This is a genomic window from Microvirga sp. 2YAF29, assembly GCF_052114605.1.
Lineage (GTDB): Bacteria > Pseudomonadota > Alphaproteobacteria > Rhizobiales > Beijerinckiaceae > Microvirga.
Genome location: NZ_JBFRFB010000003.1, coordinates 285,929 through 341,708, shown reverse-complemented (window position 1 = coordinate 341,708; position 55,780 = coordinate 285,929). Strand labels below are relative to the sequence as shown.

General features: G+C 61.8%; 55 protein-coding genes and 1 pseudogene (1 of these 56 only partly in view). 28 read left to right on the top strand and 28 right to left on the bottom strand.

Annotated elements, in window-relative coordinates; translation table 11 throughout:
- The first annotated feature begins 121 nt into the window (after positions 1-121).
- Positions 122-808 (top strand): RadC family protein, encoded by a 687-nt coding sequence (radC, locus tag AB4Y85_RS06235; RefSeq protein ID WP_441983999.1) that lies wholly within the window; start codon positions 122-124, stop codon positions 806-808.
- A 73-nt stretch (positions 809-881) separates the two neighbouring features.
- The gene (locus AB4Y85_RS06230; protein ID WP_441983998.1) at positions 882-1,349 is read left to right on the top strand and encodes a PRC-barrel domain-containing protein; all 468 of its coding nucleotides are present in this window, start codon (positions 882-884) and stop codon (positions 1,347-1,349) included.
- A gap of 59 nt (positions 1,350-1,408) precedes the next feature.
- Here AB4Y85_RS06230 and AB4Y85_RS06225 read toward each other — a convergent pair whose 3' ends face one another.
- The 4 genes from AB4Y85_RS06225 to AB4Y85_RS06210 form a co-directional block, all read right to left on the bottom strand.
- Complete coding sequence (locus AB4Y85_RS06225) at positions 1,409-2,005, bottom strand: exopolysaccharide biosynthesis protein (RefSeq protein ID WP_441983997.1); 597 nt, start codon at positions 2,003-2,005, stop codon at positions 1,409-1,411.
- Positions 2,006-2,119: 114 nt separating this feature from the next.
- Entirely contained in the window at positions 2,120-2,389 is a 270-nt protein-coding gene (locus tag AB4Y85_RS06220; protein WP_441984017.1) for an usg protein, read from the bottom strand.
- 137 nt (positions 2,390-2,526) lie between these two features.
- On the bottom strand, positions 2,527-3,066 hold the full coding sequence (locus AB4Y85_RS06215; RefSeq protein ID WP_441983996.1) for a GNAT family N-acetyltransferase: 540 nt from the start codon (positions 3,064-3,066) through the stop codon (positions 2,527-2,529).
- Between the two features lie 9 nt (positions 3,067-3,075).
- Positions 3,076-3,675 (bottom strand): helix-turn-helix domain-containing protein, encoded by a 600-nt coding sequence (locus tag AB4Y85_RS06210; protein ID WP_441983995.1) that lies wholly within the window; start codon positions 3,673-3,675, stop codon positions 3,076-3,078.
- A gap of 174 nt (positions 3,676-3,849) precedes the next feature.
- On the opposite strand from AB4Y85_RS06210, the gene AB4Y85_RS06205 reads away from it, so the two are divergent.
- On the top strand, positions 3,850-4,704 hold the full coding sequence (locus AB4Y85_RS06205; RefSeq protein ID WP_441983994.1) for a methionyl-tRNA formyltransferase: 855 nt from the start codon (positions 3,850-3,852) through the stop codon (positions 4,702-4,704).
- Between the two features lie 150 nt (positions 4,705-4,854).
- Here the strand turns inward: AB4Y85_RS06205 and AB4Y85_RS06200 are convergent, their stop codons facing one another.
- The gene (locus tag AB4Y85_RS06200; RefSeq protein ID WP_441983993.1) at positions 4,855-5,337 is read right to left on the bottom strand and encodes a flavin reductase family protein; all 483 of its coding nucleotides are present in this window, start codon (positions 5,335-5,337) and stop codon (positions 4,855-4,857) included.
- A 331-nt stretch (positions 5,338-5,668) separates the two neighbouring features.
- On the opposite strand from AB4Y85_RS06200, the gene AB4Y85_RS06195 reads away from it, so the two are divergent.
- The 8 genes from AB4Y85_RS06195 to AB4Y85_RS06160 all read left to right on the top strand — a co-directional run bounded on the left by AB4Y85_RS06195 (position 5,669) and on the right by AB4Y85_RS06160 (position 12,766).
- The gene (locus tag AB4Y85_RS06195) at positions 5,669-6,589 is read left to right on the top strand and encodes a branched-chain amino acid ABC transporter permease (RefSeq protein WP_441983992.1); all 921 of its coding nucleotides are present in this window, start codon (positions 5,669-5,671) and stop codon (positions 6,587-6,589) included.
- 14 nt (positions 6,590-6,603) lie between these two features.
- On the top strand, positions 6,604-8,016 hold the full coding sequence (gene livM, locus AB4Y85_RS06190) for a high-affinity branched-chain amino acid ABC transporter permease LivM (RefSeq protein WP_441983991.1): 1,413 nt from the start codon (positions 6,604-6,606) through the stop codon (positions 8,014-8,016).
- Positions 8,016-8,858 carry an ABC transporter ATP-binding protein gene (locus tag AB4Y85_RS06185; protein WP_441983990.1) on the top strand — a complete coding sequence of 281 codons (843 nt, stop codon included), beginning with the start codon at positions 8,016-8,018 and terminating at the stop codon, positions 8,856-8,858. The genes livM and AB4Y85_RS06185 overlap by 1 nt, the downstream gene beginning before the upstream one ends.
- The gene (locus AB4Y85_RS06180; RefSeq protein ID WP_441983989.1) at positions 8,855-9,619 is read left to right on the top strand and encodes an ABC transporter ATP-binding protein; all 765 of its coding nucleotides are present in this window, start codon (positions 8,855-8,857) and stop codon (positions 9,617-9,619) included. The genes AB4Y85_RS06185 and AB4Y85_RS06180 overlap by 4 nt, the downstream gene beginning before the upstream one ends.
- The gene (locus tag AB4Y85_RS06175) at positions 9,619-9,981 is read left to right on the top strand and encodes a DUF6867 family protein (RefSeq protein ID WP_441983988.1); all 363 of its coding nucleotides are present in this window, start codon (positions 9,619-9,621) and stop codon (positions 9,979-9,981) included. Before AB4Y85_RS06180 ends, AB4Y85_RS06175 begins: the two co-directional genes overlap by 1 nt.
- A 243-nt stretch (positions 9,982-10,224) precedes the next feature.
- The gene (locus AB4Y85_RS06170; protein WP_441983987.1) at positions 10,225-11,352 is read left to right on the top strand and encodes an ABC transporter substrate-binding protein; all 1,128 of its coding nucleotides are present in this window, start codon (positions 10,225-10,227) and stop codon (positions 11,350-11,352) included.
- Positions 11,353-11,410: 58 nt separating this feature from the next.
- A complete protein-coding gene (locus AB4Y85_RS06165; RefSeq protein ID WP_441983986.1) occupies positions 11,411-11,824 on the top strand; it encodes an ACT domain-containing protein in 414 nt (137 codons plus the stop codon).
- Between the two features lie 81 nt (positions 11,825-11,905).
- A complete protein-coding gene (locus AB4Y85_RS06160) occupies positions 11,906-12,766 on the top strand; it encodes an urea carboxylase-associated family protein (protein ID WP_441983985.1) in 861 nt (286 codons plus the stop codon).
- A 3-nt stretch (positions 12,767-12,769) separates the two neighbouring features.
- On the opposite strand, the gene AB4Y85_RS06155 is transcribed toward AB4Y85_RS06160, so the two are convergent.
- Both AB4Y85_RS06155 and AB4Y85_RS06150 read right to left on the bottom strand, forming a co-directional pair.
- A complete protein-coding gene (locus tag AB4Y85_RS06155) occupies positions 12,770-13,237 on the bottom strand; it encodes a DUF1203 domain-containing protein (protein WP_441983984.1) in 468 nt (155 codons plus the stop codon).
- Between the two features lie 70 nt (positions 13,238-13,307).
- Positions 13,308-14,036, bottom strand: a complete 729-nt coding sequence (locus AB4Y85_RS06150; protein WP_441983983.1) for a cytochrome c biogenesis CcdA family protein — start codon at positions 14,034-14,036, stop codon at positions 13,308-13,310.
- Positions 14,037-14,130: 94 nt separating this feature from the next.
- Between AB4Y85_RS06150 and AB4Y85_RS06145 the strand changes: the two genes are divergently transcribed.
- Entirely contained in the window at positions 14,131-15,144 is a 1,014-nt protein-coding gene (locus tag AB4Y85_RS06145; protein WP_441983982.1) for a P1 family peptidase, read from the top strand.
- Positions 15,145-15,153: 9 nt separating this feature from the next.
- On the opposite strand, the pseudogene AB4Y85_RS06140 reads toward AB4Y85_RS06145, so the two are convergent.
- Together AB4Y85_RS06140 and AB4Y85_RS06135 are read right to left on the bottom strand one after the other, a co-directional pair.
- Positions 15,154-15,689: pseudogene (locus AB4Y85_RS06140) on the bottom strand (DUF6790 family protein).
- Positions 15,690-15,912: 223 nt separating this feature from the next.
- Positions 15,913-17,157 (bottom strand): NAD(P)/FAD-dependent oxidoreductase, encoded by a 1,245-nt coding sequence (locus AB4Y85_RS06135; protein ID WP_441983981.1) that lies wholly within the window; start codon positions 17,155-17,157, stop codon positions 15,913-15,915.
- 211 nt (positions 17,158-17,368) lie between these two features.
- Here AB4Y85_RS06135 and rpe point away from each other — a divergent pair, with 211 nt between their 5' ends.
- The 5 genes from rpe (at position 17,369) to AB4Y85_RS06110 (ending at position 22,359) form a co-directional block, all read left to right on the top strand.
- Positions 17,369-18,040 (top strand): ribulose-phosphate 3-epimerase, encoded by a 672-nt coding sequence (rpe, locus tag AB4Y85_RS06130; RefSeq protein ID WP_441983980.1) that lies wholly within the window; start codon positions 17,369-17,371, stop codon positions 18,038-18,040.
- Positions 18,041-18,099: 59 nt separating this feature from the next.
- On the top strand, positions 18,100-19,413 hold the full coding sequence (gene purB / locus AB4Y85_RS06125; RefSeq protein ID WP_441983979.1) for an adenylosuccinate lyase: 1,314 nt from the start codon (positions 18,100-18,102) through the stop codon (positions 19,411-19,413).
- A gap of 72 nt (positions 19,414-19,485) precedes the next feature.
- The gene (locus AB4Y85_RS06120; RefSeq protein ID WP_441983978.1) at positions 19,486-20,736 is read left to right on the top strand and encodes a class I SAM-dependent methyltransferase; all 1,251 of its coding nucleotides are present in this window, start codon (positions 19,486-19,488) and stop codon (positions 20,734-20,736) included.
- A gap of 31 nt (positions 20,737-20,767) precedes the next feature.
- A complete protein-coding gene (locus AB4Y85_RS06115) occupies positions 20,768-21,328 on the top strand; it encodes an RBBP9/YdeN family alpha/beta hydrolase (RefSeq protein WP_441983977.1) in 561 nt (186 codons plus the stop codon).
- 329 nt (positions 21,329-21,657) lie between these two features.
- Positions 21,658-22,359, top strand: a complete 702-nt coding sequence (locus tag AB4Y85_RS06110; RefSeq protein WP_441983976.1) for a Spy/CpxP family protein refolding chaperone — start codon at positions 21,658-21,660, stop codon at positions 22,357-22,359.
- Between the two features lie 66 nt (positions 22,360-22,425).
- Here the strand turns inward: AB4Y85_RS06110 and rpsD are convergent, their stop codons facing one another.
- The 4 genes from rpsD to AB4Y85_RS06090 all read right to left on the bottom strand — a co-directional run bounded on the left by rpsD (position 22,426) and on the right by AB4Y85_RS06090 (position 26,113).
- Positions 22,426-23,043: a 30S ribosomal protein S4 gene (gene rpsD / locus AB4Y85_RS06105; protein ID WP_009494134.1), complete on the bottom strand. Its 618-nt coding sequence runs from the start codon at positions 23,041-23,043 to the stop codon at positions 22,426-22,428.
- Between the two features lie 175 nt (positions 23,044-23,218).
- Positions 23,219-24,091 carry a glutamate racemase gene (murI, locus tag AB4Y85_RS06100; RefSeq protein ID WP_441983975.1) on the bottom strand — a complete coding sequence of 291 codons (873 nt, stop codon included), beginning with the start codon at positions 24,089-24,091 and terminating at the stop codon, positions 23,219-23,221.
- 10 nt (positions 24,092-24,101) lie between these two features.
- Positions 24,102-25,316 (bottom strand): alpha/beta hydrolase, encoded by a 1,215-nt coding sequence (locus tag AB4Y85_RS06095; protein WP_441983974.1) that lies wholly within the window; start codon positions 25,314-25,316, stop codon positions 24,102-24,104.
- Between the two features lie 62 nt (positions 25,317-25,378).
- Positions 25,379-26,113 (bottom strand): RNA methyltransferase, encoded by a 735-nt coding sequence (locus AB4Y85_RS06090; RefSeq protein WP_441983973.1) that lies wholly within the window; start codon positions 26,111-26,113, stop codon positions 25,379-25,381.
- Between the two features lie 129 nt (positions 26,114-26,242).
- Between AB4Y85_RS06090 and AB4Y85_RS06085 the strand changes: the two genes are divergently transcribed.
- From AB4Y85_RS06085 to AB4Y85_RS06065, 5 genes are all read left to right on the top strand, one after another.
- On the top strand, positions 26,243-26,992 hold the full coding sequence (locus AB4Y85_RS06085; RefSeq protein WP_441983972.1) for a bestrophin-like domain: 750 nt from the start codon (positions 26,243-26,245) through the stop codon (positions 26,990-26,992).
- 171 nt (positions 26,993-27,163) lie between these two features.
- Positions 27,164-28,378: an NADP-dependent isocitrate dehydrogenase gene (locus AB4Y85_RS06080; RefSeq protein ID WP_441983971.1), complete on the top strand. Its 1,215-nt coding sequence runs from the start codon at positions 27,164-27,166 to the stop codon at positions 28,376-28,378.
- 363 nt (positions 28,379-28,741) lie between these two features.
- Complete coding sequence (locus tag AB4Y85_RS06075) at positions 28,742-29,206, top strand: GFA family protein (RefSeq protein ID WP_441983970.1); 465 nt, start codon at positions 28,742-28,744, stop codon at positions 29,204-29,206.
- 132 nt (positions 29,207-29,338) lie between these two features.
- A complete protein-coding gene (locus tag AB4Y85_RS06070; protein WP_441983969.1) occupies positions 29,339-29,770 on the top strand; it encodes a DUF2231 domain-containing protein in 432 nt (143 codons plus the stop codon).
- On the top strand, positions 29,767-31,050 hold the full coding sequence (locus AB4Y85_RS06065) for a PQQ-dependent sugar dehydrogenase (protein WP_441983968.1): 1,284 nt from the start codon (positions 29,767-29,769) through the stop codon (positions 31,048-31,050). Before AB4Y85_RS06070 ends, AB4Y85_RS06065 begins: the two co-directional genes overlap by 4 nt.
- A gap of 103 nt (positions 31,051-31,153) precedes the next feature.
- Here the strand turns inward: AB4Y85_RS06065 and AB4Y85_RS06060 are convergent, their stop codons facing one another.
- The 6 genes from AB4Y85_RS06060 to cckA form a co-directional block, all read right to left on the bottom strand.
- On the bottom strand, positions 31,154-31,606 hold the full coding sequence (locus AB4Y85_RS06060) for a translation initiation factor 2 (protein WP_441983967.1): 453 nt from the start codon (positions 31,604-31,606) through the stop codon (positions 31,154-31,156).
- A gap of 186 nt (positions 31,607-31,792) precedes the next feature.
- Positions 31,793-34,447: an alanine--tRNA ligase gene (alaS, locus tag AB4Y85_RS06055; RefSeq protein WP_441983966.1), complete on the bottom strand. Its 2,655-nt coding sequence runs from the start codon at positions 34,445-34,447 to the stop codon at positions 31,793-31,795.
- Between the two features lie 187 nt (positions 34,448-34,634).
- Positions 34,635-35,228: a YcxB family protein gene (locus AB4Y85_RS06050; RefSeq protein ID WP_441983965.1), complete on the bottom strand. Its 594-nt coding sequence runs from the start codon at positions 35,226-35,228 to the stop codon at positions 34,635-34,637.
- A 220-nt stretch (positions 35,229-35,448) separates the two neighbouring features.
- Positions 35,449-36,546: a recombinase RecA gene (recA, locus tag AB4Y85_RS06045; protein ID WP_441983964.1), complete on the bottom strand. Its 1,098-nt coding sequence runs from the start codon at positions 36,544-36,546 to the stop codon at positions 35,449-35,451.
- 168 nt (positions 36,547-36,714) lie between these two features.
- A complete protein-coding gene (locus tag AB4Y85_RS06040) occupies positions 36,715-37,044 on the bottom strand; it encodes a hypothetical protein (protein ID WP_441983963.1) in 330 nt (109 codons plus the stop codon).
- Positions 37,045-37,290: 246 nt separating this feature from the next.
- Positions 37,291-39,816, bottom strand: coding sequence for a cell cycle histidine kinase CckA (gene cckA / locus AB4Y85_RS06035; RefSeq protein ID WP_441983962.1), 2,526 nt, complete (start codon positions 39,814-39,816; stop codon positions 37,291-37,293).
- Between the two features lie 541 nt (positions 39,817-40,357).
- Between cckA and AB4Y85_RS06030 the strand changes: the two genes are divergently transcribed.
- Positions 40,358-41,620, top strand: a complete 1,263-nt coding sequence (locus tag AB4Y85_RS06030) for a hypothetical protein (RefSeq protein ID WP_441983961.1) — start codon at positions 40,358-40,360, stop codon at positions 41,618-41,620.
- Positions 41,621-41,708: 88 nt separating this feature from the next.
- Here AB4Y85_RS06030 and dksA read toward each other — a convergent pair whose 3' ends face one another.
- The 6 genes from dksA to AB4Y85_RS06000 all read right to left on the bottom strand — a co-directional run bounded on the left by dksA (position 41,709) and on the right by AB4Y85_RS06000 (position 48,000).
- The gene (dksA, locus tag AB4Y85_RS06025; protein WP_441983960.1) at positions 41,709-42,128 is read right to left on the bottom strand and encodes an RNA polymerase-binding protein DksA; all 420 of its coding nucleotides are present in this window, start codon (positions 42,126-42,128) and stop codon (positions 41,709-41,711) included.
- A 174-nt stretch (positions 42,129-42,302) separates the two neighbouring features.
- A complete protein-coding gene (locus tag AB4Y85_RS06020; RefSeq protein ID WP_441983959.1) occupies positions 42,303-43,289 on the bottom strand; it encodes a YcjF family protein in 987 nt (328 codons plus the stop codon).
- On the bottom strand, positions 43,286-44,734 hold the full coding sequence (locus tag AB4Y85_RS06015) for a YcjX family protein (RefSeq protein ID WP_441983958.1): 1,449 nt from the start codon (positions 44,732-44,734) through the stop codon (positions 43,286-43,288). Before AB4Y85_RS06015 ends, AB4Y85_RS06020 begins: the two co-directional genes overlap by 4 nt.
- A 164-nt stretch (positions 44,735-44,898) precedes the next feature.
- The gene (locus AB4Y85_RS06010) at positions 44,899-46,233 is read right to left on the bottom strand and encodes a calcium-binding protein (protein ID WP_441983957.1); all 1,335 of its coding nucleotides are present in this window, start codon (positions 46,231-46,233) and stop codon (positions 44,899-44,901) included.
- A 149-nt stretch (positions 46,234-46,382) separates the two neighbouring features.
- Positions 46,383-46,805, bottom strand: coding sequence for a hypothetical protein (locus AB4Y85_RS06005; RefSeq protein ID WP_441983956.1), 423 nt, complete (start codon positions 46,803-46,805; stop codon positions 46,383-46,385).
- A gap of 133 nt (positions 46,806-46,938) precedes the next feature.
- Positions 46,939-48,000, bottom strand: a complete 1,062-nt coding sequence (locus AB4Y85_RS06000; RefSeq protein ID WP_441983955.1) for a hypothetical protein — start codon at positions 47,998-48,000, stop codon at positions 46,939-46,941.
- Positions 48,001-48,153: 153 nt separating this feature from the next.
- Between AB4Y85_RS06000 and AB4Y85_RS05995 the strand changes: the two genes are divergently transcribed.
- Positions 48,154-48,669: a GNAT family N-acetyltransferase gene (locus tag AB4Y85_RS05995; protein ID WP_441983954.1), complete on the top strand. Its 516-nt coding sequence runs from the start codon at positions 48,154-48,156 to the stop codon at positions 48,667-48,669.
- Here AB4Y85_RS05995 and AB4Y85_RS05990 read toward each other — a convergent pair.
- Positions 48,666-49,187, bottom strand: a complete 522-nt coding sequence (locus tag AB4Y85_RS05990) for a SixA phosphatase family protein (RefSeq protein ID WP_441983953.1) — start codon at positions 49,185-49,187, stop codon at positions 48,666-48,668. The two genes, AB4Y85_RS05995 and AB4Y85_RS05990, sit on opposite strands and share 4 nt — an antisense overlap.
- Positions 49,187-50,032 carry an AAA family ATPase gene (locus AB4Y85_RS05985; protein WP_441983952.1) on the bottom strand — a complete coding sequence of 282 codons (846 nt, stop codon included), beginning with the start codon at positions 50,030-50,032 and terminating at the stop codon, positions 49,187-49,189. The genes AB4Y85_RS05990 and AB4Y85_RS05985 overlap by 1 nt, the downstream gene beginning before the upstream one ends.
- A gap of 182 nt (positions 50,033-50,214) precedes the next feature.
- Here AB4Y85_RS05985 and AB4Y85_RS05980 point away from each other — a divergent pair, with 182 nt between their 5' ends.
- The 4 genes from AB4Y85_RS05980 (at position 50,215) to AB4Y85_RS05965 (ending at position 55,490) form a co-directional block, all read left to right on the top strand.
- Complete coding sequence (locus tag AB4Y85_RS05980; protein ID WP_441983951.1) at positions 50,215-51,501, top strand: cystathionine gamma-synthase family protein; 1,287 nt, start codon at positions 50,215-50,217, stop codon at positions 51,499-51,501.
- 391 nt (positions 51,502-51,892) lie between these two features.
- Positions 51,893-53,683: a cation:proton antiporter domain-containing protein gene (locus tag AB4Y85_RS05975; RefSeq protein WP_441983950.1), complete on the top strand. Its 1,791-nt coding sequence runs from the start codon at positions 51,893-51,895 to the stop codon at positions 53,681-53,683.
- Positions 53,684-53,686: 3 nt separating this feature from the next.
- Positions 53,687-54,862: a vWA domain-containing protein gene (locus AB4Y85_RS05970; protein WP_441983949.1), complete on the top strand. Its 1,176-nt coding sequence runs from the start codon at positions 53,687-53,689 to the stop codon at positions 54,860-54,862.
- Positions 54,863-54,920: 58 nt separating this feature from the next.
- Complete coding sequence (locus AB4Y85_RS05965) at positions 54,921-55,490, top strand: hypothetical protein (RefSeq protein WP_441983948.1); 570 nt, start codon at positions 54,921-54,923, stop codon at positions 55,488-55,490.
- A 211-nt stretch (positions 55,491-55,701) separates the two neighbouring features.
- On the opposite strand, the gene AB4Y85_RS05960 is transcribed toward AB4Y85_RS05965, so the two are convergent.
- Positions 55,702-55,780 carry the 3' portion of a universal stress protein gene (locus tag AB4Y85_RS05960; RefSeq protein ID WP_441983947.1) on the bottom strand. 347 nt of this gene lie beyond the right edge of the window, so the window shows 79 of its 426 coding nt (coding positions 348-426); the start codon falls outside the window, past its right edge; the stop codon is at positions 55,702-55,704.

Sequence of the window (55,780 nt, the reverse complement as noted above, 5' to 3'; positions counted from 1 at the left end):
CCTTGCCCACAGCTGAACTACAGCCGAGATAATGAAACGTTATGAAGAAACTTCTTCTCCCGCAAGAGCTGGGCTAAAGCTTTCCCGTTCCATCCTTCGAGAATGAAGAATCACGGGCGGCATGAGCGACGACGACACTCCCCATTATCATGGCCACCGGGACCGGCTTCGCGCACGTTTCACCGATGTGGGCGGAGACATATTGCCGGATTACGAATTGCTGGAACTCGTTCTTTTCCGCTCGATTCCGCGCCGGGACGTGAAGCCGATCGCCAAGGCCCTCATCAAGCGCTTCGGCACCTTCGCCGAGGTGCTGGCAGCGCCCCCTGCCCGCCTGATGGAGATCGATGGGGTCAGCGAGCGCGTGGTGACCGATCTCAAAATCGTGGAAGCCTCGGCGCGGCGTCTCGCCAAGGGCGAGGTGATGAAGCGTCCGGTTCTCTCCTCCTGGACCTCCGTTCTCGATTATTGCCGCACTGCCATGGCCTTCATGGACAAGGAGCAGTTCCGCCTGCTCTTCCTCGACAAGCGCAATGCGCTGATCGCCGATGAGGTGCAGCAATCGGGCACCGTGGACCACACCCCGGTCTATCCGCGCGAGGTGGTGAAGCGGGCGCTTGAACTCTCGGCCTCCGCGCTCATCCTGGTGCACAATCACCCGTCCGGCGACCCGACACCTTCCGCCGCCGACATCAAGATGACCCGCGAGATCATCGAAGTGGCGAAGCCCTTGGGCATCGCGGTTCACGACCACATCATCGTCGGCCGGGAGGGTCATGCGAGCCTCAAAGGCCTCCAGCTGATCTAAGCTTAAGAGCAGAACCAACCTCGTCCATTCGCGTTACACCCTCACTGAAAACGTGAATTCAAGGACGAGATTTATGAAAATGCTCGCAATGACAGCCGCTTTCCTCGGCACGACCCTGCTCGCCTCCGGCGCCATGGCTCAGACTGCCCCCGCGACCCCGTCGGCTCCCGGCGCAGGGACGACGGGATCTTCCCAATTCATCACTCAGCTGAGCCCCGGCACGATGCTGCTTTCCGAATTCATGGATCTCGACGTCATAGGTCCGGACAATAAGGATATCGGCGACGTCGAGGATGTAATCCTCAGTCGTGACGGCAAGGTCGCCGCCGTGGTGATCGAGGTCGATAAAGGCATCGGCGACCGCACGGTAGCTCTGCCCATGGCCAGCTTCCAGCTGGTACCGGATGCTTCCACGACCGGCTCGGTTCAAAACTCCAGCAACACCGCATCCGCCCTGCGCGATGCCGCCGATATGAACCTGAAGATCGACATGACGGTCGAGCAGCTTAAGGCAGCACCGGAATTCGATCACAACGACTAAGCTGTTTCTCAGAAACAGAGCTTATGCCCGGCCTCGTGCCGGGCATTTGCATTTGCGGCTTAGAAGATCGACTCGAGGCCCGTGAAGATCGCGTAGACGAAGCCGAGGCTCAGGGTCAGTCCGATGGAGCCGATCGCGAGGCCGCCGATGATCACGAGACCGTCGCGCTCCACCAGGCCGAGACCGACAAGGCAGACGGCGAGCCCTAAGGGGATCTGCCCGACGAAGGGCGGCGCGAAGAGAAGACCCAGTGCCAGCACCAGGATGATCAGACCCATGAGGCGCATCGCGAGCGGGGTGTCGAGGAAGGTCATGCGCGGGCGTGAGAACCGCTCCAGCCTGCGGAAAGCGGGCATCGCGCGTCCGACGGCGCGTTCCACATCCGTGCGGGCGACGGAGCGGTTGAGGAGCTGCCTCGGCAGCCAAGGGGCTTCACGTCCGGAGGCGATCTGGATCGCGACGAGCCCCAAAAGAAGACCGCAGACCAGCGGAATGGGCGGCGGCATGGGCAGGCAGTTCGGAAGGCCGAGCAGCACGATCAACAGAGCGAAGGCCCGATCCTGCAGCACGCTCATGATGTCGCGAACGGTCAGGCGCTCGCCTGGCTGAGAGGCAAGAGCAAGCAGGATTTGGGACGTTCGCGCGTTGGAAAACAAGGAGCCCTGGCAAGTTGGGGGAAGCTCGACGCGCTTCTCTACCCGAGTTACGGCGCGGGGCCAAGGCTCTTGAGCCTCTGCATTTTCAAGAATCGGCGGGCAGGCAATCACCTCTCAGTGAAGGCTGATCTCCCCTGAAATGGCTCTGAACTCGGCGGGACGGATCAGCTGAGCATGGGAGACCGTGACGGAATGAAGCGGCCCGGCGAGTTCCCGTTTCCAAAAATCCAGGAATTCGATCAGCACGGGAAAGCGCGGCGCCAAATCGTAATCCTGCCAGATATAGGTTTGCAGGAACGATGGATGATCCGGCATCCTGTAGAGGATCTTGGCGGTGGTCAGCCCGTAGCCTTCCATCTGGCGGATGAAATCCTTGGAGACCATGCGCGCTCCCCTCATCGATCCCAAGAGACGCACCGGAAAGACCTCACCCGAGCGACGGGCGATGTCCTGCCCAATGCCCAAGGTCAAATCGCGAGCGGATATCCGAGTTCCACATCGGCATCGAAGGTTGAAGCCGCTTAAGTTCCACCGAGCTGCTTGTAGAATACTGTCGTCGGGCAAAGACCTCCTTGCGGCCAGAGCGCATAGTTCGGGATGATTCCGACACTCTTCCAATCGAGGCGCGTATAGAGGCGCTCGCCGTCGCTGCCGGTCACCGTATCGAGGACGAGCACGCTCTTGCCGGCCTCACGCGCAGCCTTTTCCGCAGCTTGCAGAAGCACGGCGCCGACGCCGCGCCGCCGTGCCTTGCGATGCACCAGCATTTTCGAGATGTCGCCACGATGCGGCTGGTTCTCGGGCTGCTTCAACACGACCTGAACGGTGCCGATGATCTCAGCGCTCACCTTGTCTTCGGCGATGAGCAGGATGCGTTCGCCCGCCGCCACCGCATCCGCGACGCCCTGCCAGAACGCCTGCGCCTTTTCCTGCGGCATCGGCAGCATGAATCCGACGGATGCGCCGCCTTCAACACAATCGATGAGCACAGCGGCGAGAGCACCGACATATTCGTTCGCCTCATGAGGCTTGAGCGTGCGGACGACAACGTCACCGGTCATGGATGTTCCTCAACGATGCGGAGAGCCGGACGCGGCCCTGTCGGTGGCGAGCGCCACGAGATAGCGGGCGGAATGTTCGGAGACATTCCGGAAGACCGTGGGACGGTCGAGCTTCATCGACAGGCAATCGCCCGTTTTGAGCTCATGGCGATCATCACCTAACGAGAGCTCGATGCTGCCCTCGATGATCCAGATTTGCTGGCTGACGCCGACCGTGCGGTGCATCGTGTCATAAGCCACCCTCGCCCCGGCGGGCAGAATGACCTCGACCAGTTCGATGGGCGAAGGAAAGCCGGGAGCCGACAGGCTGCGGCGCAGGTAACCGCTTTCGGGATCGCGCCAGACCCGCTGATCCGCGTGCCGCGCCAGGGGCGAGGCTTCGCTCGTCCGCTCATCGGCGAACAGGGAGGCAAGCGTCGCGCCCAGCCCTCCGGCGAGCTTGTCGAGAATGACGGCGGTCGGGCTGCTCTCGCCACGCTCGATCAGCGAAATCATGGACCGGCTGACGCCTGTCCGTTCTGAGAGATGGTCGAGGGTCAGCCCCTGCTCGGCGCGCAACGTCCGAAGGCGGGCGGCGAGGTGAGCATTGAGATCAGGGACATCATCCATTAAAACAGAATGCATTTCCAATATATTGGAGTCAACAGCGGGAACGCTGCATTTCCTCAATGATTGAATACAGGCGGCGATCAGCCATTGACGAACTCCAAGGACTTGGTGGAATGACAAGCGTAATGTCACGCTATGCGGCAGGATGACGAGGCGAAGAGGAGGTCACCGGGGATGCGTTTTGCCTTCGCCGGAATCGATTTCCTTGGGGATGTGTTCGAGACTTTTCTCAGCCGGGGCTGGCAGCCGGTCAAACTCTTCAGCCGTCCCTGCGATGGCATCTACGATTTCAACGACGTTACCATCGGGCGCGCCCGCAGCCTCGGTCTCCCGGTCCAGACGACGCGCATCTACCCTTCGGATCTCGCATCGCTGAAGGCCATGGGATGCGAGGTTCTGGTTGTGGCCGGCTATCCCTGGCTCATCAAAGGCTGGGAACATCACCTCCCCTATGCCCTCAATTTTCATCCGTCACCGTTGCCAAAAGGGCGCGGACCCTACCCGCTCTTTCAGGCCATCCTCGATCAGGAAACTCAATGGGGCATGACGGCCCATGTGATGGATCCGAGTTTCGACACGGGGCCGATTCTCACGCAGAAACACTTCGGGCTCAGCTCTGTGGAGACCCACGACACGCTTCTGGCCAAGTGCCAGATGGCCGCGAAGGAGGTTGCCGCGCACCTGGCAGAGGATCTTCCAAGGATATGGGCCGAGGCAACGCCGCAGGGATCCGGCAGCTATTGGCCCCGGGTCACGCAGGTGCAGCGCACGGTTGATTGGACGGGAGATGTAGAGAGCGTATTGCGCACGATCCGCGCCTTCGGTTCCATCGAAGCCTTCGCGCAGGTGGATTCCCGCTACGTCTATCTATGGAACGCATCCGGCTGGCAGGAACCGCACCGTTATCGGCCGGGCACTCTCGTCCATAAGCACCGCAAGCATCTGGTGGTCGCGGCGCAGGACGGTTTCGTTCAGATCAGGGGATGGAGCTATTATGCACCGGCGTCAGGGACGCCACGGGGCGCATAACAGCCTAGTATCCCATCAGCGCCGACGTTTCAGAAGCTTCCAGGCCTGACGCAGGATGACGATATTCCGGATAAGCTTGAACATTCTTTCCTCCAAATGGACAATATATTCACTAAGGTCACTTGGGGCTGAAGGTTCCAGCAAAGCCTCTCAAAGCTCGTGGTAATACCGCCCTTGATAGACCAACGCCGGATGAACCGGGCCGAGGCGGATTCTGACGATTTCACCGATGATGACGTGATGCGTGGCGACGATCCTGGCATCGCTCAGGCGGCAATCGAACGAGACGAGGCTCGTGGTGAGCGCGGGCGATCCCGTCTCGAGCAGATTCCAGGTGCCTGCCGAGAAGCGCTCCTGACCTTGAAGGCCGGTCCGTCCGGCGAAAATATCGGCCAGTTCCCGATCAGAAGCACCAAGGGTGTTCACGCAGAAGACCCCGTTGGCGAGCAGAGCCTGCGCCGACCGGGAAGCAGTGTTGACGCAGACCAGGAGGGAGGCCGGGCTGTCGGTGACGGGGGTTATCGCCGTCGCCGTGAAACCGGATCGGCCCGAAGGCCCCTCCGTCGTCACCACATGGACCGCTCCGGCGACGCGGCTCATGCCCTCCCGAAACTCCAGGAAATCGGGCGTCATCGGGATGTCTGCGTCGAAAGGAGTATAGGGGGAATAGTCAACATCAGGTTCCGCACAGGCCCCCCGGCGCATCGGAGGGTACACAAAAGGGCATATGGTCCTTGAGCAGAGTCTTGGAAAGACGCCAGTTTTTTTCGATGCCGTTTATTCCGTCAACGTGTGCCGCCAAATCCATCAACAACCCTTATAGGAATCTTAACATCGCGTTGTCGAACGAAAATCCGTTTGATACAGACAGGCTTAGCTGACGTCCCGCTTGGCCTTGCTCCTGCATCGTGCTTTGCTGTGTCGTCTCCCAGAAAGACCCGCTTCCAGAGGGCAAGGGTAGGATATGGAAATTTTTGTCCAGCAGCTCATCAACGGGCTGACGCTGGGGTCGATCTACGGCCTCATAGCCATCGGCTATACAATGGTCTTTGGCATCATCGGCATGGTCAACTTCGCCCACGGCGATGTCTTCATGCTCTCCGCATTCATCGCGCTGATCTTCTTCCTGATCCTGACCACTTGGCTCGGGATCTCCTCTGTGGTGCTGGCGCTGTTCTTCGTGCTCATCATCGCCATGGTGCTCACCTCCCTGTGGGGTTGGGCCATCGAGCGCATCGCCTACCGGCCTCTGCGCGGGTCCTTCCGCCTCGCGCCGCTGATCTCGGCGATCGGCGTCTCGATCTTCCTCTCCAACTTCGTCCAGGTGGCCCAGGGCGCGCGCAACAAGCCCACGGCCCCGATGGTCGGCGACGTGATCGTGCTGTTCCAGGGCGCGAGCGGATACAATGTTGCGATTTCCTATAAGCAGATCATCATCATGGTCGTGACGGCCGTGCTGCTGACGATCTTCTGGTATCTCGTTCAGAAGACCTCGCTCGGCCGCGCCCAGCGCGCCTGCGAGCAGGACCGCAAGATGGCCTCGCTTCTCGGCATCAACGTGGACCGTACGATCTCGCTGACCTTCGTCATCGGCGCGTCGCTCGCCGCGGTCGCGGGCACCATGTATCTGCTCTATTATGGCGTGGTAAGCTTCAACGATGGCTTCGTTCCAGGCGTGAAGGCCTTCACCGCGGCGGTTCTCGGCGGCATCGGCTCCCTGCCCGGAGCGGTGCTCGGCGGCCTGATCATCGGCCTTATCGAGGTCTTCTGGTCGGCTTATTTCTCCATCGAGTACAAGGATGTCGCCGCTTTCTCGATCCTGGCCATCGTCTTGATCTTCATGCCCTCCGGTATTCTCGGACGGCCTGAAGTCGAGAAGGTTTAAGGAGTTCGACGACCATGAACGCTCCTTCCATCACCACAACGGCCCAGGACCAACCGGTCACCCGCAAGTTCGACCTGACGGCAGCCCTCAAGGACTCGCTGAAAACGGCCCTGATCATGCTGGGCCTGTCGATCCCGATCCTGGCCTACAAGACCGACCAGTCCGGCGCCGATCTCAACCTCACGCCGCGCTGGGGCCTGGTGGCGATCATCTGCGCCATCGTGTTCGGCGGACGGCTCCTGCTTCACGCCTTCACCGCGTCCCGCTCCTACCGCCAGGCGACTCCAAGCGCCCATCAGGCGACGGAGGCGGTGCACGCGGAGCCGAGTGCCTTCCAGAAGGCCTCTCGTTTCGGCGTGCCCTTCTTCCTGGGCGTGGCCGTGGCCTTCCCCGTCCTGATCTACCTGATCCAGGGCGGCCTCAACGAGTCGCGCTACTGGGTCGACCTGGGGATCCTGATCCTCACCTACGTGATGCTCGGCTGGGGCCTGAACATCGTGGTGGGCCTCGCGGGCCTGCTCGACTTAGGGTACGTCGCCTTCTATGCGGTCGGGGCCTATTCCTACGCGCTGCTCTCCACCACCTTCGGCCTGTCCTTCTGGATCTGCTTGCCCCTCGCCGGCATCCTCGCCGGGTTCTGGGGCATGATCCTCGGCTTCCCGGTGCTGCGCCTGCGCGGCGATTACCTCGCCATCGTGACGCTGGCCTTCGGTGAAATCATCCGCCTCGTCCTCATCAACTGGGTGGACCTGACGAATGGCGGCGCCGGCATCGCCTCTATCCCGCGCGCGACCTTCTTCGGCCTGCCCTTCACGGCGGGAGAAGGCGGCTTCGCGGCAACCTTCGGGCTCGAATTCAATGGCATGCACAGGATTTTTTTCCTGTACTACCTCATCCTCGCGCTCGCGCTCCTCACCAATTTCGTGACCATGCGGCTGCGCAAGCTGCCGGTGGGCCGCGCGTGGGAAGCGCTTCGCGAAGACGAGATCGCCTGCCGTTCGCTGGGCATCAACACCACGAACACCAAGCTGACGGCATTCGCCATCGGCGCCATGTTCGGCGGCTTCGCGGGTTCGTTCTTCGCGGTCCGCCAGGGTTTCGTCTCTCCGGAAAGCTTCAACTTCCTGGAATCGGCGATCATTCTGGCCATCGTGGTGCTCGGCGGCATGGGCTCGCAGATCGGCGTCGCCATCGCGGCGATCGTGCTGGTCGGCGGCCCCGAAATGTTACGTAACCTCACCTTCCTGCAATCGATCTTCGGCTCCGGTTTCGATCCGAATGAATACCGCCTGCTGCTCTTCGGCGCCGGCATGGTGGCGATGATGGTCTGGCGTCCGCGCGGCCTCATCTCGGAACGTGAACCCTCTGTGATCTTGAAAGAGCGCAAGGCCATCTCGGGCTCGCTCGTGAAGGAAGGACACGGCTAATGCGCTGGCTGCAGGATCCCATCCTCGACGTACAGCATCTCACGATGCGCTTTGGCGGCCTCGTCGCCATCAACGACCTCTCGTTCCAGGCCGGGCGCGGCGACATCACCGCGCTCATCGGCCCGAACGGCGCGGGCAAAACCACTGTCTTCAATTGCATCACCGGCTTCTACAAGCCGACAGAAGGCATGATGGCGCTGCGCAAGCCGGACGGCTCGCACCTGCTGCTGGAGAGGCTTCCCGGCTTCGACATCAACTGGAAGGCCAAGGTCGCCCGCACCTTCCAGAACATCCGCCTGTTCTCCGGCATGACCCTGCTGGAGAACCTTCTGGTGGCGCAGCACAACCCGCTGATGATCTCCTCCGGCTTCACCTTGTTCGGTATTCTCGGCCTTCGCAGCTATCGCAACGCTGAGAAGGAGGCCATCGAGAAGGCGAAGTTCTGGCTGGAGAAGACCCGTCTCATCGACAGGGCCGACCATCCCGCCGGTGACCTGCCCTATGGCGATCAGCGCCGTCTGGAAATCGCCCGCGCCATGTGCACCGATCCGCTCCTGCTCTGCCTCGACGAGCCGGCGGCGGGCCTCAACCCGCGCGAGTCGCTGGAGCTGAACGAGCTTCTGCTCTCGATCCGCCAGGATCACGGCACCTCGATCCTGCTGATCGAGCACGACATGTCCGTCGTGATGCAGATCTCGGATCACGTGGTCGTTCTCGATTACGGCACCAAGATCTCGGACGGCCTGCCCGTCGAGGTGAGGAACGATCCCAAGGTCATCGCCGCCTATCTGGGCGTGGCCGACGAGGAAGTGGAAAAGGTCGAAGCGGAGATCGGCGTATGACCGCTGGAACGAATATTCAACAATCCGCGACCCAGGCGGGCCGCCAGCCGCTCTTGAGCGTGCGCGGCGTGAAGACCTATTACGGCAACATCATCGCTCTCAAGGGCGTGGACATGGACGTTCACGAAGGCGAGATCGTCACGCTGATCGGCGCCAACGGCGCCGGCAAGTCGACGCTGATGATGACGATCTTCGGCAACCCGCGCGCCCGCGAAGGCACCATCACCTATGCGGGCCGCGACATCACCCAGATGCCGACGCACGAGATCGCTCATCTCTCTATCGCGCAGTCGCCGGAAGGCCGCCGCATCTTCCCGCGCATGACTGTGTTCGAGAACCTTCAGATGGGCGCAGCCATCAACGGCATGGCCCATTTCGACCATGACCTGGAGCGGGTCTGCAGCCTGTTTCCGCGCCTGAAGGAACGCCTTCAGCAGCGCGGCGGCACGCTCTCGGGCGGTGAGCAGCAGATGCTCGCCATCGCCCGCGCGCTCATGAGCCGCCCTCGCCTGCTGCTGCTGGACGAGCCGTCGCTGGGTCTTGCCCCGCTGATCGTGAAGCAGATCTTCGAGATCATCAAAGAGCTGAACGAGAAGGACGGCATGACGGTGTTCCTCGTGGAGCAGAACGCCTATCACGCGCTCAAGCTTGCCCATCGCGGCTATGTGATGGTGACCGGCAACATCACCATGAGCGGCACTGGCAAGGATCTTCTGAGCGATCCGCAGGTGCGCGCAGCCTACCTCGAGGGAGGACATTGATGCAGGGCGTTCTTTACGAAGAGTCTTCGTTCTGGCTCTTTCTCCTCTTCACCGTGATCCTGGGCGGTTGGGCCGCCTGGATGACGGGCCGGGCCATCGCGCTCACCTGGCGTCCGTACTGGAACCTGATCCTCTATCTGTTCATCCTGGGAGCCGCAGTGCGGTTCATCCACTTCGCCCTTTTCGAAGGCACCCTGCTCTCGATCCATTACTACGCCATCGATACCATCGTGATGCTGATCATCGGATCACTAGGATTCCGGTATTATCGGGCCCGTCAGATGACCCGGCAATATCGCTGGCTGTACGAGCGGACCGGCCCGTTTTCCTGGCGGGAAAAGGCTTCTGCAACAAAGGGCTGACGCATCGTGCGAAAAGGTGGACCCCGGCTTTGCGCACCAAACTATGCGCCACTTTAAAAAGGCGGAGCATCGGATTGATCCCAAAAGTGGATTCCACTTTTGGGTCCAATGCTTTGGTCTCATAAATTCCCAGGTGACAGCAGCTTAAAAACAAGCATGATGTAACCCGGCTGGCGGGGAAGCCCCGCCAAACCGGCCCCACGAGGAAGAGGGGCCTATAAAACCACCCAGAGGAGTGACCTCATGAAAAAAATGCTGTTGACCGGCGTGGCGCTTGGTCTTGGCCTCGCCTTCTCCAGCGCTGCCAGCGCCCAGATCAAAATCGGCGTTGCTGGCCCCATCACCGGCCCGAACGCCGCTTTCGGCGCTCAGCTGAAGAACGGCGTCGAGCAGGCTGTCGAGGACATCAATGCTGCTGGCGGCATTAACGGACAGAAGCTCCAGGTCGTCGTCGGCGACGACGTGTCCGACCCGAAGCAGGGCGTGTCGGTTGCGAACAAGTTCGCCTCCGAAGGCGTGAAGTTCGTCGTCGGCCACTTCAACTCCGGCGTCTCGATCCCGGCCTCGGATATCTACGAGGAAGCCGGCATCGTGCAGGTTTCGCCTGCTTCGACGAACCCCAAATACACCGACGCCGGCAAGTGGAACACCTTCCGCACCTGCGGCCGTGACGACCAGCAGGGCGCCGTCGCCGGCGCTTATCTCGCCGACAAGTTCAAGGGCAAGAAGGTCGCCGTCGTTCACGACAAGACCCCCTACGGAAAGGGCCTTGCCGACGAGACCCTGAAGGCCATGAATGCAAAGGGCCTGAAGGAAGTCGTGTATGAAGGCGTGAACCCGGGCGAGAAGGACTATTCCGCTCTCGTGTCGAAGCTGAAGCAGGCCGGCGTTGACGTCGTCTACTTCGGCGGCCTCCACACGGAAGCTGGCCTGATCATCCGCCAGATGCGCGACCAGGGCCTGAACTCTCCGCTCATGTCCGGCGACGGCATTGTGTCGGCCGAGTTCACCTCGATCGCCGGCCCTGGCGCCGAAGGCACCCTCATGACCTTCTCGCCGGATCCGCGCAAGAACCCGAACGCAAAGGACGCGGTGGCCAAGTTCCGTGCCAAGAACTACGAGCCCGAGGCTTATACCCTCTACTCGTACGCCGCGACCCAGGTTCTGGCCGAGGCTGCGAAGCAAGCGAACTCGACCGATGGCAAGAAGGTTGCCGAGGCCATGAAGGCCGGCAAGCCCTTCAAGACCGTGATCGGCGACCTCACCTTCGACAAGAAGGGTGACATCACCCGTCCTGACTACGTCATGTACGTCTGGAAGAAGGGCGCCGACGGCAAGATCGACTACACCGGCAACGAGCTCGGCATGTAATCGATTGGCCTGAGCCAACCGAACAAGAGCCCGCCCTGGCAACAGGGCGGGCTTTTTCATGAACTGTACCTTTAGCGATCTCCATATGCCCTCCCTCACCCTGTCGCTTATCCCTGAGACTTACGCCATCTGCCGCCTGCCCGCAGGCCAGGAGGTCAAAGCGCCCTCACACGGCAGCTTCCGGCTGCTTGTTCACGCGGTCGAGGAAACGACCATGGTCTGCCCGGCAAGCGAGGCTCCCGCCGGCGCGCAGATCGATTCGGGGTGGCGCTGCTTCCGCATCCTTCAGAACTTCGACTTCAGCACACCCGGCATCCTCGCATCCGTCCTGCAACCACTGGCGCAGGCCGGTATCGGCATCTTCGCGACATCCACGTTCAGCACGGATTACGTTCTGGTGAAATCGGCGGATCATGAACGGGCTGTGGAGGTTATGCGCGAAGCCGGACATACGGTTGAAATCGCCACGTGATCTCGAAGCGGCACTTTGCTGCTGGCGCCTCCCGCGCGCTTCCCGATAAGATGCCGGCTCGACATCAATCGGAGAGCCGGAATGAAGCTGGACAAGCCGGAGCACGCGCAGCCACGGGATGCGGAAATCAGGCGCAAGGTTGCGCCCGTCATCTGCTATCCTGTCGATACGCTGGTGCCGCCCGATCTCGAGGCTTATCGCGCCGCCCGCGATGGCTGGGAGAAGGTAAGCGAGGTGATCGTTCCGCCGCGCGATGCGCGCTCCTTCACCGTGCCTGCCGGCCACTTCTTCCGCATCGTTTCCGTTGAGGGCCCGCAGGTCGGCGATCTCAATCTCTGGGCCGAGAACGACATCAACGAGCGCTTTTTCTCCGGCAAGACGCGGGCGCTGCACGGCACGCATCTCTCCAGCGGCGACAGGCTGTGGTCATGCCTGCCTTACTTACGCCCCATGGCGACGATCACGCAGGATACGCTCGACTGGTATGGCTTCGATGAATATGGCGGCTCCGTGCATGACGTGATCGGCACGCGGTGCGATCCCTACACGCATCGGCTTCTTTCCGGAGATGATTATCACCATTGCTGCCACTCGAATCTGACCCGCGCGCTCGGCCATCACCTGAAGCGCCCGCTGAAAGACGTGGAGCCCGCCGTGCATGACGTGCTCAACGTCTTTATGTGCACCGGCTTCACGCGCGATACCGGGCAGTATTTCATGAAGGCGAGCCCCGTGCGTCCCGGAGATTTCCTGGAATTCTTCGCGGAGATCGATCTGCTCGGAGCGCTGTCCGCATGCCCCGGCGGCGATTGCAGCAGCGAGCATTCGAGCGATGCCGCTGTGTGCCACCCGCTTCTGGTGGAAATCTACAGGCCGAAAGCCGCGCCGAAGGGTTGGGTCTCGCCGTCGCGCAATGGCTATAGCCGAACGCACGGCGAGTAAGCGTTACACACGCTCGATTCGCGCGCCGAAGCATCCGCGGCCCGCGAAATGCGCATCGATATGAACGATTTTCGGGTTCGAGAAGAACCGCTGGATCACGTCGAGAACTTGTCCGTTCTCGCCCACAGCCGCATCGACGATCAAGGCATCGGCATCGTAAGCGCGAAGCGACAACAAGCGATCCTTGAGAATCGGAGCAAGCTCATCCCTGTAAACGCCTGCCTTACTCGCACGGCTCGCGAAGATCGGGCCGGATGCGCGATAGGGCGATGTGGGCGTCGCTTGGTGGACATGATTGAGGAGCAACAGCTCCTCGCCCACCGCCACGCGCGTGAGCGAGACGCGACATGGATAGGCATCCTCTTTATCGGCAATCACACGGTGCGCGCCGATGGCTGCAAGCTCTCGCTCATCGAGTGAGAAGAGATGTGAGAAGTGACCAGCCTCAAGGCCGCGAATTTGAAATGGCATCGATAGTCTCCGTTGAGACCATCACGATGATTGAGAATGGAACGGCTCGCGACCCGATTCCTGTGGTGCCCTACCCCAGCCTGCCCAAGACCGGAAACGTCTCCAGCAGCCAGAACGACATATTGGTGATCCAGCCGGTGAGGAAGGCGATGCCGGTAAGGATCATCAGCACGCCCATGGCTTTCTCGATCATGGCGAAGCGGGACCGCATGCGCTTCAGAAGCGCCACGAAGGGTTTCATGGCGAAGGCCGCGAGCAAGAAGGGGATGCCGAGGCCAGCCGAATAGGCGGCGAGCAGCGTGGCGCCGTATGACACGCTGTCCTCCGATCCCGCTACGGCCAGGATGGCGGCGAGAACCGGTCCGATGCAGGGGGTCCAGCCGAAGGCGAAGGCGAGGCCCATCACATAGGCGCCCCATAGGCCGACCGGCTTCTGCACGGAGAAGCGGGCCTCGCGATAGAACAGGGCGATCCTGAACACGCCGAGGAAATGCAGGCCCATGATGATGATCGCAATGCCGGCGATGGTGCTCAGCACGTCGAGATATTGGCGGATGACCTGCCCCAGGGCCGAGGCCGTCGCCCCAAGAAGCACGAAGACCGTCGAGAAGCCCGCCACGAACAGAAGCGCCGCGAAGACCGCACGGCGGCGCACGGCCCGGTCATCACCCGCGCTCAACTGGTCGAAGGTCGTGCCCGCGAGGAACGACAGGTAGGGCGGCACCAGCGGCAGGACGCAGGGGCTCAAGAAGCTGATAAGGCCCCCGAGGGCAGCGGCTGGGAAGGAAACGCTGAGCATGACGCCTTCTAGCCTTTTCCTCGACGGCAAGAAAGCTCGTGGATGCAGGTCTCTCCTGCTTGTGAAGCCGACCTTTTTGGAGTTGCCTTAGAGAATGACAGTCCTTCGCAATCTCATCACCGACGTCGCAGGCCTTCGGGTCGGCAATGCCCATGACGAAGCCCTCGCCTCGGGCGTGACGGCGGTCCTGTTCGACGAGCCAGCGGTCGCCTCCTATGCCGTCAATGGCGGCGCGCCGGGAACCCGAGATACGGACCTGCTGGAGCCCGACAAAGTGGTCCCCGGCATCAACGGCGTCGTCCTTTCCGGCGGCTCGGCCTTCGGCCTCGATGCGGCGGGCGGGGTACAGGCTTATCTCAGGGAGAGACATATCGGCTTCGCCGTCGGCCCGGCGCTGGTGGCCATCGTGCCGCAGGCGACCACATTCGACCTACTCAATGGCGGCAACAAGGATTGGGGACGCTATCCGCCCTATCGCGAGCTTGGCTATGAGGCCGCCGGGAATGCGGGCCTCGACTTCGCCCTCGGCACGGCGGGCGGCGGCTATGGGGCCACGACCGTCGATCTCAAAGGAGGCCTCGGCTCGGCCAGCGCGGTGACCAGCGCCGGCCATACGGTGGGCGCGCTCGTCGTCGTCAATGCCCTTGCCTCGACGCTGATCGGTGACGGGCCGCATTTCTGGGCCGGCACCTACGAGGAAGGCGAGGAGTTCGGTGGTCATGGGCACCCTCCCCGCATCACCCCCGAGATGCGAAAGCTCGACTGGAAGGGCCGCTCGCGGGGGGCCGCGCCTCCGACCGCCACGACGATTGCGCTGATCGCAACGGATGCTGTGCTGACCAAAGCCCAGGCTAAGCGGCTTGCCGTCATTTCCCATGACGGTCACGCGAAGGGCCTGCGCTTCGCCCATGCGCTGTTCGATGGCGACACTGTTTTCGCGACTGCTACGGGCAAGAAGCCCTTGAAGGACGAGGCAGGAGATTTCATCGAGATCGGCGCCCTTGCCGCCGATTGCCTTGCGCGTGCCATCGCACGCGGCGTCTACGAGGCGACGGCGCTGCCTTTCCCGGGTGCGCTGGCGGCCTGGGAGGACAGGTTCGGCGGATAGGCGGATCCCCTAGGATCGCCGCGCCGCTGAAAGGCTCGAGAAATCACTCAACGGTGTTTCCGCCCGATACCGCAGCCATAGCAGGATAAACCCGACAACCGGGATCAGGATGTCCGTGTAGAAGATGATGCCCGCATTCCCGGGGGCGTAGTTATGGGCCTCCACCATCTGCATCACATGTCCGGCTGCCGCGCCCCAGAGGAAGCAGGCCGGGCTGCCAGCCGCGCCCCGAAGCTTCCCTTGAAGGCGATGAAACCCACAACGGAAAAGCCAAAACTGGCGAAGCAGACTTCCTTCTGGAACGGGCTCGTCTGCCAGCCGATGAACGATGCCGCCATCTCCGAGAAGAAGACGTGCATGGCGAAATTATAGAGGAAGGTCACCCCAAGGGCGAAGAAGAAGAACCAGGACAGCAGCGCCTCGGCCACCGTTACTCGCTCCCGCAGGCGTGACTGGCGAGATAGCGAGACCAGCGCCGCGATGAGCCCAAGGACGAAGAAGGTCAGGGTGAAATTACTCAAAACAAAGGTGATGACCTGCTGCATCCTCGCCTCCGGATCACGTCACGAACCAGCATCGATATTGTGACGCTTCACCAGTGAGGATGCCAATGCCGCTGTATACTTGCCCGATAAAGCACATGCGGATTTCCACACGTCATTACCGGCATTGTGCCGGTAATCCTGATGGATTGAGGCGCAGCACCCTACAATCGGGATGGCCGGGACAGGCCCGACCATGACGGCAAGGGAAGCGCCCTAGCAGCCCTTAAAACCGATCCGCCCGATACGGCTTGGGATCGACCACGGTCGGCTCTTCGCCCGTGATCATCTCCGCGAGCAATCGGCCCGTTACCGGGCCCAGCGTCAGGCCGTGATGGGCGTGGCCGAAGCCGAACCAGAGGTTCTTGTGGCGCGGGGCCGGGCCGATGATCGGCATCATGTCCGGCGTGCAGGGGCGCATGCCCATCCACGGCTCGGGATCGACCCTCTCGCCGAGGGGGAAGAATTCCCGCGCGATGGGCTCGGCGCGGTTGAGCTGGACCGGGGTCTTCGGCGCATCACGGAGCGCGAATTCCGCGCCGGTGGTGAGGCGGATGCCCTTCGACATGGGCGCCAGGAAATAGCCCCGGTCGAAATCCAGCGTCGGGCGGTTGAGCACCGCGTTGCCCTCGGGCTTGTAGTGCATGTGATAGCCGCGCTTGACCGCGAGCGGCAGGTTGTAGCCGAGCTTCGTCGTCACCACGTCGGCCCAGGCGCCGAGCGCCACGACGACAGCACCCGCTTCCACCGGTCCATTCTCGGTCTGGATACGCCAGCCGTTCGGCGTCTCTTCGAGCGTCTTGGCATCGCCCGCCGCCAGCTCGCCGCCCAGGCGCTCGAACAGGCCCACATAGCCCATGGTGAGCATGTGCGGATCGGACACGGAGGCCGGGTCCGTCCAGTGAATGCCGCCCTTGGTCTGCACCTTGAGGTGAGGCTCCAGCTCCGCGACGCCGAGCATGTTCAGGGCGTTGAAGTTCACCCCGAAATCGCGCTTCACCTCCTCCGCATCGGTCAGCTCCTCGTCCATGCTCTTCTGGTCGCGGAAGACCTTCATCCAGCCGGTCGGGCGGATCAGATGCGTGGAGCCGGATTCCTCGGCGAGCGCCATGTGTTCGGTTACGCTATGCTCGATGAGCGGCGCATAAAGACGCGCGATCGCCATGTGCTGGGCCGGACGCGAATGCATCCAGTACTGCCACAGGAAGGGCGCGAGCTTCGGGAGCGCGTTCCAATGGTAGGAGGCGTCGATGGTGTTGTTCAGGGCATAGCGCAGCAGGGCGCCGAAATCGTGCGGGAAGCCGTAAGGATAAACGCCCTCGCGCTGGATGAGGCCGGCATTGCCGAAAGAGGTTTCCTCGCCCGGCTTGCGCTTGTCGACCAACAGCACCGAGCGGCCGCGCTTCTGCAAATGCACGGCGATGGACACGCCGACGATACCGGCACCGAGAACAACCACATCCTTACGCATGAAAGTCCTGCCCTGTTCTGAGTTGGCTTCCGAGGCCGGAAGCTGGGCGCTGCCGCCCTCTTGAAGGGCTTTTTACTCCCGATCCCCGATTGCCGTCCATGCCTTTCGAGCCCAAAGGCGGGCTCTCCCCAGGCAAGTGGTATCAAATTGGTTCATGAGTGAGCTTGATTGTCCCGTTGCCCGCGGGAAAAGCTCGTGCTACCGGCGCGTCATGACACGACCGCTTCTCATTGCTCCCTCGATCCTCGCCTCCGACTTCTCCAAGCTCGGCGAGGAAATCCGCGCCATCGACGCCGCCGGCGCCGACTGGATCCATATCGACGTGATGGACGGACATTTCGTGCCCAACATCACCATGGGCCCGGATATCGTGAAGGCGATCCGCCCGCACACCAAGAAGCTCTTCGACGTGCACCTGATGATCGCCCCGGTGGATCCCTATCTCGAAGCCTTCGCCAATGCGGGCGCGGACATCATCAGCATCCACGCGGAGGCAGGCCCGCACCTGCACCGGTCGCTCCAAACCATCCGCAAGCTCGGCAAGAAGGCGGGCATCGTGCTCAATCCGGGCACCCATGAAGCCTCCATCGAGCCCGTGATCGACGAGGTGGACCTGATCCTCCTGATGACCGTCAATCCGGGCTTCGGCGGGCAGGCCTTCATCCCGGCTGTCTGCCCCAAGCTGCGTCGGATCAAGGAAATGGTGGGCAACCGCAATATCGACATCGAGATCGACGGCGGCGTGACCGCCGAAACGGCCCCTCTCGTGGCCGAAGCGGGCGCCAATGTGCTGGTCGCCGGCTCCGCCACCTTCAAGGGCGGTCCCTCGGCCTATGCCGCGAACATGGCGGCCATTCGCGAGGCTGCAGAGAAGGCGCGTTGAGATCAACGGGCTATCGTGCTACCGCGCGGGGCATATCCCCCGCGTGGAAGTGAAAAGCGATGATCCCTCGTTACAGCCGTCCCGAGATGGTGGCCATCTGGTCGCCGGAAACCAAGTTCCGCATCTGGTTCGAGATCGAGGCTCACGCCACGACGGCGCTGGCCAATCTCGGTGTCGTGCCTAAAGAAGCGGCGGAAATCGTCTGGGAGAAGGGCTCCAAGGCGACATTCGACGTGGAACGCATCGATTCCATCGAGCGCGAGGTCAAGCACGACGTCATCGCCTTCCTCACGCACATGGCCGAGATCGTCGGCCCCGAGGCCCGCTTCGTCCACCAGGGCATGACCTCGTCCGACGTGCTCGACACCACCTTCAACGTCCAGCTCGCCCGCGCCACGGACATCCTGCTGCGCGACATGGACGAGCTGCTTGCCGCCATCAAGCGCCGCGCCATCGAGCACAAGATGACGCCGACCATCGGCCGCTCGCACGGCATCCATGCCGAGCCCACCACCTTCGGCCTCAAGCTCGCCCAGGCCTATGCGGAATTCGAGCGCTGTAAGATCCGCCTCATCGAGGCCCAGCGGGAGATTTCCACCTGCGCCATCTCGGGCGCGGTCGGCACCTTCGCCAATATCGACCCGAGCGTGGAAGAATACGTGGCCGAGCAGATGGGCCTCCAGGTCGAGCCGGTCTCGACCCAGGTCATCCCGCGCGATCGCCACGCCATGTATTTCGCGACGCTCGGCGTCATCGCCTCCTCCATCGAGCGCCTGGCCACGGAAGTGCGCCACCTGCAGCGCAGCGAGGTTCTGGAAGCGGAAGAGTTCTTCTCGGCTGGCCAGAAGGGCTCCTCCGCCATGCCGCACAAGCGCAATCCGGTCCTGACCGAGAACCTTACGGGCCTCGCCCGCATGGTGCGCGCCTATGCCATGCCCGCCATGGAGAACGTGGCCCTTTGGCACGAGCGGGATATCTCCCACTCCTCCGTCGAACGCATGATCGGCCCCGACGCCACCGTGACCCTCGACTTTGCCCTCGCCCGCCTCACGAACGTCATCGACAAGCTCTTGGTGTACCCTGAGAACATGCAGAAGAACCTGGACCGTCTCGGCGGCCTCGTTCATTCCCAGCGCGTTCTTCTGGCACTCACCCAGAAGGGCGCCTCCCGCGAGGACGCCTATCGTGTCGTGCAGCGCAACGCCATGCCGGTCTGGCGCGGCGAAGGCGACTTCCTGACCCTTCTGAAGAGCGATGCCGATGTGACGAAGTACCTGACCCCTAAGGAGATCGAGGACTGCTTCGACCTCGGCTACCACTTCAAGCATGTGGATACGATCTTCACGCGGGTCTTCGGCGCAACAGGAGCATAGCTGAGGGGCTGGAAATTTTTCTCCGATGCGCGACAATTCCCGTGTGAGATCAACGGTACGGGAACGACGGCCATGCTGTCGGAGAAAATTCTCAAGCTTGCCTTCACGCGGGCCGTCAAGTACGGCACCCTCGAAATGACTACGGCGGGAGGCCAGCACTTCACCTTCGGTGACGGCGGGTCTCCCCAGGTTTCGATCCGGTTCACGGACAAGGCGGCCCAGACCGCCCTTTGCCTTCACCCTGAATTAAAGCTCGGCGAGCTTTACATGGACGGGAGGCTCGTGATCGAGGAAGGCGATATCCTCGACCTCCTCCAGCTCCTGCTTCAGGACACCCATGGAGAGCTGAACGAACTTCCCTTGCGCCGCCTACGCAAGATCCAGAACTGGATGCGGCTGCGCGGAGAGAACGACATGGTTCGCTCCAGGCACAACGTCGCCCACCATTACGATCTCGACGGGCGGCTCTATTCCCTCTTCCTCGACAGCGACCGGCAATATTCCTGCGCCTATTTCGAGCATCCGGACGACAGTCTCGAACAGGCGCAGCTCACCAAGAAGCGGCATATCGCGGCCAAGCTCATGGTCGATCCCGGCCATAGCGTGCTCGATATCGGGTCCGGCTGGGGCGGCATGGCGCTTTATCTGGCGCAGGTCGCCTGCGCGGGCTCCGTGAAGGGTATCACCCTGTCGGAGGAACAGCTGGAGGCCTCCCGCAAGCGCGCCGCCGCCTCCGGCCTCACCGACAGGGTACGCTTCGAGCTGCAGGACTACCGGGCAACCACAGGCTCCTTCGACCGCGTCGTCTCGGTCGGCATGTTCGAGCATGTGGGGCCTGCTTCCTACGATGACTATTTCGGCACCTGCCGGAAGGTCCTGAAGGAGGATGGCGTGATGCTGCTCCACACCATCGGGCGCTCCGGCACGCCCTATCCCACCAATCCCTGGATTACGAAATACATCTTCCCCGGCGGGCATCTGCCGGTTCTGTCTGAGATGATGCCGGCCATCGAGCGCGCGGGGCTCGTCGTCACCGATCTCGAGATCCTGCGCCTGCACTATGCCTATACCCTGAAAGCTTGGCGTGAGCGCTTCCTGGCCCAGCGGGAGGAAGTGCTGAAACTCTACGACGATCGCTTCTTCAGGATGTGGGAATGCTACCTCGCCATGTCGGAATCTGCCTTCCGATGGCAGGATGCGGTAGTGTTCCAGCTGCAGTTGGCCCGGCGCAACGACGCTGTGCCGCTTACACGAGACTACATTGCCGAGCGGGAGGCCGCCCTGAAGGCGTCCGAGCAGATGGAGTTCAGGCGCAGCGCTTGAACCTGCACGGGAGCGGCTTTATCTCGAAGGTATGAAAACCTCCGATTGCGACATCCTCATCGTTCCCGGCCACACGAACTCAGGTGTTGACCACTGGCAGAGCCGGTGGGAGCGCCAGCTCTCGACCGCGTGGCGGGTCGAGCAGGAAAACTGGGACAATCCCAACAAGGACGCCTGGGTCGCGCGCATCGTCAATGACGTGAAGCGCGCCAAGAAACCCGTGGTCCTGGTCGGCCACAGCCTCGGCGTTATGGCCATCGTGCACGCCGCCCCGCTTCTGTCTCCCGACAAGGTCCAGGGCGCCTTTCTGGTGAGCCCGCCCGATGTGGAGCGGCCGGATTTCGTCCCCGTCATCGACCGCGCCTTCGCGCCGATCCCGCGCGATCCCCTGCCCTTTCCCTCGGTACTGGTCGCCAGCCGCACGGACCCGCATTGCGAATATGACAAGGCCGAGGATCTCGCCTATTCCTGGGGCTCTGCTTTCGTCGATGCGGGAGATGCGGGCCACCTCAACACGGAAAGCGGCCACGGTCCCTGGCCGGAGGGCCTCATGCGCTTCGCGGGGTTTTTGAAGCGGCTAGGTCAGAAATAAATCTCTCCGCCAGAGGGTATGGCGCGACCTTCCCTCCCCCTTTCGGGGAGGGATTGAGGGTGGGGTCGCAAGGTCAGAGCGTTACGCTTTGTCCGTGAGTAGGAACAGCCCTACACCGTCATGGCCGGGCTTATCCCGGCCATCCCGATCCGAAAAGCGCGGCGCTTCACACAATCGGGATCACCGGCACAAGGCCGGTGATGACGTGGGAGTGATGTGGTCAGAGCTCTCACCCAGTCACACCACCCCCACCCTCGCCCTCCCCGCAAGGGGAAGGGAATAAGCGCGGCGCACATCCAACCTGATCTTTTCCACATGACGAAAAGTTCATGCTGCCTTCACTCGAACGAGAGCACCTTGAGGTCATTCTCGTCGTTGTCATCTCGAAGGAGGATACTCGAATGAAGATCATCGCCACCCTTGCTGCTGCCGCCGTACTTGCGAGCGCAGGCACCTACGCACTGGCGCAGGCTCCGGCTCCCACGACACCGCCCGCGGCGGGCCAGGAGCAGGCGCGTCCGGAGCCCCGTCGCGGCATGTCCCAGGACGACTACAACCGCCTCGTCGACGCCCGCATTGCTTCCATCAAGGCCGGCCTAAAGCTCACCGCCGATCAGGAGCGTCTGTGGGGCCCGGTGGAAACCGCGATCCGGACGTCAGCCTCCGAGCGCTATACCAACATGCAGCAATTCCGTGAGAACCGTGACCAGCGCCGCAACGCGGACTTCATGCAGCGCCTCGAACAGCGCAATACCATGATGAACCAGGGCGCTCAGCGCTCTGCCGCGCTGACGACGGCCCTGCGTCCCTTCTGGGACAGCCTCGGCGAGGACCAGAAGCGGATTGCCCCACGCCTGATGCGTGAAGCTATCAACGGCGGCTGGAGCGAACGTCGCGGACGCGGCGGACGGGATGGCCATCACGGCCGCCGTCACACCATGATGGATCACGGCATGATGAACCATGGTCCTGGAGGAATGGGACCTGGAGGAATGGGATCTGGCCCACGCGGTCCTGCTCCCCAGCAGTAAGCTGTCGCCGTAAACAAAAAGGCCGCCCATCGGGCGGCCTTTTCAGTGTCATGTCTGTTTCGCGGATTAGCGCGAATAGAACTCGATCACGAGGTTCGGTTCCATCTGGACCGGGTACGGCACTTCCGACAGGGTCGGGATGCGCGTCACGCGGGCCGTCATCTTGGAATGATCGACCTCGATGTAGTCCGGAACGTCACGCTCGGCGAGCTGGGACGCCACGACGACGACTTCGAGCTGCTTGGACTTGTCCTTCACCTCGATCACGTCGCCGGCCTTCACCTGATAGCTCGGGATGTTCACGCGACGGCCGTTGACCTTCACGTGACCATGGTTGACGAACTGACGGGCGGCGAAGGGGGTCGCGACGAACTTCGCGCGGTACACGACCGCGTCGAGACGACGCTCGAGCAGGCCGACCAGGTTCTCACCCGAGTCGCCCTTCAGGCGGATAGCCTCGGCGTAGTAGCGGCGGAACTGCTTCTCGGTGATGTTCGCGTAGTAGCCCTTCAGCTTCTGCTTGGCGCGGAGCTGGGTGCCGAAGTCGGACATCTTGCCCTTGCGGCGCTGGCCGTGCTGGCCGGGGCCGTATTCGCGGCGATTCACGGGGCTCTTAGGGCGACCCCAGATATTCTGACCCATACGGCGGTCAAGCTTGTGCTTGGCCTGAATGCGCTTCGACATCGCTGTTCCTCTTTGTTGTCGAATTAGCGAGGAACGCGCCCTCCTCTTCCCCTAAGGGACGACAGGCCGACCGAAGCCGGGCCACGGGAGCGTAAAAAGTTACGCGGCCCCGTTAAGGACCGCGTGAACGGGTGGGGTGTAGGAGAAAGGCGAGGGAAAGTCAATCCATTCCGCCTCAGCCCACCAGTAGCGGCATGTCCTCGACCGTGACCACCGGAAGCCCCTTGTCCTTCAAGGCTGAGCGCAGGGGCTCAGTCATCCCGGCGCCACTGGTGAATACCGCCATGGCCTCGTTCTCGTCGGCCTCGTGGCCGGGCACGGGCTGGCCGATGAGCTGGGTCACCCGCCGACCGATGGCCGGGGCCGGATCGATCCAGGTCACGGGCCAAGGGGCCAGCGTCTGGAAGCGCTGGAGGAGAAGCGGGTAATGGGTGCAGCTCAGCGCCACCACATCGGTCCGCACGCTCTCCTCTTGGATGAAGCAGGGCAGAAGCTCGTCCAGAATTTCCGCATCGGAAACGGGCGCCCCCGCAAGCTCGGCCTCCGCAATCGCCGCGAGGCGGCGCGAGCCGACGAGATTGACCTTACAGCCTGAGGCATAGGTCTCGATGAGGTCCCGCGTATAGTCCCGCGCCACCGTCCCAGGGGTGGCGAGCACTGTGACATAGCCCGAACGCGTGATCTGCGCCGCCGGCTTGATGGCGGGGACCGTGCCGACGAAGGGAACCGAAAAACGCTCCCGCAGGTGCGGCAGCACCAGGGTCGAGGCCGTGTTGCAGGCGATCACCACGAGCTTGGGATCGTGAAGGGCGATCAGGCGCTCCATGACCGCGAGAACCCGCGCCACCAGGACGTCCTGGCTGAGGCCCCCATAGGGAAAGCCCGCATCGTCCGCCGCATAGACATAGCGCGCATCCGGGCGAACCTTCAGCACCTCGGAGAAGACCGTGAGGCCGCCGAGGCCGGAATCGAAGACGAGGATCGTGGGCACAGGAGACGGCATGACAGCCGGGTTATAGGTCGTTCCGGCCAGAAGATCGACACGCATACTCTACACCTTACGAACGAAGATGATTCAGAAATCCTGTGAGGTCCTGCTTGGTTTCCCCAGGAGCGGGCGTGGGAGCGAGGTTCAGCCTGCGCCGGGGGCCGGCTTCCGGCTGGTTCTTTTGCCCTTCAACCTTCGGCATCTGGGCCGAGAGGCGCTTTACGGGCCAGCCGTCGCTCCAGTTGCCCATATCGACGAATTTGGAATCGCGGGTGAGCGCCGCCGCATCCTTGCCGGCGAAGGCCGCATCGGCCGCGATCTCGAAGGTTCTCCAATAGGCCTGATAATCGAGCGTATCGGTGCCGTTATTGCCGAGCTGCTGGGTCAGGATGGTCTGGGGACCGGAGAGCGACATGTCAGCGCTCCAGCGCCAGGTGTTCTTCTGCTTGGGATCACGCGGCGGGTCGGGGGGTAGCTTGATGGCGGAGGCATCGTAATCCGCCTTGGGCGAACCGGGAGAGGCCATGGTTGCAGTGAGCGGCGGATAGCCATGGTCGTCGGAGCTGGTGCGCATGAACAGCTTGCGGCTTGCCGGCACGCTGCTTGCCGCTTCCAAAAGACGGCGGGCCGCCCGGTCGATGGGCAGGTGCTCCCGGTCGCCGCTCATGGTGATGAGGAGTGTCGAAGGGTCGATGGCTGAGAGGTCGCGAAGAAGGATGCCCCTCTCCTTCTCGTTGGAAGCGATGCCGCCCGGCATGAGGCCGAAGACCAGCTTCGGCATGGGAAGTTTGCTATCGCCCACTCCGGACGCGACGTTCAGCGCGATCGGCATACCGGCGGAATGGCCGATGAAGGCGACACGCTTGAGATCGGGCTTCGCCGCCGCATCTTCGGCAAGCTCCGTGAGCGCATTCTGGATCAGAGTTTCCGACAAAGCCGTCGCGTCGGCGGGGCGTGAGCGGTTCACCTCCTGAAAGCGCGGAAAAAGGACGAGATAGCCCTTGCGCGCCAGATGATCGATGAAGCCGCCATAGAGGCCAGGATTCACAGCTCCCCAGGAATGGAAGAATACTGCCACCGGGCGCGGTGTGGCGGGCGTATCGGAGCCGTGGAACACGTAAGTGCCGGAGCTGGCCGTCCCCGTACCGCGCTTCACCACCTCGGAAATCTTGTAATCCGATCCGCCGGGCCCCTGCTCCGGCTGTTTCGGCGGCGTCGCTGCAACGGCCCAAGGTGTGGCGAAGCATGAGCCAAGGAGGAGGAGCGTAATCAGCGAGCGGCGCATGGCGATCTCAGGTCAGATTGTGAAGGGCGGACAGCGCCCGGCAACACTAGATCACAAGTTCTTTAAGGCTTTCTCAACCGCCGGCCTTCCGCAAGTGCGCGAATCGCCCCACGCAGAGTGCGAACATCCTGCTCGGTCATTTCGAGACGATGGAAGATGTCCCGCATGTTGCGGGTCATGATCGGCTTCTTGTCCTCGGGAAAGAAGTTTACCGCCTCCAGCTCTTCCTCGATGTAATCGAGGAAGGAAATGACGCCCTCGCGGGTCGCAGGTGGAGAGCGCCTTTCGCCGGTGAAGGGCAGCGCGCTGCCGGTGGCCAGTTTGTACCATTCGTACGAGACCAAAAGCACGGCCTGTGCGAGATTGAGCGACGAGAACTTGGGATCCACCGGAAAGGTGATGATGGCGTCCGCAAGAGATACCTCGTCGTTCTCAAGCCCCGTCCGTTCCCGCCCGAACATGATGCCGATGCGCTGGCCCTCGGCGGTTCTCTGATGCGCCTCCTTCATCGCGGGCTCCGGCGCGAAGACGCGCTTCATCTGCCCGCGCTCGCGGGCGGTCGTGGCGAAGACGTAGTTGAGGTCGGCGATGGCCTCCTTCACCGTGTCGTAGAGCTTCGCCCCCTCCAGCACATGCACGGCGCCGGAGGCCGCCGAATGCGCGCCCTTGCGCGGCCAGCCATCGCGAGGCGCCACGATGCGCAGATCTGACAGGCCGAAATTGGCCATGGCGCGCGCCACCATGCCGATGTTTTCCGCCAGCTGAGGCTCGACGAGGATGATGGTTGGAAGCGTCATGGCGGTCAGGTCTTGATTGTCAAAGGAGAAAGTCCTCTCCCCATACAACTCAAGGCCTTGGGCCGCCACATTGATTTCTGAATCAAGCTTCACAGATGGCATCTGAAGCATAAAGGCACGCGGGAAGCGATGATCGTAGCGGATGAAGTCCTGATCTCGGCCGCCACATTCATCCTCCTGGTGGGGGTCTCCCTCGGCTGCCTGTTCGGGCACACCCTGCTTTCCACCAGACAGCTTCAGGAAGACACGAACTCCACCGTCCGGGTCGTCGCCAATATCTTCGTGGTCATCGCCTCCCTGGTGCTCGGCCTAATGCTGAACTCGGCCAAGAACACGTTTCAGGACGTGGACGATGCGGTCCACACCTACGCGACCGACTTGATCCTGCTCGACAAGACCGTCCGCACTTTGGGACCGGCCGGCGAGGAGATTCATCAAGGGATCATCGCTTATCTGGACAGGGCGCTCAGCGCGAGCCCTGGTGTCGCTCCCGATGGGCAAGCCGAGATTCTGCTCGAAGATATCGGCAATCGGCTGCGAGCCGTTCAGGCGACGAACGATCAGCAGACAGCCCTCTTGATCGAGGCACGGCAGCTCTATCGGGCGGTTCTCGACCAGCGCTGGGTTATCGTCGGCCAGTCGGGCGGCACCATCCCGATGCCGCTAATCGTCGTCATGATCGCGTGGCTCGTCGTGATCTTCGCAAGCTTCGGCTTCCGGTCGCCCCGGAACGCGGTCGTCATCGGCACGCTCGTCTCGGCCGCCCTTCTGATCTCGGCCTCGCTCTGCCTGATCCTGGACATGGACAACCCGTCATCGGGCCTCATCCAGGTCTCCGACGAGCCGTTGCAGCGGGTCCTGGAGCAGATCCGGCAATAAGAGCCTGTTTCCGTTCAGCACCGAGAGGGCGGGAAAACACCCAAAGCCTCAGAAACCGCTGAATTGGGGCAAGCCCCCCACCTTCCCCCGGAGCCTTAACCGCGCTATAGCCCCGGCAACCCGTCTGCCGCAGGCAGGCCCGTTTCAGCCCTGAAAAACAAGGTGAGATCAATGGCGAAGATCAAGGTTGCCAATCCGGTCGTCGAACTCGACGGCGACGAGATGACCCGCATTATTTGGCACTTCATCAAAGAGAAGTTGATCCACCCCTATCTCGACATCGACCTGAAGTACTACGACCTGGGCATCGAGCACCGCGACGCCACCAATGACAAGGTCACGGTCGAGGCGGCGGAAGCCATCAAGAAGTACGGCGTCGGCGTGAAATGCGCCACCATCACGCCGGACGAGGCCCGCGTGGAAGAGTTCAAGCTCAAGGACATGTGGAAGTCGCCCAACGGCACGATCCGTAACATCCTCGGCGGCGTGATCTTCCGCGAGCCGATCATCTGCAAGAACGTTCCGCGCCTCGTGCCCGGCTGGACCCAGCCGATCATCGTCGGCCGTCATGCCTTCGGCGACCAGTACAAGGCCACGGACTTCAAGGTGCCCGGCAAGGGCCGCCTGACCATGAAGTTCGAAGGTGAAGACGGCACCGTGATCGAGAAGGAAATCTTCAAGTTCCCGGACGCCGGTGTCGCCATGGGCATGTACAATCTCGACGAGTCGATCCGCGAGTTCGCCCGCGCCTCCATGAACTACGGCCTGAACCGCAAGTACCCGGTCTATCTCTCCACGAAGAATACGATCCTCAAGGCCTATGACGGCCGCTTCAAGGACATCTTCGAGGAAGTCTTCCAGAACGAGTTCAAGGCGAAGTTCGACGCCGCCGGCATCACCTACGAGCACCGCCTCATCGACGACATGGTGGCCTCGGCCCTCAAGTGGTCGGGCGGCTATGTGTGGGCCTGTAAGAACTACGACGGCGACGTGCAGTCCGACACAGTGGCGCAAGGGTTCGGCTCGCTCGGCCTCATGACATCCGTGCTGATGACGCCGGACGGCAAGACGGTGGAAGCGGAAGCCGCCCACGGCACCGTGACCCGCCACTACCGCGAACACCAGAAGGGCAAGGAGACCTCGACGAACTCCATTGCCTCGATCTTCGCCTGGACCCGTGGCCTCGCCCACCGCGCCAAGCTCGACGACAACGCCGATCTCGCCAAGTTCGCGGCGACCCTCGAGAAGGTCTGCGTGGACACGGTCGAGTCCGGCTTCATGACGAAGGACCTCGCCCTCCTCGTCGGCGCGGAGCAGAAGTGGCTCTCTACCACCGGCTTCCTCGACAAGATCGACGAGAACCTCAAGAAGGCGATGGCTGCTTAAGTCAGTCTCGCCTTGCAGGAATTGAAAATGGCCGGGCTTGTCCCGGCCATTTTTGTTATAGAATAGCAGGCGACTGGAAAGTGCCCCTGCGATCTCACGCTCAAATTCGACATCAATCCAGCAAGCCATTTCCACGATTGGACAGCCGCCTGGAACGAAACCTCCTGGCCTGCCGGGGTTGCGAAATCCGCGCAAAAGAAGAGCCAGCGGACGGAACGTCTCGAACCGATCAAGCGCGATGTCGGCCCTCGGGGCTTCATGCCAAAAGCATTCTCATCCTGCGAAGGCGGGCCTGCAGATTTCTAATCGGGCTCCCCGCTCTACATAGACTGCTCAGAGACATCAAACCCCAAGGCTGTTGCCATGTCGGATCAACGCCAATCCACCATGACCGGCGGCTGCCAGTGCGGCGCCGTGCGCTACGAACTCAAGTCTGAGCCAACCCGTGCGAGCATCTGCCATTGCCGCATGTGCCAGAAGGCGTTTGGCAATTATTTCGCGGCGTTCACCGGCCTGCCGCAAAAGGATCTGGTCTGGACGAAGGGACAGCCCGGCAGCTTTCGGAGTTCCGAGGCTGCGGAGCGCGGCTTCTGCCGCGATTGCGGGACGCCGCTGACCTATTCCTACCTGGAGGACGACCGTATCAGCGTCTCCATCGGCAGCCTGGATCATCCGGAGCGCGTTACCCCCGAAATCCAATACGGCGTTGAGAGCAGACTTCCCGCCTTTGCCATGCTTCACACGCTCCCAAGCATCACGACCGAGGATGACAACCCGCCTGAGGAGCTGGCGAAGATGAAATCCCACCAGCACCCGGATCACGATTGAGGCCCCGCCTTTCCATCATCAAGGAAGCTGGGCTGTTTCGCGAAACCAACTGACAACTGATGCATTGAACCCTCGACATCCTTACCGGGCGAGACCTCCCGCGCCGCGCCCAGGAAAGCGAGAGGACATGCTTTGGTCGCTATATCCAGTTCAGGCCCTCTGAGGCCGCTTCATCCCCTTCATGCAATCCTTCTGGCGTTTCCGCTCCCATTATTCGCGGGCGCCCTGCTCAGCGACTTTGCCTATCGGGCGACCTTTCACATTCAATGGGCCAATTTCTCGTCCTGGCTCATTGCCGGAGGCTTGGTCGGCGGCGGCTTCGCGGCGCTCTGGGCATTGATCAATCTTTTTCGCCGTGGGACGGCGCATAAAGGACGGATGATTGTCTATTTCGTTGTGCTGGCTGTCATGTGGGTCCTCGGTTTCATCAACGCCCTTGTCCACGCGAAGGATGCCTGGGCGACCATGCCGGAGGGCCTTTATCTGTCCGCGATCACGACGCTTCTGGCCCTCGCTGCGGCCTGGATCGGTTATTCCGGATTTCATACAGGAGAGGTGAAATGAACCGCTCAACCCTCTTCATCGGCGCCCTGACGATTGCTCTCTCCGCCTACAACGCGGAAGCCCAGCCGCAGCAGTTCGGCCAGAACCCTAACCTGCCCAAGCCGGAGCGCGGCCTGTTGCCCAGCATGAAGATCCCGAGACCGGCCAACTGGGGCAACGATCTGCCGAAGGTGCCACAGGGATACAAGATCCAACCTATTGCCACGGATCTCAAGATCCCGCGTCAGACCCTGCTTCTTCCCAATGGAGATATTCTGGTCGCAGAAGGATCCGGCGGTTACGCGCCGACCTTACGCCCCAAGGACATGATCGCGGGCTATATCAAGAGCCTCGGCAAGAGCTCGGTGAAGGGCGGCAATCGGTTGACGTTGCTGCGCGATACCAACGGCGACGGCACTTACGAGATGCAGGGCGTCTTCGCCGACAACCTCAACGCACCTTATGGTCTCGCGTTCGTCAATGGTGTCATCTACGTGGCCAACCAGGACGAGCTGGTGCGCTTCGATTACCGGGACGGTGACACCAAGGCGAGCGGGCCTCCGACGAAGGTCACCGACCTGCCCTCTAAGATCAATCATCACTGGACGAAGTCGATGGCCGCCAGCGCGGATGGGCGTTTTCTCTATGTCGGCATCGGCTCCAACAGCAACATCACCGAGCGGGGCATGGATGCCGAGGAAGATCGTGCCATGATCTGGCAGATCGACGCGCAGACGGGAGCGCATAGACCTTATGCCACCGGCATTCGCAACCCCACGGCGCTGACCATTCAACCTGGTACGGGCCAGCTTTGGGCAGTCGTGAATGAACGGGACGAAATCGGTCCCGACCTTGTTCCGGACTACCTGACTTCGGTGAAGGAAGGCGCGTTTTACGGATGGCCCTATAGCTACTGGGGCCAGAATGTCGACCCGCGTGCGCAGCCGCAGGATCCGGAAAAGGTCGCGGCGGCCATTCGCCCGGACTACGCCCTGGGATCGCACGTGGCGGCGCTTGGCGTCGCCTTCTCCACCCCGGCTATGGGCCCTGATTTCACTGAGGGCGTGTTCGTGGGCATGCACGGCAGTTGGAACCGCAACGTGCCGGTCGGCTACAAGGTGGTCTTCGTGCCGTTCCGCGATGGCAAGCCAGCCGGTGATCCGGTCGATTTCGTATCCGGTTTCCTAGTTGGTGACGGCAATACGCGAGGCCGCCCGGTCGGTGTGACAGTAGACCCGCGCGGAGCCCTGATCATCGCGGACGACCTGTCGAATACGATCTGGAGAGTGACGAAGAACTGACCGCGTATGGCCAAAGCATCGGCAATCGCCGAGAGGCCAAGCAGTTTGAAGAGCGGGCGGGAATGAAACCCCGTCCGCTCTTTAAGCATGACGAGACACAGCTTTACGACGTCGGCGCTGCCTGTTCCTTCACAGGACCACGCTGAGCCACAGGCTTCTTATTCTTGCGGGTGAGCACCAGCGGAGCAAGGCTCGCCGTCACCGGGTTCGGGTAATGTTCGAGTGTCGAGCCGGTCGCGGCATCGACGCCCATCCCGATCACGCCTCCGATGAGGACATTGCCTGCGAAACCGGCGGCTCCGGCACCAGCGAGGCGGGTCTGCACCATCACATCCTGGCTCTCGTAGCCCGGCTTGGAGAAGGTCGCGATGAACTCCGATTTGCGGCTCACATCCAGCGTACAGGGTGTCGTCGGGCAGGTCAGGCCTGTCGAGGTTCGCATTTCCGCGGAAGGCGTGGAATCGAAAGTGATCTGTTCGGTCGTGCCGCGGGTGACAGTGGCGCAGGCGCCGAGAGAAAGGCTGCCCGCAAGAACCGCGAGAAGTGATGCACGCATGATGTTGCCCCGTTATCTTTCTTAGTTGTTTCTCGCCGATGCGAGCTGGCACAACTAGAAGGATAAATTGCATCATTTCAAGCATATAACGATGCTGTGCACAGGGGCTTGAGCCGCCTGACAATCCTCACATGGAAGACGTCAGGCGGGCTTGTTCGGTGCCGTTGCGCCGACGATCAGCAGGCTTCAGGCGCTCGCCAACATGGCTGCTTCAATCGCCGAGAGCGCCGCCTCTGCCTGGGCTCCATCGGGGCCGCCGGCCTGGGCCATGTCACGACGTCCGCCTCCGCCCTTGCCGCCGAGCTTTTCCGATCCCACGCGCACGAGGGCGACCGCGTCGTATTGCGCAGTCAGGTCGTCCGTAACAGCCACCACGATGCCCGCCTTGCCGTCATCGGCGACGCCGACGATGGCGACGATGCCGGAGCCGAGGCGCTTCTTGCCCTCATCGGCGAGGCTCTTGAGATCCTTCATCTCGACGCCTGTGACGGCGCGCGCCATGAGCTTGATGCCGCCCACGTCCTTCACCGGATCGCCGCCATCCGCAGCGCCGCCGCCCATGGCGAGCTTGCGGCGCGCCTCGGCGAGTTCGCGCTCCAGCTTGCGGCGCTCTTCGAGAAGCGCGGAGAGACGGGAAGAAACCTCGTCTACAGGAGTCTTCAGAAGGCCGGCAACCTCCCGCAGCTTGCGGCTCTCATCCGCGAGATAGCGACGCGCGGCATCGCCGGTCATCGCTTCGAGACGGCGTACACCTGCAGCGACCGCGCTCTCGGCCACGATGGTGACGAGGCCGATGTCGCCCGTACGGTTCACATGCGTGCCGCCGCAGAGTTCGATGGAGAAGGTCTTGTTGCCCTCGGTCTTGCCCATGGAAACGACGCGGACCTCATCGCCGTATTTCTCGCCGAAAAGCGCGCGCGCCCCGGACTCGATGGCCTCATCCACGGCCATGAGCTTGGTAACCACCGGCTCGTTCTGGAGCAGCACCTTGTTGGCGATCTCCTCAACCTCCTTCAGCTCCGCATCCTCGATGGGCTTCGGGTGGCTGAAGTCGAAGCGCAGGCGATCGGGGGAGACCATCGAGCCCTTCTGGGCCACATGGTCGCCGAGCACCTGACGCAGAGCCTCGTGCAGAAGATGGGTTGCCGAGTGGTTGGAGCGCACGGCGGAGCGGCGCTCGTGATCGACGATCAGCTCCAGAGACTGGTTCGGCTTGAGCGAGCCGTGCTCCACGGTGACGTGGTGCACGAAGAGATCGCCGAGCTTCTTCTCGGTGCCGGTCACGAACACGCGGGCGCCCTCGCCCTGCATCACGCCCGTATCGCCGACCTGGCCGCCGGACTCGCCGTAGAACGGCGTCTGGTTCAGGACCACGAGGCCGGTCTCGCCGGCCTTCAGGACCGAGACTTCCTTGCCGTCCTTGAGCAGCGCAACGACCACGCCCTCGGCTTGTTCGGTATCGTAGCCCAGGAACTCAGTGGCGCCGGTGCGTTCCTTGACGCCGAACCACACGGTTTCCGTCGCTGCCTCGCCCGAACCGGCCCAAGCCGCGCGGGCCTTCTCGCGCTGGCGCTCCATGGCGGCATCGAAAGCATCCGTATCGACGCCGATACCACGGGATTTGAGCGCATCCTGCGTCAGATCGAGCGGGAAGCCGAAGGTATCGTAGAGCGTAAAGGCCGTGTCGCCCGAGAGGTTCTGGCCCTTGGTGAGATTGCGGGTCTCGTCGTCGAGGATCGTCAGGCCGCGCTCAAGGGTCTTGCGGAAACGGGTTTCCTCCAGCTTCAGCGTCTCGGTGATCAGCGCCTCGGCGCGGATCAGCTCAGGATAGGCCTGCCCCATCTCGCGCACGAGAACAGGCACGAGGCGGTACATCAGCGGGTCGCGCGTGCCGAGCAGCTGCGCATGGCGCATGGCGCGGCGCATGATGCGGCGAAGCACGTAGCCGCGGCCTTCGTTCGACGGCAGCACGCCATCAGCCACGAGGAAGCAGGAGGTGCGCAGATGGTCCGCGATCACGCGGTGCGAGGCCTTGCGGTCGCCTTCCGGCGCAACGCCGGTGGCATGGGCCACGGCCTCGATGAGCGTGCGGAACAGATCCGTATCGTAGTTAGAATAGACGCCCTGCATGATGGCGGAGATGCGCTCCAGGCCCATGCCGGTGTCGATGGAGGGCTTCGGGAGTACGATGCGGTTGCCGGGCTCGATCTGCTCGTATTGCATGAACACGAGGTTCCAGAACTCGAGGAAGCGGTCACCGTCCTCCTCCGGGCTGCCGGGAGGGCCTCCCCAGAGCTTGTCGCCCTGATCGATGAAGATTTCCGAGCACGGGCCGCAGGGGCCGGTATCGCCCATCTGCCAGAAATTATCCGAGGTCGGGATGCGGATGATCTTGGAATCAGAGAACCCGGCGATCTTCTTCCACAGATCCGCCGCCTCGTCGTCGGTGTGATAAACCGTGACGAGGAGCTTGTCCTTCGGCAGGTCGAATTCCTTGGTGATCAGGTTCCAGGCCAGCTCGATGGCCCGCTCCTTGAAGTAATCGCCGAAAGAGAAGTTGCCGAGCATCTCGAAGAAGGTGTGGTGGCGTGCTGTGTAGCCCACATTGTCGAGATCGTTGTGCTTGCCGCCCGCGCGCACGCATTTCTGCGAGCTGACCGCCGTGCTGTAGGGCCGCTTCTCGACACCCGTGAACACGTTCTTGAACTGCACCATGCCGGCATTAGTGAACATCAGGGTCGGGTCGTTGCGCGGCACGAGGGGGCTCGACGCCACGGCCTCATGGCCGTTCTTGGCAAAGTAATCGAGGAAGGCCGACCGGATTTCGTTGACGCCGCTCATGGGTTCTCAAACTCGGGAATTGGAGGGCTTTTCGGGCCCGGTAATCTCTTGATGAAGGCCGGTTTTAGCGGTCCACGGCCCCTCTGTCGAGGCGGCGCGGCGTCTTATTCCACCCCCTCCCATTTTCCGGAGCAGAAGAGGATAAGGGCGCCGCTATCATTTATACTCTAAAGTGAAAGCATTGAGTTCAGGCACTGCCAGAGCGAGTAGTCTTCTGGCCGATGAAAGCGATGAGCGCACTTGCATCTGGATACTGATTCAGGATGGCTTTGGGAAGCATCAGAACCGTGATGTACTTCGACACGAGGTACCGGCCGTGCCGGTCTTCGAGAAACTCCTCCATACCATCCCAAGGGAATAGCTGAGTACCGAAGTCCGAGAGCATCAGCACTCCACCTTCTCTAAACAGGAGGTCACAAGGCAGATCACAACGCGCCTCATAAAGAGCCTTGTATATTGATCGAGCATTGCCAAACAGAAACAAACAGAAAGCAGAAATAACTGCAAAAATCGTAATAATAATTCCTAAAACGAAATCATCATTGTAATTTTGCGTGACATAAAGCGTAGCAAGAAAAACCGCTATCCAAATAATCAGCTTAAGAACAAGAACAGGCTTATGCGATTTTGCTCGCAACTGAGCGGAAATAATTTTTTGAGCCGCTATAAATGGCGGATAATCCACACGAGGAATATGCAAGCGCCATTGTATTCGAGCTAATGAGGTCTCTAGAGAGGAGATTTTACGAGCAAGTCCCGTCTCAAGATCAGCGGCTTTCATGTAACCCGTCCCAACGCAGCTTATACAGGCTGCAGGTTACACAATTACAACGGCAATAGGAATATGAACTTGCTTCCAATGAGCATATATCAGGATATTGCCCACCAAACGAAAAAGACCGCCGCGATCTCTCGCGACGGCCCTTCCTTTGCCCTTGAAGGAGAGCAAACCTCTTCTGTGCATGGCCCGGATAACCGGATTTCACTTATCCGGCCATGCATCAATCGTCGGCGGAACCTTCATCCAGGTCCTCGGCGGTCGGGGTCGCTTGGTCCAGGATACGGTCGGCAAGCAGGCCGGAATTCTGGCGGATGAGGGCCTCGATCTTGCCTGCGATCTCAGGATTGTCGCGCAGGAACTGCTTGGAGTTCTCGCGGCCCTGGCCGAGGCGCTGGCTGTCGTAGGAGAACCAGGCGCCGGACTTGTCGACGATGCCGGCCTTGACGCCGAGATCGATGAGTTCGCCCACCTTGGAGACGCCCTCACCGAACATGATGTCGAACTCGACCTGCTTGAAGGGGGGAGCGACCTTGTTCTTGACGACCTTGACGCGGACCGAGTTGCCGATCGGATCGTCGCGATCCTTCAGGGTCGAGACGCGGCGGATGTCGAGACGGACCGAAGCGTAGAACTTCAGCGCATTGCCGCCCGTGGTCGTCTCAGGCGAGCCATACATGACGCCGATCTTCATGCGGATCTGGTTGATGAAGATCACCATCGTCTTCGAGCGCGAGATCGAGCCGGTGAGCTTGCGCAGGGCCTGGCTCATGAGACGGGCCTGGAGGCCCGGCTGAACGTCGCCCATCTCGCCGTCGAGCTCAGCCTTCGGGGTCAGAGCCGCCACCGAGTCGACGACCAGCACGTCGACCGCGCCGGAGCGGACCAGCGTGTCGCAGATCTCAAGCGCCTGCTCGCCGGTATCGGGCTGGGAGATCAGGAGATCGTCCAGGTTGACGCCGAGCTTACGGGCATAAACGGGGTCGAGTGCGTGCTCCGCGTCCACGAAGGCGCAGACGCCGCCCTTTTTCTGGGCTTCGGCGATGGTGTGCAGCGCCAGCGTGGTCTTACCGGACGATTCCGGCCCGTAGATCTCGATGACGCGGCCGCGGGGCAGTCCGCCCACGCCGAGCGCGATATCGAGGCCGAGCGAACCCGTCGAGACGGTTTCGATTTCCACCGGCTGCTGCCCCTTGCCGAGCCGCATGATCGAGCCCTTGCCGAAGGCACGCTCGATCTGGGAGAGCGCCGCGTCGAGAGCTTTCGATTTGTCTTTATCCATTGATGTATTTTCCACCAGTCTCAGAGAAGACTGCGACATGACCAGACACCCTTATGGCAGGAGGAGGAGTGAATCTCAACGCGGTGTTGAGAAGATATATGTACTCACTTTGTTCCTGTCCGCAAGTTCTTTTTTTGTTCTAAAATGAGAATAAAAGGAAGCCTCGTTGAGAAATGCCCAAAGGCCCTTCCCCATTCTCAGGCTTGCTCAGTTGGATTTGTCGAGGTTGGTCTTTAAGCCTTTGACCAGATCATCAACTATGGGATGAAGTTGCAGATAGATCTGCGCGGCTTTTCGCCTTGGCAGTAGGACGCAGCCCACGAAATGGACCTCCTTGTCACCGAAGCTCCAGATCTGGAGAGAAGTCGGGTAATTATTCACGCTAATGTCAGGCAAGGTCCGCTCCAAGCGAGGCGTCTTGTCCTGGAAGACCCCGTTTAAAGCGTTTGTCATCTTTGTGATGGCATTCTTTAGCTCATCGACATCGGAGGCTTCCGGATTGATGGCTGCAATAGCGGCTTCGAGGTCCCCTTTCATCACTCCTTCCACAACTCCTCGGCAAGCATGGGAGTCGAGGAAAGGGCGAGCAGAAGGAGCTACTGCGGTGAACGATGATAAAAGGAGGACCAGGAGTGCGAGCCTGAGATGAGAAAGCACTTTGCGAGCGCTCATAGTCTACACAACTTTTTCCAGAGAAGGGAAACGTAGTTTCGTTGCCCTGCCTGGGATTGTCCAGAGGCTTTAGACGAATTTCATCACCACACTTCCCGGCTCGTTCAAGCCTTACTGCCCGATAACCTGCTTCACTGTCTCGACAAGCTGACGCAGGCTGAAGGGTTTGGGCAGGAAGTTGAACTCCTCCCCTTCCGGCAGGTTCTTGCGGAAGGCTTCCTCCGCGTAGCCGGAAACGAAGATCACCTTCAGATCCGGGTAGAGCTTGCGCAATTCGCCTAAAAGCGTGGGGCCGTCCATTTCCGGCATCACCACGTCGGAGACCACAAGGTCCACCGGCGCGCCGCGCTCTGCGATGATCTCCATGGCCTCGATGCCCGACGCTGCTTCCAATACCGTATAGCCGCGCGCGCTCAAGGCACGCGCGTTCACGGCGCGCACCGGGTCTTCGTCCTCCACCAGGAGAATCGTGCCCTGCCCCGTCATGTCGGCGGCGGGCTTCTTCGGTTCGTCGGCCTTCGGCTCCTCCGGCAGCTCCTGCGCAGCCGGTATGTGGCGCGGCAGGTAAATGCTGAAGGTAGTGCCACCGCCCGGCTTCGAATTGACGTCGATGTAGCCGCCGGATTGCTTCACGATGCCGAAGACGGTGGAGAGTCCGAGGCCCGTGCCCTTGCCGACCTCCTTCGTGGTGAAGAAGGGCTCGAAGATCTTGTCCAGAACTTCCGGCGTCATGCCGCTGCCGGTATCGGATACTTCGACCAGCACATATTCAGCCGCCGGCATGGCGCTGACATTGAGGCTTGCGGCCTCCTGCTCTGAGACATTGGCGGTGCGGATCGCGAGCTTGCCGCCGTCCGGCATGGCATCGCGGGCATTGACCGCGAGGTTCACCACCACCTGCTCGAACTGGTTCACGTCGGCCTTCACGAACCACAGGTCACGCCCGTGGCTGAGATCGAGCTCAACCCGCTCGCCGAGCAGGCGCTTCAGCAGCATGGAGAGGTCGTAGAGCCGGTCATTGAGGTTGAGCACCTCCGGCCGCAGGGTCTGGCGGCGCGAGAAGGCGAGCAACTGACGCACGAGGCTCGCGGCCCGGTTCGCGTTCTGCTTGATCTGCATGATGTCTTGGAAGGACGGGTCTGTGGGGCGATGATTGGCGAGCAGCAGGTCGCTGTAGCCGATGATCGCCTGGAGCACGTTGTTGAAATCATGCGCCACGCCGCCCGCGAGCTGGCCGACCGCGTTCATCTTCTGCGATTGCGCGAGCTGCTCCTCGACCTTTCGGAAATCCGTCGTGTCGAGCGCATAGATGATCGCCGTCTCGCTCTCCGTGCCCGTGTCGCCCGCAGGCGTCACCCAGACGCGGACCGAGCCGCCGTTCTCGCCCGCCGTCTGCAATTCGAGCGGGGGGATATCGCCCTTGTTCTCGGCTGCCGCCTTGAGCGCCGCTTCGATGGGCGCGGCTTCGCGGAACCTGCCGAGGATCGAAGGCCCCTCGCCCTCGCCGCTGCGCGGCAGCGTGCCGAAGAGTTTGGAGAAGGGAACGTTCGCATGAACGATCCGGCCCGACCGGTTGACGGTCGCAATCGCGATGGGCGTGTTGTTGAAGAAGCGCACGAAGCGCACTTCCGCCGCGCGCTGGCCCTCGTCCACCTCGACGCCGGGAGAGCGGTTGAGGACGAGGGTGCGCGAGGCTCCCATCCGCCCGTCCTGGCCGAAGGCGATGCGGTGATAGAGGCGCACCGGCAGGAACTGGCCGTTGCGGCGGCGAAGATCCAGATCGAAATTTTCCGTGCGCACGTTGCCCGGTTCGCCGGTAAACGAGGTCATCATCGCCACCACGTTGCGCGGCAGGATGTCGGCGAGATTCAGGCCGCCGGAGCCGACCTGGGCGAGATCGTAATCGAGCCAGGTGGCGAGCGTCGCATTCAGATAGATGATCGAGCCGTTGGGATCGATGGAGAGGAAGCCCGCTGGCGCGTGATCTAGATAATCGATGGCATGCTGAAGCTCCTGGAAGACGTTCTCCTGGCGCTCGCGCTCATGCGTAATGTCGGCGATGCTCCACAGGGTCGCCTCGCGACGGCCCGGGCGCGGTACGGGCCGCACGCGCACGCGATACCAGCCAAATTCCTGCGCACCGTCGAGCGAAGGCGACAGGCGGATCTCCTCCGTGCCCGTGCGATGCTCGCGCGCGGCCTGCGCAAGACGATAGATAGCCTCCGAGACCTCGGGCGCTCCCAGGAACAGCCTCTCGACGGGACGGACATCGCCGCCATTCGAGCCGGCGAGCGACATATAGGTCTGGTTGGCATAGACGATGCGGCCATCGTCCTCGATCACGGCAAGCCCCTCGCCCGACGTGTCGGACATGAGCTTGGTAATGTCGTTGCGGGCCACCTGCCCTGCGAACTGGATCACGCCGATGGCGAGCGCGAACAGGAAGAACACGCCGGCCATGGCGAAAAAGGCGAGAAGGCCCAGGATCAGCAGCTGCGCCTCATCGCTGCCGAGAACCCGCAGGGCCAGCACCGCACACACCAGAAGACCCGCAAGCAGCAAAACCCAGCCGATATGGCCGGGGCGGTCGGAGCGGTCGATGGTGGAGCCCTTCGGCATATCGCCTTCGTGAGCCATGAACTTCTCTATCTTTCGGGAAGGCGGGTATGCCGGCACCGGCTGCAGGATCGCATCCGACCGTTAACCTTTCGTGCTCGCCCTACACTGAATGTATTGATTGACCTCTAAAGCGGCATCAAGGGGGATTCCGGGAAAAGGCTGTGCGGGAGAGGAACCGTTCATGACGGGCGCAGTTCTATTGGCACCTTATTCGCCCAACGTGGATCGGCACCGTTCTCATAAGTTTCTCACGTTCAGGCGATGGTTTCTGCAGGCAAACTCCATGCCCTAACGCTGCATCGTAACCAAACCTTGCCCTGAAATTGGCATTTTGCGGGAAAATAAGCTTTCTCTCATCGCTTACCACATTGCCGTTCAGGCTCGTAATGCCTGGAGTGCAGAGATAATGTGACGGATTACCTTTTCGTGAAGGGTTTAATGGTTCACTCATCCACACCGTTAACCATCTGTTAACCTTGCGGCTGGCTTTAACCGTCAATGTGGTACAACCAACACAGAACTGGCCTGTAAAGGCCCCCACAAGGCTTGAGAGTTCATCGTGTCATCTCTTTTTGGTACCGAGTCGCGGGCTGTCCTCTTCGTGGTCGCATTCGCGATCATCCTGGCCCTGGTTGCATTGTTCGGACTGGTGCTGCGCAAGCTCACCGGCGCGCGGCTCATGATGCCGGGCAGCGACCGTTCGCGCAGCCGCCAGCCCCGGCTTGGAATTGTCGACGTTTACGACCTCGACCGTCAGCGCCAGCTTCTTCTGCTGCGTCGTGACAATGTCGAACATCTTCTCCTGATCGGTGGACCCAACGACGTGGTCATCGAGACCAACATCGTGCGCGTGGCCGGTGCCCGCATTCCGGCCCCGGCCAGCGAGCCCGTCCCCGAGCGGTTCGAGCCCCAGCTGGATCAGGCTCCGCGCGTTCCGCAGGTCGAGACGAACGGCCGTCCGTCCATCGAGGCGCAGCTGGCAGCCCAGCTCGGTGCCTTCGTGCGTCGTCCCAACGAGGATTCGGATGCGGACGAGGAGCTGGCTCCCGTCACCTCGATCAGCGCGCCGGTTCCCCCTCCCCACGCCCCGTTGGCGCCCGAGCCCATTCTTAAGCCGGATGCGGTGAGCGTTTCCGCCAATCCGGTGGTGCAGGGCCTTCGGGCCGAGGCCAGGCCTCCCGTCTTCCCGAGCGTTCCCGCGCCCGAGCCGGTTGTGGAGCGTCCGGAGCCTCGCCCGGCCTTCACCCCGCCCACGCCTCCCCCGTTCCAGTCCCGGGCAACGCCCACGACTGCGCCGGTTCTGCCCGTGACGCCCCCAGCGACTCCCGTCCCGTCCGAGCCTGTCAGACCCTTCCAGCCCACTCCGGTCGAGCCGCCCGCTCCCGCGGAGAGGAGCGGAGCCGATCCGATCGCTCTTTCGAACATGGCCAGGCAGCTCGAAGAAGCCCTGAAACGTCCGTCTGCCCCAGTGACGCCCCCGCAGATGGGTCCCATCGCACCTGCTGCGAACGACACGGATTACGACGACGTTGAGGATGACGATTTCCTTGAGCCCGGCCCCATCGGCGAGCCTCTGGCCGCTTATGAGGAGGAGCCCGAGGAGGATCTGGTCGAGGAGCAGGATGAGGGCCAGCAGCCGGAAGCCCCACGCCAAGCTCCCGAGCCCGTCCGTCCCGAGCCTGTCCGGCCCGCTCCCCTGCCACCGCAGCCGGCCGAGGCGGGATCGAAGGACAAGGCGGGTGATCCATTCTCCGTCGAGGAGATCGAAGCGGAATTTGCCCGCTTGCTCGGACGCCCGGTCGATACGAGCAAGAAGAGCTGAACTCTTCAATCCCATCAATGAAAAAGGGCTCCGTCACCGGAGCCCTTTTTGTTTTTGGAAGGTTTGCTTTTGGAATGAAGGCGGAAATTCAGTCGTCCCGATAGACCCGCTCATTGCGCTCGTGGCGCTCCTGAGCCTCCAGCGAGAGGGTCGCGATGGGGCGAGCCTCGAGGCGCTTGAGGGAAATCGGATCTCCGGTTTCCTCGCAATATCCGTAAGAGCCGTCTTCGATGCGTGCGAGAGCCGCGTCGATCTTGGCGATCAGCTTGCGCTGCCGGTCGCGGGCACGAAGTTCGATGGCCCGGTCCGTTTCCGAAGAGGCCCGATCGGCAAGATCGGGATGATTCTCATTTTCGCTCTGCAAGGTTGCCAGAGTTTCCTGAGCCTCTTTGAGGATATCGCTTTTCCAGCGAATGAGCTTTCGCCGGAAATACTCCTTCTGCCGTTCATTCATGAAGGGCTCGTCTTCTGTCGGTCGATAACCCTCATCGATAACGATGTCTGTCATGTGCGGCCATTGTTCCCCAATGAACTGTGGCGCCCCTATATAGGGAAGCAGGTTCCGCGACAACGGTATTAAGCGTCACCGATTTGTCTAATAAGAGAGACCTTTCGGAGAACTTGCCCCTTTCCTAGCGGAAAACGGCCAATCCAGAACGATTTGCCGCACCTCAGGAAGATTTTACTCAGCAGCACTCTCCGCCCGCCTGACGAGTTCTCCAGCCACATCGCCTATCTTCGGGGTCTCCTCCTTAATGAAGGGTAGCGGGCGGCAGACCGAGAGGGCTGCGAGGCCGAACCGGGCCGTCATCAGGCCGTTCAGCACCCCTTCCCCGAGCTTCGCGGAGATGCGGGCCGCGAGGCCTAAGCCAAGCACCTGCTGCATGAGGCTGTCGCCCACGGCCATGCCGCCGGTGACAGCCAGGTGGTTGAAGGCCGCCTTGGCGAGACGTAGGAAGCCGAACAGGCCGGGCCGCCCGCCATAGATCCGCGCCAAGGTCCTGAGCAGCCGCACGGCGGCAAAGATCACGAAGGCCACATCCACGATGGCGCGGGGGCTGACCGCCGTGACAAGAGAAACCTGCTTGGCGGCGGCGGCGATAGCCCGCTTGGCCTGGGCATCGAGAGGTGCCAGAAGCTCGCGCTCGGCGATGGCAAGCCGGTCATCCGCATCGATGATCTCGTCGCTCAGAGCCTTCAGGCGGGCACTGCCTTGAGCGGCACTGCTGCGGGCGCCATAGAGATTGAGCAGGTCCGAGACAACGCTTTTGGCGGCCTTGTGGTCTTTCACCGCCAGAGCATCGATAGCCGCCTCGCGCAGTTTCTCGATTTTCTGCTCACGCCAGATGCCGGCGACCTCCCGACTGATGATGGCCAGAAAGGCAAAGCTCGCCAGCATTGCCAGCACGAGGGCAACCCAGCCGAGCCAGGGGGCGATGGCGTAAAGATCGCTGACGAGGTTCTCAACGGCGAGACCAAGACCGAGGAGAAGAAGACCCGACAGGGCCGAAATAAGGATGCCGAGCCAAGGAGCCCGGCGTCGTTCGCCCATGGGGACGACGATGCCGTCGGCAGCCTCGATGGCATCGAAAGGCTCATCCGTGACCTGGACGGCACCGCCGGTCACGTTCGGGTCGTCGAGGCGGAAGGCGCGCGGTTGGCGGCTCATGCGAAACGGTCCCCCAGCAGGAATTCAAGGGCGCGGTCGAGACGGATATGGGGCATCCGCCCCATGCGGCCCGCCGCATCGACCGGCAGTTTCGGCGGACGGAAGCGCGGGAAACGGAAGGAGCCCGGCTCGATGGCGCCGTGGAAGATGGCCTCCGCCGATTCCGGCAGCTCGCCTGGGAAGATGGCGGCTTCCGTCTCTCCATCGAAAATCTCCCCGCCGACCCGCTCACCGGCCTCCGGCACGCCCGCGACGGCGCGGAGCGTCTCCCGACCTTCACGGATTGTCGTTTCCCGCGTGGCTCGCATGGAGGCGAGCGCCACCGTGCCGACCCGCGCACCCGCCGCTTCCGTGCGGCGGGCCGCCCGGTTCACCAGCAGGCGCAGGACGGCATCGAGGCGGTCGTGATCGGTATGGTGGATGTGATCGGCCTTGGTGGCCGCGAACAGCACCTTATCGGCGCGGGGTGAAAACAGGCGGGAGAGGAGCGTGTTGCGCCCTGTCCGAAACGCCATGAGCACCTGATCGAGCGCCTCTTCCAGCTCGGCCAGGGCGACAGGCCCCGCATCGATGGCCGCAAGCACATCGACGAGCACGATCTGGCGGTCGATGCGCTGGAAATGATCGCGGAAGAAGGGCCTGACCACATGGGTCTTGTAGGCCTCGAAGCGCCGTTCCATCAGGGCAGCGAAACTGCCTGCCGCAATCGGCTGGCCTTCCGGCAGCCTCAAGGGGGCGAAGGTGAGCGCGGGGGACCCCGCGAGGTCGCCCGGCATGAGGAAACGCCCCGGCGGGGTCGTGGCCACGGCCTCGGCGCCGGCGCGCAGGGCAGTCAGGTACTCAGTGAAGGCAAGGCTGGCTTTGGCGGCCTGCATCTCGTCCGCCGGTCCTGCGGGATCGAAGGTCTTCAGGAGTTCGTGCCAGGAAGCTGCGGCGGCGGCGCGGTCGCGCTTGCGGCTGGCCTCGATGGTCTGCTTCGACCATTCCGCATAGCCCGCATCGAGAAGAGCCAAGTCGAGCAGCCATTCACCCGGATAATCGACGATGTCGAGGGCGAGCGAGGCCGGACCGGAGCGCCATCCGGCCTTGCGTTCATATTCAACATCCACCCGCAACTCGCTGATCCGGCTCGTCGATTGCGGCCAGCGGCGCTCCTCCGTCAGCGCCGCCATGTGCTCTTCATAAGGGAAGCGCGGGATCGCATCGTCGGGTTGGTGTGCCAGATGGGCGCGGCGGATGCGGCCCTCGGCGGAAGCGCGGAAGGCAGGCAGGCTTGTGCCCCGCGTCAGATGATGGACGAGAGCGGTGGTGAAGACGGTCTTGCCGGAACGGGCCAGCCCCGTGACCCCAAGGCGAAGCGAGGGCTGAACGAGCTGGCCGGAGGCCTCCCAGAGCGATTGCGCAGCGGACTCGGCGCGGGAGGCGAGATCAGTCAGAATTGGCACCGGGAACTCGAGCGTTGTTGGCGTTCGAGTTCAAATGGGGTCCGGAAGCTGAATTGCCAAGCATGCCGTCTGCTTCGCGGCCGATTGCAGTGGCGGGAAGGCTCATAAGAAAAGCCCGCCGGTGGAGGTTCCATCGGCGGGCGTATCAATCATCGATCTGGAGGTCAGATCACAAAGAAGTCGTGGTAATAGAGCTTCGTCTTATTGGAGAGCGTTGCGATCTTCACCTGGGCCGACGCCCCCGTGCCGTCGGCATCATAGTAGAGCGTCCCAGACTTCTTGTCATAGACGATACGGTCTTCCGCATCCTTGGCCTTGGTGCCTTCCACGAACATATCCGACTTGAACTTCTTCGGCTTGGAGAACGTGCCGGAACCAAGCTTTTTGAAGATACTATTGTCCAAGTAGAAGCTGTCATCCTTGGACTTGAAGTCGAGGACCTTGTCGACATTCGTGCTTTTGTTGAGCTTGGTATCGAGGACGAAGACGTCCTTGCCCGCACCGCCCCTCAGCTGATCCTTGCCGAGCCCGCCATAAAGGGAGTCGTTGCCCTCGAGCCCTGAGAGAATGTTGTTCTTGGCATTTCCGGTAAGGGTGTTGGCAAGGCCGTTGCCGATGCCGCGAATGGCATTGTCAGTGAGGATCAAATTGCTGCAATCATTCGCCAAAACCGTGTCAGAGGCTGCCCTGATCGTCACGACATCGTCTGCTGCCAGCTTCACCCCGCCCAAAGCGTTGTATTGTTCGAGGGTTAAAGCAAGCCTGTCGTCCGTCGCATTAAGATAATCAATACCTTTCGCTTTGAGGCCCGCAATTTCGCTGCTGCTAATACTGGCCATCTCCGCATAACTGACGCTCAATGTCACTTGATCCTCATCAGTGAGAATCATCGCACCGTCGACAGCATCTTTTCCTGAATCCTTAGGAGGCATATCAGCTAGTTTCAGAGCATAGAACTGACTCAAAGAAAGCTCTAAATGATCGTCCTTCGCGTTAATTCTGTCGAAACCCTTTCGATAAAGCTCCGCCAGCACAGCTGGCGACAGCTGCTCAATAGCAGAGCCTAGATCAAGGATCTCATGCTTTTCATCTGCACCATAATGAAGTTTAGAATTCACAACTGCTAAAGCTACATCTGCGGAATGGCTATTATATTCCCAAACATTGCCTGAGATAATTTCGTCGACATGCTTCTCCGAAAGCTTCTCTATTTGCTGAGCGCTAAATATCGCCCCCTCTTTGTTATCATAGACGACGACAGAGTCGCTTTCAGTAAAGCTGATATTGGTATCTAAGAAAGCTTGTATAGTCCTGCTCGAGAAGAGGACTTTATCATTTAAGATATCGATCGATATTACATTATTATTTTTCAAATCAGCCACTTCATCAGCAGTCAGATTGAAAACCTTGTCATCCATATCGGCTATGATGATGCTGTCACCGGCAGGAATAGGCCTTGCCGCAAGATACTCAGCGTATGTGTATGTTACAACTGACATATTCTCACTCTTACCCTGTCAATGAAAGACAATTCTCCAAAGTGTCAGTGACGCAGAGAACCGAATCTTTTACACTGTTATCACATTTCGATTCAGGGGCGCAAATTCTGTCTGAACGCTGACGCTTGATTGAGTTTCCTTTCAGGAAGTCAGACGGTGCCCTTACGAACAGCCCTTTCATTTCTAGAGGCCCGGCGAGCTAAATATCGCTTCCCCCTGTAGAGCTCACGCGCGTATTTGACGAGCGCACGCAAGGCGGGCTTCTGATTGGAGACGATGAAGACAGGTACAGCCACGTCTCCGGCAAGGCATTGTTCCGAACGAGGGGCTTGGCCTTCCTCGATCCAAGCCCTGGCTATATCCGGGCTGCATAATGCCCATCCGATAAATCCGACGATCACGCCGTTTTCGACCGCAAACGCGTAATGCCCTCGATGAATCTGCCCGACGATGGAGCCAATCAGTTTGTCGGCGCGGTAGGCTCCAAACGGTTGATGCGCGGCAACATAGGTTACGGCGAATCCGATTGCCGCGTTGACATCTCGGACCTGCTCAATGGAGATTCCGGTCAAGCTGCTGCCTCTCCCAAACCAATGGCGCCTTGCAAGCGCAAGATTGAATGCTGGGTTTTATAGGTTTTAGCCGCAGCAAAGAAACTCTCTGCAAGATTTGATCACAGGTTTGTAGCGAGGCAGCAAAATCTTGTTATCGCTCGATGTTTTGCGGACCACTCTGAACCTCTTCGGCTTTCTGCGCTGACGCCTTCACATTCTCCTGCGCCTTAATGACGGCCCGTTCGACCGCCGCCTCCACAAGACCGGGGCTGGCGCGCAACGATCCCAGCTCGAATGAGGACATGGCCAGCATGACGGGAACCAGATTCGGCAAGGGTCGGCCGTCGGCCTCGAACAACTTGAGGTCGTCCGTAGGCTTGAGGTTGAGGCTCGCCACCATGCGGCTCGCATAGTTCCGCAAGCGCTGCTCGTCGGGCGCACAGACGGAAGCCGCTGGAGGCTTCAGCGGGGCTGAGGCGGTAGCCGTCGCCTCTCGGGAACGCTTCGCAGCGGCAGGCTTGGCGCGTTGCGCAACAAGGGGTCTTGCATCGGCGGGTTTGGGCTTTTCGCCCATTCCCTCCGCGATGCCGGGCGCCCGGAGCTGGGGCGTCTTCGGTTTCATGGGTATGACCAGCGAAACCCGCCCCGGCTTGCCGCCGGGCTTAGCTTTCGCCGTATAGCGCACCGCCCCGCCCTTGCGGTGCGAGGCGAGGTATTGCGCCCGAACCGTGCCGCCGATGCCGCGCACGGCTAGAACCGCGATGCCGCCGATGCCGCTCGCCACACCGCATTCCGCAGGGGCCCAACGGCGCACGATGTCCATGGCCGACTTCCTGCCGAATTCCAGGTAATAGCGCCGCAGCAGGGTGGCGGCGGCATCGGCCCCGTGATCGGCGGAAGCGAAGCCCACATGCCCCTCATTGTCCTTCGCCAGCTCGCCGTTCCAGCGGGCGCTTTTGATGCACCAGTAATTGTTGAGCTTGACGCAGCGCGTCACGAAAGGACGCTCGGCCTTGAACAGGGCCGTCAGGGTCACGACCGTCTTCGGCTCCAGGGCATCGAACGCCTCCAGCCGCCAGTTGGAGACCTGTCGCGCCTCGGGCTCGTAACGTGCCGGCTGGAACCGCGCACCGGGATCGATGGCGAGCGACGACATGTCCGGCATGAGCGCGCTCCCGGCAAGGACGAGCGCAAGAAAGGTCTGGAGCATCATAGGAGGGTTTGCCCCTTCGGGTCGGCTTGAAGCATTGGGAGGAATGTTTCAGGCAGAACGATGGTAGGGCCGGCTGGTTCATTCTCAATGTTCAAGCCTTGACCGGGGCGATACCCCGATGCACCAAAAACCATCTCAGATTTGCGAGCCCCGATGACCACGCAACCGATCATCCGCCCTTTGACGCCCTCTGACGCGCAAGCCTTCCGCGAAGTGAGGCTCGAGGCGCTCGCCACGAATCCGGAGGCTTTCGGCTCAAGCTACGAGGAAGAGGTTGATCTGCCGCTGGAGACGATCCGCTCCCGCATCCCTGTTGCCGGTCAGAATGCGATCTTCGGAGCTTTTGTGGGCGAACGGCTCGTCGGCATGGCGGGGTTCGCAGTCCACAACCGGGTCAAGGCCTCACACAAGGGCGTCATGTGGGGCGTCTACGTGCATGCGGATTGGCGCGGCTATGGCCTCGGAAGGAAGCTGGTCCAGCATGTAATCGAGCAGGCTTCGCGGCATGTGATCATTCTCGAAGCGGCAGTCGGCCTCAACAATGACAGCGCGAGGCGCACCTATCATGCCCTCGGTTTCAAGCCATACGGCATCGAACCCAAGGCGCTACGGGTCGGCGATACGTTTTATGATGAGGAACTGCTGTCTATCGAGTTTTCAGCCATCTAATCGTCCTCACCGTTACCAAGCGATTTCGGCGTCACGAAGCGTTCAAGGCGTCCGCTCTTGCGCGTCACTTGAGACCAGCTCTCATGCTCGAAATCGATGACGGCGAGACCTGCCGTCGGATACTTGCTGCCGAGGCGGAGAATGCCTTCCATGTCGCCCTCGCCGATGAGGAGGCTCGCAAGATCCTCGAAGCCCGGATTGTGGCCGATCATCAGAACCGTGCGCGCGTCCTCCACCTCGTGGAGCACGGTGAGAAGACGCGCAACCGGCGCCTCATAAATTCGGCCATCGTGGCGGGCTGGAACCTCGCCAATGACGGGATGCACGATTTCCCAGGTTTCCTGTGTGCGACGGGCGGGAGAGACGAGCGCGAGATCAGGCGCGAGGAACTCGCTCCTCATGTAGTTGGCCATCGCAGCCGCCGCGCTCTGCCCGCGTGGAGCGAGCGGCCGGTCGTGATCGAGAACGCCCGGCGGCCATGCGGCCTTGGCGTGCCGGAGCAGGAGAAGACGGAGCATCAGCGCCCTTCCCTTCTTGCGATGAAAGCAAGCTTCTCGAACAGGCTCACATCCTGCTCGTTCTTTAACAACGCCCCGTGGAGCGGCGGAATGAGCTTGCGGGTATCGCGCTCGCGCAACTGCTCGGAGCCGATATCCTCGGCGAGCAGAAGCTTCAGCCAATCCAGAAGCTCCGACGTGGAAGGCTTCTTCCGCAGTCCAGGAACCTCGCGCACATCGAAGAAGATTTTCAGCGCCTCTTCCACGAGCCGGTGCTTGATGCCGGGATAATGCACCTCGACGATGCGCCCCATGGTCTCAGCATCCGGAAACTTGATGTAGTGGAAGAAGCAGCGGCGCAGGAAAGCATCCGGCAGTTCCTTCTCGTTGTTCGAGGTGATGATGACGATGGGTCTCTGCGCAGCCTTCACGGTCTCGCCGGTCTCGTAGACGAAGAACTCCATGCGGTCGAGTTCGAGCAGGAGATCGTTGGGAAACTCGATATCCGCCTTGTCGATTTCGTCGATCAGCAGGACCGGACGCACGTCCGAGGCGAATGCCTCCCACAGCTTGCCGCGCTTGATGTAGTTGCGGATGTCGGACACACGGCTGTCGCCGAGCTGGCTGTCGCGCAGGCGCGAGACCGCGTCGTATTCGTAAAGCCCCTGCTGGGCCTTGGTGGTGGACTTGATGTGCCAGGTGAGCAGCGGCGCGTTGAGGGACTGTGCGATCTCCTCCGCCAGGACGGATTTGCCGGTGCCGGGCTCCCCCTTCACGAGGAGCGGCCGCTCCAGGGTGATCGCCGCATTCACGGCAACCGTCAGGTCCTCGGTCGCCACATAGGTTTCGGTTCCGGCAAAGCGCATCCACTCATCCTTCGTTCGTCATGGCTGAAGATGCGGAATGGAGGGCCCTGAGACAAGCCATCACCCGAAAATCATACCATATTTCATTTCGTCCGTATGCGAGGATCAGGGAGGGGCCTTGCCTTCCATCCCCGGATAGGCTCGAACAGAGCCCTATAAAAGCATCCGGGAGGACAAAACTCATGGCCAACAACCGTTATCACAAGGACCGCATCGGGAATCACAAGCTGAAGCCCGAGACCCTCATGCTGGGCTACGGCTACGATCCGACCCTGTCGGAAGGCGCGGTGAAGCCGCCGGTCTTCCTGACCTCGACCTTCGTGTTCAACAGCGCCGAGCACGGCAAGGAATTCTTCGATTACGTGGCGGGCCGGCGCGAGCCTCCGAAGGGTGAGGCAGCAGGTCTCGTCTATTCGCGTTTCAACCATCCGAACTCCGAGATCGTCGAGGATCGTCTCGCGATCTATGAGGAGGCTGAGGCTGGCCTTCTCTTCTCCTCCGGCATGGCGGCGATCTCCACCACGATCCTGGCCTTCGCCAGGCCCGGCGACGTGATCCTTCATTCGCAGCCGCTCTATGGCGGCACGGAGACCCTGATCGCCAAGACGCTTGCCAATCTCGGCATCGGCGCGGTCGGCTTCGGCGACGGCGTGGACGAGGCAGGCATGCGCGCGGCGGCCAAGGAAGCGCAGGCCAAGGGCCGCGTTTCGGTGATCATGATCGAGACGCCCTCGAACCCGCTCAACACCCTCGTGGACGTTGCCTTCATGAAGACCCTGGCCGACGAGATCGGTGCTGCGCAGGGCCACCGCCCGGTGATCGTCTGCGACAACACCATGCTCGGCCCGGTCTTCCAGAAGCCATTAAAGGACGGCGCCGACATCTCGGTCTATTCGCTGACCAAATACGTCGGCGGCCATTCGGACCTGATCGCCGGCGCGGCGCTCGGTTCCAAGGACATGATCAGGACGATCCGCCTCCTGCGCTCGGCCATCGGCACCCAACTCGATCCGCATTCCTGCTGGATGCTTGGCCGCTCGCTCGAAACCCTGGCCTTGCGCATGCAGGCGGCGAACCGCAACGGCGAGATCGTCGCCAAGTTCCTGCATGACCATCCCAGCGTCACGAAGGTGCACCATCTCGCCTATCTGCCGGAAGGCTCGAACGCGCGGAAGGTCTATGAATCCCAGTGCGACGCGCCGGGCTCAACCTTCTCCTTCGACGTGAAGGGTGGCGAGGCAGAAGCCTTCAAGGTTCTCAACACGCTCCAGGTCTTCAAGCTCGCAGTGAGCTTGGGCGGAACCGAATCGCTCATCTCGCATCCGGCCTCGACCACCCATTCCGGCGTGCCGAAGGCCACCCGCGACCGCCTCGGCGTGTCCGACGCCACGATCCGGGTCTCCATCGGCATCGAGCACCCGGACGACCTGGTGGCCGACCTGTCGCAAGCCCTGGCGGCGTTGGGGTAACAGACAGGTGTCATCCCGGACGGAGCGCAGCAAAGATCCGGGATCGTTGGCAGGATGAGGTGTGCCCTTCTGTCATTCCGGGGCGAGCGATAGCGAGAGCCCGGAACCCAGAAACACCGAAGCGGCAGAATAAAGCTCGCGGGTTCCGTTGCGTCGCTTCCTCAGACCGTCGTGGTTATGGGTTCCGGGCTCCGCTGCGCGGCCGCGGAATGACAGTGCCTTATCTGCCTACGATCCCGGATCGCCTTCGGCATCCGGGATGACGCCTTCCGGAACCGCACCCATGCTCCACCTGCATTCATGTCGCGCTCGCCATGTTCCGCGAAGCCGTGATTTGCCCTTGCGCTGTGCTTCCGGCTAGACCCACAATGCGTCTGACCGGAAGGAATACATGTCAGCCTCCATCGACCTGCACGCGTATCAGGAGCCAATCCTTTTTCTGGCAACGGCAGGCGTCGTCGTCCCGCTCTTCCATAAGCTGAAAATCAGTCCTGTCCTGGGGTTTCTCGGGGCGGGTGCACTGCTGGGGCCTTATGGGCTCGGGCGGTTCGTGCCCGAAAATCCTTGGATGGACTGGCTGACTTTCACGAATCCCGAGGGTACGTCGCGCCTTGCCGAATTCGGCGTGGTGTTCCTGCTCTTCACCATCGGCATCGAACTCTCCTGGCAGCGTCTGCGCATCCTGCGGCGGCAGGTCTTCGGCTTCGGCACGCTCCAAGTCGTGCTCTGCACGCTGGCGCTCAGCCTCTTTGCCTTCAAGGTGGTGGATACGGTCACGGCGGCGGCGGTGATCGGCATCGCGCTGGCGCTGTCCTCCACCGCCATCGTCCTGCCGGTGCTCGCGGAGCAGAAGCGGATCAACACCGTACCGGGACGTGCAAGCTTCTCCGCCCTACTCTTTCAGGATCTGGCGGTCGCGCCGATTCTGTTCACCCTGGCGGCGCTCGATACGCACCAGCCCGACGCGACCATGCTGTCCTTCGCGACGGCCCTTTTCCAAGCGGCGCTGGCGCTGATCGTCATCGTCGGACTCGGGCGCATCATTCTGCGGCCGTTCTTCCAGATGGTCTCGGCCACCAAGAGCCCCGAACTCTTCATGGCGGCCTGCCTTCTCGTGGTTCTGGTCACGAGCCTGATCGCGGCAGCGAGCGGATTGTCCATGGCGCTCGGGGCCTTCCTTGCGGGTATCCTTCTCTCCGAGACCGAATACCGCCGCGCGGTGGACACGACGATCCAGCCGTTCAAGGGCCTGCTGCTCGGCGTGTTCTTCGTCTCGGTCGGCATGAGCCTGGACGTAATGCGTTTCCTGCAGGCTCCGTTGACGATCCTCGCGGTGGCGATCTTCCTGATCGCCATCAAGAGCGTCATCATCTTCTGGCTCGCGCGGCCCTTCGGCCTCAATGCCTCGGAAGCCGCCGAGACCGGCCTGTTGCTGGGGCCGGGCGGCGAGTTCGGCCTCGTGATCCTCGGCGTCGCCATGACGACAGGCCTCGTGCCGACGGATGTGGGCCAGAACCTGCTGCTCGTCACGACCCTGACCATGGCGGCGATCCCGGTCTTCGCCCGTCTTGCCCGCCGCCTTGGCCGCCGCCTCGAACTGAAGCAGCCGCTCGATCCGGCCATCACCGTCCTCCCCCCGCCCGAGGAGCCAGGGCGCGTCATCATCGCGGGCTACGGTCGGGTCGGTCAGCTCGTCGGCGACATGCTCCAGCGCCATCGCGTGCCCTATCTCGCCATCGATATGGACCCGGCCCGTGTCGCGGACGAGCGCAAGGCCGGCAAGCCGGTTTATTTCGGTGACGGCTCACACCCCCATTTCCTGAACGTCTGCGGCATCGAGCAGGCCCGCGCCCTGGTCATCACCCTGGACACGCCGAGCGCCATCGAGTCGGTGGTGGCTGCCGCCCGTCAGGAGAGGCCAGACCTCACCATCGTGTCCCGTGCCCGCGACGCGAAACACGCGGCCCAGCTCTACGATCTCGGCGTCGATGATGCTGTCCCTGAGACCATTGAAGCCTCCCTCCAGCTCAGCGAGGCGGTGCTGGCGGATATCGGCGTGCCCATGGGCCTCGTCATCGCCTCCATCCATGAGCGGCGCGACGAGTTCCGCACGATCCTGAAGAAGAACAGCAAAAAGCCCGAGCGGACCGAGTTCCGCGCCCGGCGCACCGTGGGGAAGTAGGCGATGTTCCTCACCTTCTTCACGGAACTGCGGGCGGCCAAGGTTCCTGTGTCGCTGCGGGAATATCTCTCCCTGCTGGAAGCGCTGGACCAGGACCTCGCCGACAAGAGCGTGGAGGAGTTCTACTACCTGTCCCGCACCTGCCTGGTGAAGGACGAGCGCCATTTCGACCGGTTCGACCAGGTCTTCGCCCATGCCTTCAAAGGCATCGAGCGCATGGGCCAAGCCCTGGAGAGCGGCGAGATCCCCGAGGAATGGCTGAAGAAACTCGCCGAGCGTTATCTGACGGACGAGGAGAAGAAGCAGCTCGAGGCCTTGGGCTGGGACAAGCTCTGGGAAAACCTCAAGAAGCGGCTTGAGGAGCAGAAAGGGCGGCATCAGGGCGGAAACAAGTGGATCGGCACCGCCGGCACGTCGCCCTATGGCGCCTATGGCTACAATCCGGAAGGCATCCGCATCGGCCAGGACAAGAACCGCAATTTCCGCGCCGTGAAGGTGTGGGACAAGCGCGAGTTCAAGGATTTCGACGACAGTGTCGAACTCGGCGTGCGCAACATGCGCATCGCCCTGCGCCGCCTGCGCCGCTTCGCCCGCTCAGGAGCGCCCGAAGAACTCGACCTCGACAACACGATCCACGAGACCGCCCACAAGGGCTATCTCGATGTGCGCCTGCGGCCCGAGCGCCGCAACGCCGTGAAGGTTCTGCTCTTCCTCGATGTGGGCGGCTCCATGGACTGGCACATCCAGACGGCGGAGGAGCTGTTCTCGGCGGCCAGACTCGAGTTCAAGCATTTCGAGCATTTCTACTTCCACAACTGCGTCTACGAGAACCTGTGGAAGGAAAACCGCCGCCGCTTCGACGAGAAAATTCCGACGCTGGACGTGATCCGCACCTATCCGTCCGATTACCGGGTGGTCTTCGTGGGCGATGCTTCCATGAGCCCTTACGAGATCACCCATCCCGGCGGTTCGGTGGAGCATTGGAACGAGGAGCCGGGGCAGGCCTGGATCAGGCGCATTCTCGATCATTTTCCCAGGGCCGCATGGCTGAACCCGACGCCCAAGACCCATTGGCAATACACGCAATCCATCGTCCTGATGCGCCAGCTCTTCGGCGAGCGCATGTATCCGCTCAATCTCGAGGGCATCGACAACGCCATGCGGGAGCTGGTGCGATAGCGGAGACGCGAACGCCAGACTTGTCACCGAGGCGGAACTTGGTCCATGAAACACGCCCATGACACAGACCTATACCCATAGCCCCCGCCCCATCGGCAGCCCGATCACCTTTACCATCAAGGGCGACAGGCTAATCGTGGATACCGGCCGCAAGGTCCACGAGGTGCAGCTCGGCGCGGTCGAGGCTGTGCGCATGACCTATGAGCCGGGACGCGTGGGGCAGAAGGCGTTCCGCACGCGGGTCGTCATGAAGGACGGCAAGGCCTTCAACTTCTCCTCGCTCAACTGGAAAAGCCTCGTCGAGGCCCAGGAGATGACGGCGGAATACCGCGCCTTTGCCGAGAGCCTGTGCACGGCCATCGCGAAAGCCAATCCGCAGGCGCGCTTTATCGCCGGCAAACCCTGGTGGCTCTGGGCCACCACCTTCGTCGTGGCCGTGGCCTCGCTGCTCGCCATGGCCGTGTTGATCTGGCGCGCCGCGCAGATGGGCTCCATGGCCGTCGCTTTACTCGGCGCGGCATTCGCATTTGTGGGCGTGTGGCAGATCGAGCCGATGATCCGCCTCAACAAGCCGCGCCCGTTCCGTGCAGGGGAACTGCCGAACGAGCTGATGCCGAAGGTAGGTTAAACGCACCCTTTGTCATTCCGGGGCCGCGCAGCGGAGCCCGGAACCCATAACCACGGCCTTTCAGAAGAGAGCAAGCACCGTCTCGCTTCTTTCTTCTATGTTGGTGGTTATGGGTTCCGGGCTCTCGCTATTGCTCGCCCCGGAATGACAACGGGTTGTTTTAAAGTGATCCCGGGTCGCCTAAGGCGTCCGGGATGACATCTCTGGAACACTAATCCCGCACCACCAGCACCGAACACTTGGCGTGCCGCACGATGGTGGCTGCGTTCGATCCCAGCAGGTAGGTCGCC

Coding starts and splice junctions, on each gene's coding strand:
- AB4Y85_RS06145 (WP_441983982.1), top strand. CDS start 14,131: ATGACAGTCCTTCGCAATCTCATCACCGACGTCGCAGGCCTTCGGGTC.
- AB4Y85_RS06155 (WP_441983984.1), bottom strand. CDS start 13,237: ATGCCATTTCAAATTCGCGGCCTTGAGGCTGGTCACTTCTCACATCTC.
- dksA (WP_441983960.1), bottom strand. CDS start 42,128: ATGACAGACATCGTTATCGATGAGGGTTATCGACCGACAGAAGACGAG.
- AB4Y85_RS06000 (WP_441983955.1), bottom strand. CDS start 48,000: ATGATGCTCCAGACCTTTCTTGCGCTCGTCCTTGCCGGGAGCGCGCTC.
- AB4Y85_RS06095 (WP_441983974.1), bottom strand. CDS start 25,316: ATGCGCCGCTCGCTGATTACGCTCCTCCTCCTTGGCTCATGCTTCGCC.
- AB4Y85_RS05975 (WP_441983950.1), top strand. CDS start 51,893: ATGTCAGCCTCCATCGACCTGCACGCGTATCAGGAGCCAATCCTTTTT.
- purB (WP_441983979.1), top strand. CDS start 18,100: ATGATCCCTCGTTACAGCCGTCCCGAGATGGTGGCCATCTGGTCGCCG.
- AB4Y85_RS06150 (WP_441983983.1), bottom strand. CDS start 14,036: ATGCTCAGCGTTTCCTTCCCAGCCGCTGCCCTCGGGGGCCTTATCAGC.
- AB4Y85_RS06135 (WP_441983981.1), bottom strand. CDS start 17,157: ATGCGTAAGGATGTGGTTGTTCTCGGTGCCGGTATCGTCGGCGTGTCC.
- radC (WP_441983999.1), top strand. CDS start 122: ATGAGCGACGACGACACTCCCCATTATCATGGCCACCGGGACCGGCTT.
- AB4Y85_RS06160 (WP_441983985.1), top strand. CDS start 11,906: ATGAAGCTGGACAAGCCGGAGCACGCGCAGCCACGGGATGCGGAAATC.
- AB4Y85_RS06205 (WP_441983994.1), top strand. CDS start 3,850: ATGCGTTTTGCCTTCGCCGGAATCGATTTCCTTGGGGATGTGTTCGAG.
- recA (WP_441983964.1), bottom strand. CDS start 36,546: ATGTCGCAGTCTTCTCTGAGACTGGTGGAAAATACATCAATGGATAAA.
- AB4Y85_RS06165 (WP_441983986.1), top strand. CDS start 11,411: ATGAACTGTACCTTTAGCGATCTCCATATGCCCTCCCTCACCCTGTCG.
- murI (WP_441983975.1), bottom strand. CDS start 24,091: ATGCGTGTCGATCTTCTGGCCGGAACGACCTATAACCCGGCTGTCATG.
- AB4Y85_RS06215 (WP_441983996.1), bottom strand. CDS start 3,066: ATGACCGGTGACGTTGTCGTCCGCACGCTCAAGCCTCATGAGGCGAAC.
- AB4Y85_RS06050 (WP_441983965.1), bottom strand. CDS start 35,228: ATGAAAGCCGCTGATCTTGAGACGGGACTTGCTCGTAAAATCTCCTCT.
- AB4Y85_RS06195 (WP_441983992.1), top strand. CDS start 5,669: ATGGAAATTTTTGTCCAGCAGCTCATCAACGGGCTGACGCTGGGGTCG.
- AB4Y85_RS06210 (WP_441983995.1), bottom strand. CDS start 3,675: ATGGATGATGTCCCTGATCTCAATGCTCACCTCGCCGCCCGCCTTCGG.
- AB4Y85_RS05970 (WP_441983949.1), top strand. CDS start 53,687: ATGTTCCTCACCTTCTTCACGGAACTGCGGGCGGCCAAGGTTCCTGTG.
- AB4Y85_RS06120 (WP_441983978.1), top strand. CDS start 19,486: ATGCTGTCGGAGAAAATTCTCAAGCTTGCCTTCACGCGGGCCGTCAAG.
- AB4Y85_RS06180 (WP_441983989.1), top strand. CDS start 8,855: ATGACCGCTGGAACGAATATTCAACAATCCGCGACCCAGGCGGGCCGC.
- AB4Y85_RS06020 (WP_441983959.1), bottom strand. CDS start 43,289: ATGAGCCGCCAACCGCGCGCCTTCCGCCTCGACGACCCGAACGTGACC.
- AB4Y85_RS05985 (WP_441983952.1), bottom strand. CDS start 50,032: ATGCGCTTTGCCGGAACCGAAACCTATGTGGCGACCGAGGACCTGACG.
- AB4Y85_RS05995 (WP_441983954.1), top strand. CDS start 48,154: ATGACCACGCAACCGATCATCCGCCCTTTGACGCCCTCTGACGCGCAA.
- alaS (WP_441983966.1), bottom strand. CDS start 34,447: ATGAGCGGCGTCAACGAAATCCGGTCGGCCTTCCTCGATTACTTTGCC.
- AB4Y85_RS06230 (WP_441983998.1), top strand. CDS start 882: ATGAAAATGCTCGCAATGACAGCCGCTTTCCTCGGCACGACCCTGCTC.
- AB4Y85_RS06110 (WP_441983976.1), top strand. CDS start 21,658: ATGCTGCCTTCACTCGAACGAGAGCACCTTGAGGTCATTCTCGTCGTT.
- AB4Y85_RS06065 (WP_441983968.1), top strand. CDS start 29,767: ATGAACCGCTCAACCCTCTTCATCGGCGCCCTGACGATTGCTCTCTCC.
- AB4Y85_RS06200 (WP_441983993.1), bottom strand. CDS start 5,337: ATGACGCCCGATTTCCTGGAGTTTCGGGAGGGCATGAGCCGCGTCGCC.
- rpe (WP_441983980.1), top strand. CDS start 17,369: ATGACACGACCGCTTCTCATTGCTCCCTCGATCCTCGCCTCCGACTTC.
- AB4Y85_RS06115 (WP_441983977.1), top strand. CDS start 20,768: ATGAAAACCTCCGATTGCGACATCCTCATCGTTCCCGGCCACACGAAC.
- rpsD (WP_009494134.1), bottom strand. CDS start 23,043: ATGTCGAAGCGCATTCAGGCCAAGCACAAGCTTGACCGCCGTATGGGT.
- AB4Y85_RS06220 (WP_441984017.1), bottom strand. CDS start 2,389: ATGGTCTCCAAGGATTTCATCCGCCAGATGGAAGGCTACGGGCTGACC.
- AB4Y85_RS06010 (WP_441983957.1), bottom strand. CDS start 46,233: ATGTCAGTTGTAACATACACATACGCTGAGTATCTTGCGGCAAGGCCT.
- AB4Y85_RS06185 (WP_441983990.1), top strand. CDS start 8,016: ATGCGCTGGCTGCAGGATCCCATCCTCGACGTACAGCATCTCACGATG.
- AB4Y85_RS05965 (WP_441983948.1), top strand. CDS start 54,921: ATGACACAGACCTATACCCATAGCCCCCGCCCCATCGGCAGCCCGATC.
- AB4Y85_RS06080 (WP_441983971.1), top strand. CDS start 27,164: ATGGCGAAGATCAAGGTTGCCAATCCGGTCGTCGAACTCGACGGCGAC.
- AB4Y85_RS06090 (WP_441983973.1), bottom strand. CDS start 26,113: ATGACGCTTCCAACCATCATCCTCGTCGAGCCTCAGCTGGCGGAAAAC.
- AB4Y85_RS05990 (WP_441983953.1), bottom strand. CDS start 49,187: ATGCTCCGTCTTCTCCTGCTCCGGCACGCCAAGGCCGCATGGCCGCCG.
- cckA (WP_441983962.1), bottom strand. CDS start 39,816: ATGGCTCACGAAGGCGATATGCCGAAGGGCTCCACCATCGACCGCTCC.
- AB4Y85_RS06175 (WP_441983988.1), top strand. CDS start 9,619: ATGCAGGGCGTTCTTTACGAAGAGTCTTCGTTCTGGCTCTTTCTCCTC.
- AB4Y85_RS06075 (WP_441983970.1), top strand. CDS start 28,742: ATGTCGGATCAACGCCAATCCACCATGACCGGCGGCTGCCAGTGCGGC.
- AB4Y85_RS06085 (WP_441983972.1), top strand. CDS start 26,243: ATGATCGTAGCGGATGAAGTCCTGATCTCGGCCGCCACATTCATCCTC.
- AB4Y85_RS05980 (WP_441983951.1), top strand. CDS start 50,215: ATGGCCAACAACCGTTATCACAAGGACCGCATCGGGAATCACAAGCTG.
- AB4Y85_RS06040 (WP_441983963.1), bottom strand. CDS start 37,044: ATGAAAGGGGACCTCGAAGCCGCTATTGCAGCCATCAATCCGGAAGCC.
- livM (WP_441983991.1), top strand. CDS start 6,604: ATGAACGCTCCTTCCATCACCACAACGGCCCAGGACCAACCGGTCACC.
- AB4Y85_RS06170 (WP_441983987.1), top strand. CDS start 10,225: ATGAAAAAAATGCTGTTGACCGGCGTGGCGCTTGGTCTTGGCCTCGCC.
- AB4Y85_RS06060 (WP_441983967.1), bottom strand. CDS start 31,606: ATGCGTGCATCACTTCTCGCGGTTCTTGCGGGCAGCCTTTCTCTCGGC.